Here is a 57671-nt window from a genome sequence, read left to right as displayed (position 1 = left end):
TACTCAATCACGGCGGTCTGGCCTACCAGGGCTTACCCGGCCAGTTGGAGACCAGTTACCGCGATGTAAGTAAGTACCCCGAAGACCTGGCGGCCGACCCCAATTACCTCGAGGTAGCTTACGATTTCGGCATGAATAAGTCGCCCAACGGCGCGCTGGAGTATACCTCCGATGCCTTCGACGGCAAACTCAAGGGCATGCTGCTGGTAGCGCGCTTTAGCGGTCAGGACGATATCATCGTACTACAGCCCGGTAATAAGTCGGGTGACATTATCGGCAGCTTCGCCGATATCCCCGGACTGCAAAGCCTGGATGATCCACTGGAGATCACGGAAGACCCCAGCACGGGCAACCTGTACGTAGCCCAGTACGACCGGGACGGCGGCGGCAACCAGAAGATCCTGCTGCTGCGCGTCGCGGATGCCAGCATTCCCACCGCCCGGATCGTAGCCGCCCCCTCCGAAGCCGTACTACAGGCTACGGTCGATAGCCCCGGTGCGACTACCGATACCATGACCATCACCATCACTAATGAAGGGGATGCCGATCTACACATCACCAACCGCTACTTCACGGGGCCCTACGCTACCCAGTTCAGGGTCACCGGTCCCTCGCCACTGACCCTCGCCCCCGCGGCCACGCAGGACTATACCGTCATCTACAAGCCAGTACTGGACTACAATGCGCTGGGTTACCAGTACGGCGAACTGGTGTTTGCCAGCGACGGCAACCAGGGAGCCCCCTATCCGGTGGACCTCTTCGCACTGAAGACCCGCGGCTACGGTGGAGATAACGAGCCCGCCCTGCAGACGATCGTCAGAACCCTGGGGTACGACATCAACGTAGGCTGGAGCAAACTGGCGAACGGCACCACGGCCGACCTCCTGGGTGATGAAGTAGACGCAAAGTTCTTCGCCGCGGCCGGCCCCGGCCCCGTGACGATGACGCCCGTAGCGCGTTACTCCCCCGCGGAAGTGCTGCCCTTCGGTGTATATACCCGCACGGGTAGCACGCTGACCCATCAGGAGGTGGCCAGCATTGCTGATGGAATCGAAAACGCTCAGCGATTGTACCCCCCACTGACGGCCGGTAGCAGCAGCTTCACCGCCCCGGAGGGTGGGTTCGGCCTGTACCTGCAGTCTGACTATTTCAATCGAAAGAGCTACTCACAGGATGATTTGAACCCCGAGGTACCCCACCGGGTACGGGTATATCCCATGCGGGATCGCGCCAGCCGCCTGCTGGAGGGAAGCTACCTGATCTGCTTCGAGGATGCCAGTAATGGCGACTACCAGGACTACGTATTCGTTCTATCGAATGTGAAGCCCTACGCGGAGACTACCGACAACGGATCTACCGGAGGGGACTTCAACGTCCAGATCAACTTCCAGGACAACAGTTTCATTCCACCCTCCGGCTACGTGGCCGATCAGGGTCAAGCGTACGGCAATCGCGCCGGTGGCATGACCTACGGGTGGATCAATGCACTGACGCGCTCCCCCCTGGATATGCAGGCGGACGCGTTCGGCGCCAGCCGGGGCGTGACCAACGCTACGGACGACCTGACGAAGCTGCGCAGCTCCGGCAATCAGCTTGACCGCCTGAATGGTCAGCAGGCCGACTGGGAGATCGCCGTACCCAATGGCTTCTACCGGGTGGAACTGGGTGTAGGAGACCCCAACGACCTGAATAGCTCGCACACGCTGCGGGCCGAAGGAGTGACCATCGTCGACAACTACGACCCCACCAACCGCTACTACGACAACCGGTCGGGGGTAGTAGAAGTGAAGGACGGTAAGCTGACGATCGACGACAACGGCGCCCTGGGGCAGAGCAACACGAAGATGACCTACGTCAAGGTGAACCACGTCGAGCAACCACTCGCTACGGGTGCCCTGGTACGGATCGAGAATATGATCAAAGTACCGGGAACCCAGCGTGGATTCCCCTACGACGACTTCTTTACCTTCCACCGCAACAACGTATCCGAGACCCATAAGGGGTATCCGATACGGACGCGCGACAACAGCGTGATGCGTATCCACAATGCGGGTGCCGCGCCTCTGGTCATCAACGAGCTGACGACCACCGATACGCGCAACTTCGTGATCGAAGGGGTAACGATACCGGACGGTGGCCTGATCGTGGAGCCCGGCGAGTACGTCGACGCTACGGTGCGCTTCGTGACCAGCGGTGGACCCAATGCCCGCCTCATTACGGAGCAACTGAAGATGACCTCTAATGCCGAGAATGGGCTACTCACCCTGGCAACCTTCCGGGGTGCCTATATGTCGCTGATCGGAGGAAATGCCGAGATCGACGCCCAGCAAGTGATGGACGCCTTCGCCTTCAATACTCGTATGGGACGGGATGCGAACGGTGAGATCATCGTACGGCCGTACTCTAATGTGCCGTCGGATGAAGACATCAACAGTGGCAAAGAGGGAGATATGATCCTCAGCAAGTTCTTCGTACAGGCTGATCCCAGCAAGCCCTTGCGGATGGTATCGCTCTCCGCACTGCACGGCGAAGGAGGATCGCCCACGGAGCTTCGCAATCAGAACTACAGCGTGGTCAACAACTTCCGCTTCAACCATGATGGCACTTACTTCCAGAGTCTGCTACCCCGTACGGACGTAGCGGGCTCCAACGAAGTAGCCGGCAAATCGGTCGACAACATCAACGTACCCTTCCAGATCATGATCGGCGGGTACAGCACCTTCGGCGGTAGCCGGACCAACCTGTACGAACCGGACGTGCTGGGTGTGCGCGTGTACCGGGCCATCGACCGCAACGGTAAAGTGATCCCCAATGAGTACATCGTCAACCAGGACTTCGTGGAGAGCGGCTGTGGCGTAGGTACCGCTAACTGTGACTGGAACGACAATACCAGCTACATCATCAATGCCCGCCCGGTAGGTGTACCCACAGCCAAACCGATCGCCGACGTAACGGTAGGGGTAGGCCAGGCTACGGACTACGTAGTGAGTAGCTCCTTCACCCGCGGATTCCCGGGTAACGTACTACAGTACTCGGCTACGCTGGGATCGGGTGCCCCCCTACCCGCGTGGATAGCACTGGGTGAGCTGGATGGCACCTTCCGCATTACCGCCCCGGCGGGAGCAGTCGGCTCGACACAGAACATCACGGTCACCGTGACGGACTTCAACGGACTGACGGCCAGCTCCACCTTCCGCGTGATCGTGAGCGGCACGGCCCCACCACCGGCCGAGAACGACGCGCCCATTGCGGTAGCCACGGCTAACCCCACGACGGGTGAGGCCCCACTGCTGGTACGCCTGGATGGAAGTGCCTCGCAGGACCTGGATGGTACGCTGGTGAGTTACGCCTGGGCCTGGAACGGTGGCACAGCTAACGGACCTACTCCGGACGTAACGTTTGCTACGGGTAACTACTCCGTCACCCTCACGGTCACGGATGACCGGGGAGCTACCGATACCGACGTGGTGGCTATCATTGCCACTGCTCCTACTACCCCGGAGCCCCCTACCGATCCCGAACCACCTACGGATCCTGAACCACCGACCGATCCAGGCACCCTGCCTACCACTGCCTGGCTAGAGGCCGAGTGTGCTACGGTAGGTGGCACCTGGACCGTGGTCGAGGACGCTGCTGCTGCCAATGGAAGTTATGCGGTGGTCATGCAGGGCAATGCTTACACGGCATCACCCGGAGACGTGGCTACTAACCGTATTCGCTTCGATCTGAGCGTGGCGGGGGGAAGCTACCAGTTGTTTGCCCGCATCAGTGCGGCAGGCGGCGGGGATGATTCCTTCTGGATCCGCGCAAACGGCGGTGCCTGGTACAAGTGGTTCAGCGGAATCAAGCAGGGCGGCTCCTTCAACTGGAATCGCCTGCCCGTAGCCCTTAATCTGAATGAAGGCGATAACATCATCGATGTAGCGTACCGGGAAGACGGTGCTAAGCTGGACAAACTGCACGTCACGCAGTCGACCACCGCACCAACGGGTACGGGCGAGACCGATGCCAGCTGTACGAATGATGGTGGTGAAGAGCCCGACCCCAATGAACCGCCCACGACCGCCCAGTCGACCTTCTCGCTCGAAGCAGAGTGTGCCGAGGTGGGTGGTGTCTGGACCGTGATCAACACGGCCAGCGCCTCGAACGGAAGCTACGCCGTAGTGCTGAACGGAAATTCGATGAACGCCGCACCCGCAGACGTGCCCGCTAACCGCATCCGCTTTGCCGTACCGAACGCAGCATCCGGTGCATACTTCCTCTATGCACGGGTAGATGCCGCCAACGGTAACGACGACTCGTTCTGGGTACGCATCAACAACGGTAGCTGGTACAAGTGGAACGGCAGTATCCGGCAGGGCCTGGGCTTTGTCTGGAACGAGTTGACCGGTGACCGGCCCGTCCTGCAGCAGGGCGCGAATACGATCGATTTTGCCTTCCGTGAGGACGGTACGAAGCTCGATAAGCTGTACCTGAGCAAGACACCCGGCCTGCCGACCGGTATTGGAATCGCTGCGGAGAACTGCGGCGGAACGACACCTCCCACCGATCCCGACCCGACTGATCCTACCCCACCTGAACCTCCGACCGCAAGCAATAACACCTTCTGGCTGGAAGCAGAGTGTAGTGCAGTGGGCGCTGGCTGGACTGTAGGCAGCGACGCAGCTGCCGCAAATGGTAGCTACGCCGTATTCCCCGTGGGTCGGTCCATGAATACGCCACCCGCCGACCAGGCCGCTAACTACCTGCGGTTTACCCTGGAAGATGCGGCGACCGGCAGCTATACCCTCTTCGCCCGTATCAGCGCGGCCAACAACCAGACTGATTCGTACTGGGTGCGTGTGAACGGCAGTGCCTGGTACAAGTGGAGCGGAGGCATTCGCTACGGTAGCGGCTTCAACTGGAACAAGCTGCCGATCACGGTAGCCCTTACCGCAGGAAGCAACACCGTCGACTTTGCCTACCGGGAAGCCGGAGCCCAGCTCGATAAGCTACACCTGAGCCTGGCGGGCGCTGTGCCGACCGGACTGGGTGAGACGGCCACCAACTGTAGTGGCGGTACCAGCCGGGAAATGGGTATGCTCGGCTTCACTACCCCGGTCGACGAACCCATAGCCGAACCCACCGTAGATGTATATCCCAACCCCATCTACCTGAACGCAACGCTCGAACTGCGCAGTGATTACAGCGGACGTGTACGTATCATCGTCACCGATATGACCGGGCGTACCGTAAGCGAGCAAGCCTTCGATAAGGAAGGGGAGCTGCTGCGCTCGGATCTGGAAGTAGCCACCCTTCCCGCCGGCGTGTACCGTCTGCGGGTGATCGAAGGCCAGCGCCAGACGATCCGGCCCTTCGTGAAGATGTAAAGTACCCCACGATTGTACCTCGGGAAGGGGCCACGCCAGCAGGTGTGGCCCCTTTTTTTTAAACATCCTCCGCCGGTAGGGTCTTCTAGCAACGCACAGTGCTGAACCCCACATAGACCGACTTCTCCTATGCGCTGTATAGCTACTACCGGCACCCTGCGTGCCTTGTTGTGTGTTTTCCTGGTGGCAATTGGCCTCGCGGAACTGTCCGGACAAGCCGTCATTCGTCTGGAAAACCTGACGAAGGTACCGGGCTCCGATCGCGGCTTTCCCGCTGACGACTACTACACCTTCCAGCGTACGCTCAACCCCGTTAACAGCGTCGGTCAGCGCACCCTGCACACCGAACGTAGCGGGATACGCATCCATAATGATGGCACTACTCCCCTACGCATCACGCGGCTGAGCACTACGGATACCAGCAACTTCACCATCAGTGGAGTGACGATACCCACCGGTGGCCTATCCATCGCAGCGGGGAGCTCGATCGACGCGCAGATCAACTTCGTGACCGATCAGGGGGAGCCCAAACGCCTGGTCACGGAAAACCTTCTGCTAGAAAGCAACGCCAGCAACCCCACCGATGCGGAGGCCACCCTCCGGGGAGCGTACCTGACGCTCACCGAGGGTAACAACGAGGTATCCGCCCAGCAGGTCTTTCAGGCCTTCGGCTTCACCACGACGTTCGGGCGGGACAGTAGCGGTGAATTGGTCGTGCGACCCAGCTCCGACTATCCCACCGCGCAGCAGGTCGATGCCGGCCGGGAGGGGGATATGATCCTGTCGTCCTATTTCGTACAGGCCGATCCCGCCCTCCCCATTCGTATGATCCAGCTCTCCGCCCTGCACGCCCCGGGTGGAGCGCCGACCGAGTTGCGGGATACCCTTAGCCGGGCGGTACTCGGTAGCATGCTCTATAATCATGGCCCCCTGTACCACCAGACGTTGCTGCCCCGGGCCAGCAATACGTCGGAAGACGTGGCGGGTGCCTTCACCGACCGCATCGACCAGCCTTTCCAGATACTCATCGCCGGCTACCGCACATCGGGTGGGGGGCTCAACAACCTGCGTAAAGATGAGCTCTTGGGCGTGCGCGTCTACCTGGCTAGAGACCGCAACGGCCGGGTGATCCCCAACGAATACATCGTGAACCAGGACTACATAGGGAATAATGGGTGCGGGACCGCAGGTTCGGCGAACTGTGACTGGAACGACAACACCTCCTACATCATCAATGCCCGGCCGCTTGCCGTACCCACATCGGGGCGCATCGCAAACGTGACGGCCACCGTGGGGGAAGTACTCACCTACAGCGTGAACGGAGCATTCGACAAGGGCTACCCCGGCAACAGACTCAGCTATACCGCCACCCTGGCCAGTGGTCAGGCGCTGCCCGGCTGGATCACCGTAGACTCCCTCTCGGGTACCCTACGCATCGACGCACCCGCCGCAGCCCTCGGTGACGTATACCCGATACGGGTGACGGCTACCGACTACAACCTACTCACGAGCAGTTCATCCTTTACCCTATTAATCGACGGAGCGGCGGACTGCACGGTGACGGCCGGTGGAGCAAACAACACGCAGGTACTGGACTGCACCACGGGCAGCGTACAGCTACTGGGTACATCCTCTACGGACACCTATGCGTGGAGCGGACCGAACGGCTTCACCTCCGCGGAGGCCCGGCCAACGGTCACGGTAGCCGGCACCTACGTCCTGCGGGGCGGGGCGGGCTGTGACCGCAGTAGTACGGTAGACGTACTGGCCGCATCCAATTGCGACGGGACACCCCCTGCAGAAAACCAGCCACCGGTCGCCATAGCCCGGGCCAACCCCTCCGACGGTGAGGCACCCTTACGCGTACGATTGCGGGGCGGCAACTCGGTAGATCTGGACGGACAGATCGTCTCGTATGACTGGCGCTGGACGCAGGGGGCTGCTTCAGGTAAGAACGTGGAGGTCGTCTTCGCACGGGGTACCTACTGCATCACACTCACCGTCACGGACGACCGGGGAGCAACGGGCGCCGATACGATCTGCATCGATGCAGGCGAGGCGGTCGTGCGGCAAGACAGCGTTTTTTTAGAAGCAGAGTGTGCGGAAGTAGGGGTGCAGTGGGCGGTAGACTCTACCGCCAGCGGGGTGACCTACGCCGCCCCCCTGGAGAACCGGGAATCGGACAGTCCGCCCGATGATGCGCCGGCCAATCGGCTGCGCTTCGAGGCGCGGAATATGGCGGAGGGCTTCTACCGGATTGCCGCGCGGGTAGCAGCCGCCGGGAGTAGCAGCGACTCCTACTGGGTACGCGTCAACGACGGAAGTTGGTACAACTGGAGCAGCGGAATCGCCGCTGGAGGGGAATTTCAGTGGAATTTACGGCCAGGGGAAGAATATTTTTTCGAGGGCACCAATACCATCGATGTTGCGCTGCGGGAAGCGGGTGCACAACTGGACAAAATCTATCTCAGCCGCAGCGCACGTCTGCCCACCACGGCGGGCACATTGGGCATAAATTGCTCAGACACGACTAGTGTGGATACTACTACCACGGTGGACACGACGCTGACTTCACTGTTTAACCCCCCTTTGAGCCTGGAATTACAGGTATATCCTAATCCAGCCACCACAAATTTATCGCTACGGTACGTCAGTACCTGGAGCGGTCCCGTCACACTATTTGTGATTGATGTGCACGGTCGGCGGATTCGGGAGCAGGAGTTTCGCAAGTCGGCTACGGAGTTTAGTACGGTAGTTCAAGTGGCTGATCTGCCGCAGGGGGCGTACCGCTTACTACTGATAGAAGGACAGCGGCGGGGCGTTATTCCGTTTTTGCGCTTGTAATAATTTGGCAAAAGTGTATGTTTGCACCGCATTATGTCCCCCATGGGGGGCGACTACCATAATAAACACATCAGGTTCGACATAAGCATTGGATGTTTTTCTGCACCACTTTTTGGGTGACAAAGAAGCGTCCTTCTTTCATTGGAAGTACCAAAGAATGTATATGCTGTCTGTTTTTACGTTGTCTTCGTCTCTCTCTCTCCGTGTTTCTATTTCCCGCGTTTTATCCCTTTCCACCGCCCGACGCTGGGCTGATGGGGTCACGCTAGCACCCGAAGTAGAACGACGACGGCACACCCCCCACCTCCACTATCGCACCCCCTCGCCGTTTGCCGCCACCTTCGCGCGGTCGATGCTGGTGTAGCCGTGCGGCTGTCTCCGTAAAATCTTATCACCTGTTCGGATGAATTTTATTCTCTCTCTCAGTTAAGTAATCTGTTAACAACTGGCCGTTCCGCTGCCTGAACTTATCCCCTAGTAGGATGTCTGTTTGACCAAATACTAGGTTAAGTTGTCAATATTTACGATCTTTGGCCGTTGTGTCAACCATGCGTAGGATCCTTGCACCGATTCTGCCCGTGAATGTTCGTTTTTGTTTAGGCTTTTTGGAATAACCAACAAAGGAATTTAGAGTATGGTATTAGGAATTACGACTAGCGCCCCCCGGGTGCTATGGGTCCGCACTGTTTGCTATGCCCTGTTGCTAGCGACATCGCTCACCTCCACCAGCCTGGTTGCCGCCGCTGCGCAACCCATCGCTCCCCTCCAAACGTACGTAAACGAAACCCGCACCTTTGTAATCAATGGTGCCTTCGGAGGTAGCACATCCTTAGCCTACGAAGCGTCGCTCTACGATGGAAGAGCGCTTCCTTCCTGGATGAAGTTCGACGGCAGCACGGGAACATTTACCTTCCGTCCCCCCTCTACCGAGGTCGGCAGGGTCTACCGGATCAAGTTGCTCGCTACGGACGATACAGATACGTCCTTCTATCTACTGGTCGACGACGAGAGCGACGACTGTACCGTGGAGGCCAACTTCGACCACCGGGGTATGCTCCTGGGGTGTTCTAGTGGTACCGTGGAATTGTTCGGCAAGACCTCGACGGGTTCCTACCGCTGGACAGGCCCCAATGGCTTCCAGTCTACCAGCGAATCTCCCCGTGTGAGCCGCCCCGGCCTGTACGTCCTCGATCCGAATGGCGGCTCGTCCTGCTCCCGCCGCAGCATCGTGGAGGTGATGCTGAAGGACTACGGCTGCTCCGAAAAATCAGCTAAGAACAACATTCCCGTAGGCAATATCCGGGTAGACCGGAACAGCGGTACGGCTCCCCTGCGCGTGAAGTTCGACGGCACGGGTTCCAGTGATTCCGACGGCAAGGTGATCACCTACAGCTGGTACTGGGATGGCGGTGACGCCTCTGGCACCAAACCTTACATCACCTTTCCGGAGGGTACCCACGAAGTATTCCTGGTAGTCACTGACGATACCGGAGCACGGTCCACCGACCGGATCACGATCAAGGCCGAAAAGCCGGTAGCTACCGCCGATGCGGTGTCTTACTGGTACGAGGCGGAATGCGCCCAGGTGGGTAGCAAGTGGACGATCGGCAGCAGCAGCTCGGCCTCCCGCGGCGCCTACGCTGTTTCCGGCTCGACCTCCACCAGCTCGGCCCCTTCCGATAACGCTGACAACCAGCTACGCTTTGACGTACAGGTAGCGAAGAGTGGCAACTACCACCTGTTTGCCCTCGTCGACGCTTCCAATACGACCAGCGATTCGTACTGGGTACGGGTCAACGGTAGCCCCTGGATCAAGTGGTACACCGGCTTTGAGCTCGGTAGCGGATTTCAGTGGAACAAAACTTCGGGCACCCTTGCTCTGCGGGCGGGAGCCAATCGCATCGATTTCGCATACCGCGAGAGCAACACCAAGCTGGACAAGATCGTAGTGACCACCGACGCTTCGGAGCCAAACGGACAGGGCGGCGAGGCCGACAACTGCTCGGCAGACCCCAACCGCGATGAGCCCGTTGCAGCTAGCGACAACTTCTGGCTAGAAGCCGAATGTGCCTTCGTAGGCCGGCGCTGGACGACCCAGACCTCTTCCTCCGCATCCACCGGTAAGTACGTAGTAGTCCGTAGTGGTAATTCCACGAACTCCGCACCCTCCGACATTTCCGACAACCGGGTACGGTTCACGATCGCTTCGGCCAAGAGCGGCAGCTACAAACTGTTTGCCCGCATCGACGCAGCCAGCAATACCGACGATTCCTTCTGGGTCCGCATCAACGGCGGCAGCTGGTACAAGTGGGCTAGTGGCATCACCCAGGGCCGCGGATTTCAGTGGAACAAACTACCCCGTACGGTAGACTTCCGCGAGGGATCGAACACCGTTGATTTCGCCTTCCGCGAAGACGGTGCCCGGCTCGACAAGCTGTTTCTGACCAAGGGAAGCAGTACGCCCAGCGGGACGGGTAGCGGTGCCTCGAACTGTGGATCGGATGCACCTACCGACGACAGCAGCGTCACCAATGTCTGGATGGAAGCGGAGTGTGGCCGCGTCGGGAACGACTGGACCAAGTACACCGGCTCCACCACGGGCTACTACTTCGACGGAGCAAACAGCCCCGATGGTCCCAGTATGGACTCCGACGAGCGGATCGACGTCAACGTCAATGTAGCCAAGTCAGGTACCTACCACCTGTTCCTCCGTATGGAGGCGAGCAGTCTGTCCAGCAACTCGTTCTGGGTGCGGGTCGATGACGGCAGCTGGATGAAGTTCTGGAAGAAAGTGGGTGGTGGCGATCTGCTCACCCAGGGTACGCAGTGGCGCAAGGTAGGCGATGACGGCAAGGATGCCTCCTTCAAGCTCAGCGCGGGCACCCACCGGATCACCATTACCCAGCGCGAAGCCGGTACCCGCCTGGATCGCCTGCTTCTGTCTACTTCCGCCAATACGCCTACCGGCAGCGGCGGAGCGGCCAGCAACTGCGGCTCGTCTACCTCCGTAGAGATGATGGGCCTGGCCACCACGCCGGTAGCCGACGAGCCTACACTGCCGGAAGCCACGACGCTGAGCCTGTACCCCAATCCAGCCTCCTCCGATCTTACGGTAGAGTTGACCAGTGGCTATGAGGGCCGGGTGAACGTACTGCTGACCGACGTGACCGGACGGCGCGTACAGGAGCTGTACTTCGACAAGGCCGGTGACCAGCTACGTACTCAGCTCGACGTGAGCCAGCTACCCGATGGTATGTACCACCTGCGGGTACTCGAAGGCGATCAACAAACGATGCGGCCGTTCGTGAAGCAGTAAGCCGCGCACCCATCACCACCTCCCGAGCGGGGCCATGCAGCAATGTATGGCCCCGCTCTTTGTTTAGTCCGGCTGCGTTAAAGTGTTATTATTATTAGCGACTCACTAAGAATTGTCAAAGTCCCGTTACTCTAGCAGCCAGACACCTTATGTGTCGGCTTGTTTTGTGTTCGTCTTACCGTTCTCTCTCATAAAGTAACCTTACACCCACATGGCATTTATATGCTCAACCGGCCACGCCCGGCCCTACCCGGCGTGCCCGCTAATCTACCTTATCGTATGCCTTTTCTTATTCACCGGCAGCTCCACGCTACTCGCTACCGGTGATGACCCGACGGCCGCAGCAGTAGCCCCCACAGCCAGACGAATCGCCCCGCAAACGGTGACCGCCGACCAGGCCCACCAACTCGTACTTAATGGGGCCTTTACGACCACTAGCCTACTGAGCTACTCGGCCCGCCGCAGCGATGGCAGCCCGCTACCCAGCTGGATGAAGATCGACCCCCTCACCGGTACCCTCGCCGTGACCCCACCGACCACCGCGGTAGGCCAGCTATACCACCTGACCGTAACGGCCACTACTACGCAGGAAGTAAGTAGTCAATCTTCGTTCTATCTACTGGTAGACCATAACCGCTACGTCTGTAACCTGGATGCCAATACCGACCGCCTGGGCCGCATCCTGGATTGCACTACGGGCACCGCCACGCTACGGGGCCATACCTCCACGGGATCCTACCGCTGGACGGGACCCAATGGCTTCACCTCCACCGAAGCCGAACCGGTCGTCAATACGCCCGGCCTGTACCAGCTCACCACCGTCACCCTGGATGGCAGCAGCTGCCCCCGTCGGTCCATTGTAGAGGTACGCGCCCATCACAACAACTGCGTAGAGGAGAACAACCACATCCCAAAGGCACTCATTACCCTTACCCAGGCCGTAGCCACGACCAATGAGCAGATCGAACTACTGGCCGATGGCTCCACCGACAGTGACGGCGAGGTGGTATCCTACCGCTGGAGCTGGGCGGGGGGTAGCGCTACCGGCCCCAATCCACAACTACAACTCCCGGCGGGGCAGCACGAAGTCATCCTCACCGTCATGGACAACGAGGGTGCCAAGTCTACCGATCGCGTAATGCTGCAGGTCGAAGAGTTACAGCTGGTAGAAAACTTCTGGCTTGAAGCCGAATGTGCCGCCGTAGGAACGAACTGGACCGTTGTAGAGAGTACGTCCGCCGCAGCAGGCCGTTACGTGATGTCTTCATTGAGCAGTATGGACGCCGCACCTGCGGACGCGCCCGCCAATTACGTGCGCTTTAGCGCCTTCACCGAGCGTGCCGCGAGCTACCAACTGATGGCGCGCGTTGCCGCATTCACCAACCAACACGACTCGTACTGGCTACGGGTGAATGGTGGCGCGTGGGTGAAATGGAACAATGGCTTTAAGCTCAATGCGGGCTTCCAGTGGGTCGCTCACCCCACCCGGGTGGAGCTGCAACAGGGAAACAACACGGTAGACATCGCCTACCGGGAGCCGGACACCCGGCTGGATAAATTGCTCCTCAGCGTACACAACGACCTACCCACCGGTATGGGCGAGACCGCCGAAGGCTGCCAGCTCAACGAAGCCCCCGTGGCCGTAGCCGCCGCCAGCAGCTACCAGGGCATAGCACCACTGACCGTCACCCTAGATGCCAGCGGATCGACGGATGCAGACGATAACATCTACTCCTACCGCTGGGCATGGAACGGTGGCTCGGCCGAGGGCATCGTGGCCCAGCGCAGTCTCCCCGCAGGTACCTACGCCGTCACGCTTACCGTCAGCGACGACAAGGGCGCCTCGGATACGGACGTCATCTCGATCCAGGTGGACGCACCACCCCCGACCGCGGAGAACGGTCCCGAATACTGGCTCGAAGCGGAATGTGCCGCCGTGGGCAGCAACTGGACTACCATGAGCTCCTCCCAGGCTGCCAACGGCAAGTACGTGGTCGTAGAACGGGGTAACTCCTACAGCGCACCGCCGGCCGACCTCGACGCTAACCGGGTACGCTTCGTAGTCTCCTCCCCCACGGCAAACCAATACCGGGTATTCGCCCGGATCGATGCACCGTCTAACCTCGACGACTCCTACTACGTGCGTCTCAACGGCGGCGACTGGTTCAAGTGGAGCAGCGGCATCGAACAGGGCAGCGGCTTCCGGTGGAACGCTATGCCCGGCGAACTGCACCTGCAGGCGGGTAGCAATACCGTAGATTTCGCCTACCGGGAAGACGGAGCACGACTGGATAAGCTATTCCTCACGCCGGTCAAGAACGGCAGCGTGCCCCGTGATATGGGTGAGTTCGCCACCAACTGCGGCACACCGGCCGATGTATGGATGGAAGCCGAATGTGCTACCGCCAGCGGCGACTGGGAGATGCAGACCAGCAGCACCGCCTCCGGAAGCACTGCTATCGCCTACGGCGGCGAGCGCAACATGACGGTCCCCGCTAGTGGAGCTACTGACCAGCAGTTGAGCTTCCCGGTAGTGCTGGAGCAAAACGCGGTGTACCACCTGTTCCTCCGTCTGAACGCCTTCGACCGGGGCCACAACTCCCTCTGGGTGAAGGTGGACGACGGAAGCTGGATGAAGTTCTGGCAGGAAGTCGGTGGCCGCGAACTGCTCACCACCGGCTACGAATGGCGCAAGGTCAACCACGACGGACAGGACCGCTCCTTCGAGCTCAGCGCCGGTAGCCACACCATCACCATCGCCAACCGCGAGTCCGGCACCCCGATCGATAAACTGTACCTCTCCCCCTCCAGTGAGCAGCCCAGCGGATTCGGCAGGGTGGCCACGAACTGCGGCGGCGGCACGACGACTTCCCGTGAGATGGGTATGTTAGGCTTTACCACTACTACAGCGGAGACCGCGGACGAGCCGGTCGACGGCACGATCAGCCTCTACCCGAACCCCGCGACCAGCGGTGTCACCGTGGCCCTGAACAGCACGTACCAGGGACGAGTGCAGCTTATCCTGACCGACGCGACCGGTCGGCGCATCCGCACCCTGAGTTACCGGAAGAAGGGCGCGCAGCTGCAGCAGCGCATCGGCGTAGCGAGCCTGCCGGCCGGTCTGTATCAGCTGACTATTCTACAGGGCGATCAACGGGATACGCAGACTTTCGTCAAGCAGTAGTCCACCGCCTAAGTTCGTAGTTTTACCCTTCCGTTGGGGCCGCACTGAACCCGTGCCGGCCCCAACGGTCATTTTACTCCTATGCCGCACGACCGTATCCGGGCCGCTATTGCCGTCAAACACGCCATCCTGGCCGACACCGCGCTGCTCAGCCGGCTGGAACAGGCTACGGCGGCCTGCGTGACCACGTTCCGGGCCGGCGGCAAGGCCCTCTTCTGCGGTAACGGTGGATCGGCCGCCGATGCCCAGCACCTGGCCGCCGAGCTCAGCGGCCGCTTCTACCTGGACCGCCCACCGCTCTTCGCCGAAGCAATGCACGTCAATACCAGCTTCCTCACGGCCGTGGCCAACGACTACGGCTACGACCACGCCTTTAGCCGGCTCACGACCGGCATGGCGCGCCCGGGTGACGTGCTTTTCTTACTCAGCACCAGTGGCAACAGCCGCAATATCCTGGCGGCTGCCGTGGCCGGCAAGAAGGCCGGCTGTACCCTCGTAGCCATGACCGGAGCCAGTGGCGGGGAGCTCGGCCACCTGGTCGATATCCTCATCAACATTCCCAGCAGCGACACGCCGCGCATCCAGGAGGGGCACATGCTCCTCGGTCACATCCTCTGCGAGGACGTGGAGCAGCGGCTGTTCGGCACCCCCTGATCATGCGCATCCCCCCTACCCTTTCCCTGATTCTTGCCAGCAAGTCGCCCCGCCGGAGCCAGCTCCTGGAGCAGGCCGGTATCCCCTTCACCATCCGTACCGCCGAGACCGAGGAGGTGTACCCCCCGGATACCCCGGTAGCCGAGGTAGCCCCCTACCTGGCCCGCCTTAAGGCCCGCGGTGCGGCCCACTTGCTACAGTCTGACCACGAGGTGCTCCTCACCGCCGACAGCGTGGTCATTGTAGACGACGAGATTTTCGGCAAGCCCCGCGACCGGGCCCACGCCATCGCTACCATCGGTCGATTATCCGGGCGTACGCATACCGTCATCACCGGCTGCTGCCTGAAGTCATTCACCCACGAAGAGGTTTTTTGCGGCGTAGCGCAGGTACAAATGAATAGGATCGAACCGGCGGAGATCGAATGGTACGTGGACACCTACCGACCCTACGACAAAGCGGGGGCCTACGCCATCCAGGAATGGATCGGCCTGGCCAAGATCGCGCGGATCGAGGGTACCTATCCCACCGTGATGGGCCTGCCGGTCGATCTGGTGTACGAGCGGCTAGTGACCGTTGCCGGGCAGTCAGTTGTCGGTAAATCGTAGTATCTTCGCGCCCCCAAGCCCTATGGGCGGGTAAAAATTAGACGTTCGACGTATGGCACTGATCGGTAAGATTCGCAACAACCCCCTGCTGGTACTCCTCTTCATCGGAGGTGGTATCCTGCTGTTTGTCCTTTCGGACATCATGAACAGCGGCAACAGCGGCCCCGTGGGGCCGGCCGAAGCCATGCTGGCCCGCGTCGGGGAGGTTGAGATCGAGCGCAATGAATTCGAGCGCACCCTGCAGGTAGCCGGTACCAGCAACGATGCCTACCAGAGCCGCGACAATCTCTGGAACTTCTACCTCAGCGAGGGACTCATTCGTAACGAGACCGACCGGCTGGGCCTGGCCGTTCCCCGCAGCGAGCTGGACGGACTGACCTACGGCCCCCGCTACAGCCCCATCATCCGCCAGACCTACGGCAACCGGCAGACCGGTCAGGTAGATCCAACCTTTCTCAATCAAGTGCGCGAGCAGATCGACGCCGGCGATATCTCCGAGCTAGAGCAGCGCTATCCCAACTTCGCCAACATCTGGACCTACCAGAACCGTCAGGTGCGTACGCAGCGACTCCAGGAAAAACTCAGCGCGCTGGTCTCTAAAGCCATGTACGCCCCCAGCTGGATGGCGCAGGAATACGCTGACGCCCAGACCGCCACCCGCCGCGCAGCCGTGGTCCGCATCCCCTTCGATGAGCTGGATAATGACGAAGTAGAGGTCACCGATGCAGATCTGCAGGAATACGTAGACGAGTACCGCAGCCGCTACGATAACCTGGAAGAAACCCGCCAACTGGCCTACGTAAGCTTTGCTGTGGAGGCCACCCCGGAAGACAGTGCGGCCGTACGCTCGGTCATGCAGGACATTGCACAGCGCTGGCAGCAGATCCCCGCCCGGGAAGACAGTCTGTTCGCAATAACCAACGACGGCTCCTACAGCGGCACCTACGTGACCGAGGAGCAGATCGCTCCCTCGATCGCCAGTACGATCATGAACGACGTAGCGGTAGGTGAGATCTACGGCCCCTTCGTGGAAGGTCAGCTGATGGCACTGGCCAAACTGATCGACCGGCGGGAGCTGTCCGACAGCGTCACCATTCGCCGCATCGTCCGCAATGCCACCATCCCGACCCAGTTCACCGAGGCCGAGCGGCTCATCGACAGTCTGCAGACCGTCCTCGAAGCCGAGCCCGGCAAGTTCAGCGAGCTAGCCGGCGAGTTCAACCGTGACTCCCGCAGTATCGCCACCAACGGACTACTCGAAAACATCGAGCCCGGCCAGCTGGACCCCGCCGTGGATCGCCTGGCCTTCGTCACCGGGCAGACCGGTCGGTTGTACAAACTCCGCACCCCGGCGGGTGTACAGCTCATCGAGGTCGTACGCCGTAGCAACAGCACGACCCCCCGGGTGAGCATAGCCTACGTCACCGAACAGATGATCCCCAGTAACGACACCGAGGATGCCGCCCGCGTCCGCGCCGAAGAGTTCCTGACCGGCAAGAATAACCTGGCCGAACTAAAGGCCGCCGCCGAGACCGAGGGGTACGACGTGGAAATCACCGCTCCCCTCAATATCGGTACCTACTACATCGAGAACCTCGGAAATGGACAGGACGTCCGCGACATGGTCTGCTGGGCCTTCGGGGCCGATCAGGGAGACGTCAGTGGCTTCGTCTACACCTTCACCGATCCTAATTTCTTCTACGAGGACAAGTACGTCGTAGTCGGTGTAGAGAACATACTACCCGTAGGCCAGGCCCCCGTAGCCGCCCTACGCAGCAGTATCGAAGGCCCCGTACGCGACCGGCTGAAGGGTCGTAAACTGGCCGAAGCCCTGGAGGGTATGGACCTGGCGCAGGCTGCTAGCCAGTACGACGCGCGGATCGACACCTTATCCGCCGTTACATTCACCCAGAACAGCCTGCCCCAGGGTATCGGCGCCGAGCCGAAGGTGATCGCAGCTGCGGCAAGCGGGACCACGAATCAGGTGAGCGGACCCATCGTAGGTAATAACGGGGTCTACCTCGTCAAGCCCCTCTCGGATGCACCGGGTGGCGCCAGTGGCAACCTGCCCAGTGCCCGCGTGGCCATGAACCTCAACAGCCGCACCCGGGTACAGCAACAGCTCCTCAACGGCCTGCGTGCCGAGGTGGAAGTAGAGGACCAGCGCGCGGCAACCGAATGTAGCAACCGGCGTTAAGATCAATGGACGGGGCGACCCGGCAAAACGAAGTAAGATGTCAGAAATAAAGCACGCGGGAAACAAGGGATACGTACTCATGGGGGGCTTCATCGCCTTTCTACTCTTCGTCTTCCTGTGCATCTACATTTACAAGGCCAACCAGGCCTTCGTGCCCGAAGACCCCGAACTGTACGGCGCACTTCTTTCGACCTGCGCCAGCTGGCTATAGTGCGGTGGTTTGGCGGGAGTGGTCCTGTATTACTGACGCTGTTGCTGGCCCTCACGGCCTGCATCAACGACCCGGCTGATGTGGCCCGCCTGGAAGAGCAACTCGACGATCAGGTAGAGGTGGCCCGCGATGTGCAGATCCTGTACAGCGATTCGGCGCGTATCCGCCTTATCCTGGAGGCCCCGACGATGTACAACTACCTTTCGCCGGCCGACCCCCGGCAGGAGTTTCCCGATGGCATCATTGCCTACTTTCTCGACGAGCAGCAAGATACCAGCAGTACACTGGTAGCTCACCAGGGCATCTACCGCAGGCGGAACAACCTGATCACGGTCCGTGACAGCGTGGTCTGGGAGTCAGCCGACCTGCAACGCCTGGAAACCGAGGAGCTGAACTGGGACGAACAGCGGGAGCTTATCTACACCAATAAGTTCGTCGTGCTTACGCAGCCGGACTACATCATCACGGGCTACGGTCTGGAGAGTGATGCCGGCTTCAGCAATGCGCGGGTCCTGCAGGTGGACGGCCGCATCCCCGTGAGCCGCCCGGCGGAATAAAGTAGCTGGTTTCGTAGTTTTGGCTAGGGAACATATACTACTCCGCTACATGCTACTGAACGCCGTAATTATCGAGGACGAACGCAAGGGGCTCGTCAACCTAAAGAATATGCTGCAGCTGCACTGCCCCGAAGTGGAAGTGATCGGCACCGCGGACGGAGTCCGCACCGGCGTAGAGCTATTCAGTCAGCCCAACCTACGGGTCGATGTAGCCTTCATGGACATCAACCTCAGCGACGGAAAGGTATTCCGGCTACTGGATCAGATCCGGCCCATCGAGTTCGACGTGATCTTCGTCACCGCCTACGACCAGTTTGCCATGAAGGCCTTCGACTACTCGGGGATAGCCTACATCCTCAAGCCCATCGACCCGGACCGCCTGATCGAGGCAGTAAGCCGTGTGAAACCCCGCCAGCGTGCGCAGACGGACGAGCGTATCGCCGCCATGCGCCAGTTTCAGGGCAACCCGAACTCGTTCACTAAGCTACCGATCGGTGCCGTCGACGGCTTCCACTTCGAGAACATCAGCGACATCGTGCGCTTCGAGGCCGAGGACAACTACACCCACATCCACCTGAAGGGTGGCCGGCGGATCACCACCTCGCGCACCATCAAATTTTACGAGGATATGCTGGCGGCCTACAACTTCTACCGGGTGCACAAGCGGCACGTGATCAATATGAATTACATGAAACGCTTCGTAAAGGGAGAAGGGGGCTACCTGATCATGGAGGATAACAAGCGCATCGACGTGAGCCGCCGGCGAAGGCCCGCATTTTTAATTCGTTTACGGGCGCTACAGGAGCTTTCTTAACCGTTAGCTACATATACTATATCTTTAGCAAGCAGGTGAACGCATTGCGCGGTTACCGTATTAGCACTTCGATACTACTGAACACCAAATAAATCTACTCACCTCCCATGGCCAAGACCGGGAAGAAAACTATTGAAGAGCTCAAGCAGGACCAGAACGTCCAGCCGCTAGATCGTGACACTATGGATCAGGTCACCGGCGGTAAGCGACGTGGCTACTGGTTCCGTCGCGTCTGCGGTGGCATCATGCCACAGTAAGCTCTCCCCCACGGTGCCCGCCCCCCCTACTCCGGCGGCCTTCACCCGTATCGAGGTCATCAATGATCTCCTGCATCGCTGTGTCTATACCGATCCCGTCCGGGCACGCACCCTGCTGGATGAATACCAGGAGCACCTCACCGTACTGGGCACCGAGCTGCAGTCGCTTCAGGATCGCACCGGCGAGGACTATGCCTTCAACTACGCCCGCTACCTGGCCAGTCTGGAAAGTCAGGAGTACCACCACCAGGCTGCCGCCGCCCCCTTTGCCGCCGCCATCGCCATTGCCGAGCGCCGCGACGATATCGGCGATAAACTAGAGATCTACCTGGATTACATCGGCCACCTGGCCAACCTGGGTAAGATCGAAGCGGCCAGTGACTACCTCGATACTTGCTACCGGCTCCTGGAGTCTTACCCCAGCGATCAGTACCGGGCCCGCGCGGCGAGTCGCCACGGCTACCTGTACCTGCTCTACTTCGGCTACCCCAAGGCCACCCGTAAATTTCTGGAAGCCGAGACCCTCCTCGAAGGGGGCACCTTTACCCTTACCCCTAAGGACCATTACTTCTATGCCCTCACCCAGGCTGGGCTGGGCGCCGTCTGTCAGAGCAGTGGCGAACGGCAGGGCGCGATCGTGGCATTCCAGCGCGCGATCGAGCGCTGCGAGCAGATCGGTCTGCGCGCGCGCCTACCCTGGCATCAGCTCAACCTGGGTAAGGAACTACTGGCCAGTGGCGAGTATCAGCACGCGCTAACCTACTTCCAGGCCGTGGTAGAAAGCGCCGCGCACGGCTCCACTCAGGCGCTTGCCGCGACCTACGCCAATATGGGCTACTGCTATCATCACCTGGACGAAGCGGCGCAGGCCACCCACTACCTGGCCGAGGCCGAGGCCCTCTACCGCAGTGAGCAGGTACCCGACCGGGTACAACTCGCCATCGTGGGCTCCATGCGCGCCACCCTACTGCTGGATAGCGGCCGCTGGGCGGAGGCCATCGAGCAGCTCCAGCTCATCCTCGCACAGGTACCGGTGGACGATCGCACCAGTGACCCCCAACTACTGAGCCTGACGGCCGATGCATACCTCTACCTCTCCGTAGCCTGCGAACACACGGATGACTTCCGTGCAGCCTACGCTCACCACCGCACGTACGACCACTACAACCAGCGCTACCATACCCAGATCGACCTAATGCGGCAGCAGCAATTTGCCGCCCAGTTCCGCGCCGAGGAGCGGGAACAGGAGAACCGTCAGCTAAAACTGCGCGCCAGCCAGCTGCAACTCCGGGCGCTGCGCGCACAGATGAATCCCCACTTCCTCTTCAATGCCCTCAATGGCATCCAGGCCAGTATCTCCGACAACGATGCGGCAACGGCCAGCAAGTACCTGGCCAAGTTTGCCATGCTCATGCGGCGCAGCCTGGAGTACAGCAATTACGAGGCCATCAGCCTGGAGGAAGAGCGGCAGTTCCTCACCGACTACCTGGAGATCAATCGCCACCTCCGCTTCGACGGGCAGCTCACTTACCGCATCGTCGTGCACCCCAATCTGGAAGAGGATATCATCGGAGTACCCACCATGATCCTACAGCCCTACGTCGAGAACGCCATCGAACATGGCCTACGCGGACAGGCGCGGGGCCACATCGAAGTCACCTTCAGCCCGGACGGCGAGGAGCACCTGCTGGCCACCGTGACCGACAACGGCATCGGCCGCAGCCGGGTCGCCGAGATCCAGGCCCTGGATGCCAGCCGGCGGCACCACCAGTCGCGCGGCACCGAGATTACCGAGAGCCGACTCCAGCTCCTCTCCGACGACCAAACGCAGTGGGTCACCACTACCGACCTCTACCACCCGAATCAGGAGGCGGCGGGCACGCGGGTGCAGGTGCGTATACCGATCAGTGACGTACCCCTGCGGCAGTACCAACGGCGGTGACGGCTTATCCCTACCTTGGATTACCTTTATCCTTCATTCACTCGCCACCAGTGTAGCCCTCCTTCAGGGGATACATAGCCGGTCGAGGAGCTACTATTCATGGCCGACCGATCCCTTCGCGACCGCGTACACGAAATTATCTTCGAGGCTGATACCCCGGAGGGAAAGATATTCGACATAAGTCTACTGGTACTGATCTGCTTTTCGATCCTGGTGGTGATGCTGGAGTCGTCCGAAGATTATAACGAGATATACGGCACGGCTTTCTTTTACATCGAGTGGATACTAACCATCATCTTTACCATCGAGTACGTGCTGCGGCTGTGGGTGACGATCCGACCGTGGAGCTATGCCCTCAGCTTTTACGGTATTGTAGATATTCTGGCGATCCTGCCGTCGTACTTGAGTCTGCTGGTACCCAATAGCCAGTACTTCCTCATCATCCGCATTCTGCGTCTGATGCGGGTGTTCAGGATATTCAAGCTGGGGCAGTACCTCAGCGAGGGGGATCAGCTGGGGCGTGCCATCATTGCCAGCCGCAATAAGATCGCCGTCTTCCTTTTTGCCGTTTCGATCCTGGTCATCATCATCGGATCGGTGATGTACCTGATCGAAGGCGGAACGAATGATGGCTTCAGCTCCATCCCCCGGGCCGTATACTGGGCTATCGTCACCATTACAACGGTAGGTTACGGTGATATCACGCCACAGACCCAGATTGGACAGTTTCTCTCCGCCATGGTGATGATCCTGGGTTACGCCATCATCGCCGTACCCACCGGCATCGTGACCAATGAGATGATAAACACCGACCCAAAAGGGTCACGGGTATCCACCCAGGTCTGCCGCTACTGCTCTAAGGAAGGACACGCCTCCGACGCGGAGTTCTGCAAGTACTGTGGAGGACGGCTAAACGAAGTATAGCCCCACGTCCGGCACCCACCAGAACCACCCGTTGCGGCATCTGTCGGGTAACCAATCCACACTCCATTGCTTACTCGCTCAACGCGCCGGGACACCCCCGCCGTGCATGCCGGCTCCATGGCCGATATCGCCTTTCTGCTCCTGATCTTCTTCCTGGTCACTACCACCATTGCCGAAGAGCAGGGCGTATTGGTGCGGCTACCTGCCTGGGAAATCGATGCTCCGATCACCCCCTCCTCCGAGGTGTTTACCGTTATGCTGAATGCCAACGATGAACTGTTGGTAGAAGAGGTCGCTGCCCGGTCTGTCGATCTGCCGCAGGCGGTGTACGACTTCGTTTTATCCCCGCAACGAACCCCCAAACAAGCCGTTATAAGTCTGGTCCACGACCGCAGCAGTAGCTATGCCCGCTACCTGGAGGTGTACGACGCTTTGCTGGCCGGCTACCATATGCTGTGGGACGAGTCAGCCAACCGGCAGTACGGCAAGCGGTACGCAATGCTGACGGAGCTGCAGCAAAAAAGCATCCGCGCGGAGCTACCCATGACGCTCAGTGAGGCGGAACCCATTGACGCGCTCAAGGCCGACTAGGTCGAGGCGTTGCACGCCGAGTGCGTGCGGATGGTGGCGTACACTCGGCGTGCAACGCCTCGACCTGTTGTAAAATGAAGGGTCGAGGGCCTCCGGTCCGAGTCTCCAGCGGGTGGAAGATGGGTATACTCGGACCAGAGGCCACTCGACCTTAGTATACACCAAGATCGGTAGGCACCGGGAAGGTCGAGGCGTTGTACGCCGAATGCATGCTGGGGGGTAGCGCACACTCGGCGTGCAACGCTTCGACCTGTTGTAAAATGAAGGGTCAAGGGCCTCCGGTCCGAGTCTCCAGCGGGTAAAAGATGGGTATACTCGGACCAGAGGCCACTCGACCTTAGTATACACCAAGATCGGTAGGCACCGGGAAGGTCGAGGCGTTGTACGCCGAGTGCATGCTGGGGAGTAGCGTACACTCGGCGTGCAACGCCTCGACCTGGTCAGTAGCAGCGAGTGACCACTTCCTGCGCCAGCATGCGGTAGCCGCGGACATCGAAGTGGATGCCGTCGCTGGAGTAGCTCAGTACCTCGTCACCGGGTTGCTGCTGCAAATCGACGAGGCAGTAGCCGCGCTGGGCGGCTAGGGTGCGTAGGGCGTCGCTGTAGGCCGCGGTGCACGCCTTCACCCCCTGGAACTCTTCACTGACTACCGCATCCGCACCGGCGGGGGGTGGGGTGAGTAGCACGATGCGCGGCATGTCCTGGCCCCGGTCACTAAAAAAGGCGCTGGTCCGCGATAGCAGCGTATCGAGCTGCACGATGATCTGCTCGTGGCGGTCACTGAATTTCTGCTTGCAGTCATTGGTACCCAGCGCGATGAGGATTTCGTCCACTCCACCCATTTCGGCGTAGCCCTGCCGCAGGTAGGGGGTGAGGTTTTCCAGGGTATTGCGCTGCATGTTGCCGTCGTCGGTGAAGCCCAGGGTATTGCCACTGAGCGAAGTATTGACCAGGGGCCCACCGCCGCGGATATCCTGTAGCTGCACCACCCAGCCCTCCCGGGCTGCCCCGTTACTGTCGCCGATGACCAGGATGTTGCGCTTCTGCAGTGGTGTGGTACAGGTCATCAGTAGAAAGCTGATCAGTACGAGAAAGCAGGATAATCGACTGGGCATGCGGAGAAGTTAAGGTAGCGCACCTGCGGCCCCGCCCCCCCGGAACGTGCGGAGAAGCCAACGGCGCTCAACGAGCAACAAGGTAAGCAGCAGGGTCAAGATAAGTAGCGCCCGGTACCACAGCGCCTCCGATACATCACCCGCCCAGACGGCCCCGGCAGCCAGCAGCGCATACCCCAGCAGCCGCCCGAAGGGGTAGTCGACGGGAAAGTGCCGACGCGACACCAGGTACGCCAGCAGGCACATGACGAGAAAACAGGTCAGCATACCCACTGCCGGAGCATACATGCCATACTGCGCGGTAAACAGGAGCGGACCGCCTACCGCAAAGACGGAACCTACCAGTGCAATACCACCGCCCAGGAAGGTCTGATCCGTAAGCTTGTAGGCAATACTGAGGTTGGAATAGATGCCGAACAGAAAATTGGCGGCCAGAAGGATGGGCAGGACCACCAGTCCCGGCCGCACGTCAGGGCCGATAAAAAACTGCAACCAGGGCAGGGCCAGCAGAATACCCGCGCAGGCCAGCGTACCGACCAGTCCGTACGCCCGCATGGCATCGGCGTAGATCCGGCGGTCTGCCGTCACCAGGTCGCTACTCGACTGACGGAAGAAAAAGGGCTCGGCGGCATACTGATAGGCCGTGACGAATAGGTTAAGAAACACTGCCATGCGCAGGGCGGCAGTGAAGTAGCCCGCTGCCGTATCGTCGTACTGTAGCAATACACTGGGCCCCACCAGGGCATTGGCGATACCGGCTACGGAGACGACCGTCAGCGGAAGGCTGTACCGCAGCAGGCGCCCGAAGGTGGGCGCGCTCAGTGCAGTAGTGAGCTGTGACGTGGGCTGGCGCAGTCCGTCGATCAGCAGCAGTGCATAGCGGACGCCGGCCGCCAGGGTGATGGCGATCAGGTAGTAGCCTACGCGAAAGGTGGGCTCGAAGCGTGCACCGAGGTATACCGGCAGCACGTACAGCAGCAGGTAGATCAGTGCGATGTTGACCGCTACATTGATCAGGTTGACGCTGACGAAGAACCAGGCGCGCTGCTGCAGCCGGAGGCGGGCCAGCGGTACGGCGCTGAGCGCGTCGAAGGCTACGGTGAGTAGCACCAAACGCACGTAGGTAGTAGCGGCGGGGGCCTCCAGCAGCTCGGCGATCTGTGCCGACGCCAGGAACAGCGGTACGATGAGCAATCCCACCAGCGCCCAGACCAGCCGCTGGGCCCGCCGGAAGACCAGCTGCGGAGCGTAATCGCCCCGGCTGGCAAAGCGGAACACGGCCGTATCCATACGGAAGACCAGTAGGGCGATGAGCAGCGCGGTCCAGAACATAAGGTTACCGACCTCGCCGACCTCGCCGTCAGTCATCACGCGGGTAATGAAGGGGGTGACCAGGGCGAACGTGAGCAGGCGGCCCAGGATGCTCGACAGGCCGTAGATCAGGGTTTCACCGGAGAGTTTCTTCAGGGACACGCCGCAAGGTAGGGCTACAATAAGGAGCCGGACAAAATGGTTACTTTTGCGCCCTATGGGGCACCGTTTTCTACTACGCGTTGCATAACACCAAGGTATGATTAAGTGCATTTTCGGGCTCGCTGTGACCCTGCTTTTTACCCTCCCGCTGTCCGCTCAGGACGACAGTGAGGTCCTCTTCACCGTAGCGGGAAAACCCGTCACTGTAGGGGAGTTTCGCTACATCTACACCAAGACCAACGGCGAGGACGCCACCTTCAGCCGCGAGAGTGTCATGGAGTACCTCGACCTCTACGAGCGCTTCAAACTCAAAGTGGCCCGCGCCCACGACATGGGTCTGGATACCGTAGTAGCCCTACAGAACGAGCTGGAGGGCTACCGCAAGCAACTGGCCGACAACTACCTGCTCGACCGCGAAGTGACCGACCCCCTGGTCGAACAGCTCTACATCCGCAAGCAACAGGATGTCGACTTCAGCCACATCCTGTTCAACGTGCCCAGTGACCGGCCCGCCGACACGCTGGCCGTATTCGAGCGGGCCCAGCAGGTCAGGCAGCAGCTCACGGCAGACAATTTTGCCCAACAGGCCGGACAACTTAGTGAAGATACCTACTCCAAGGATCGCGGCGGCCGCATCGGCTACGTAAGCGCCCCGCTGCCCAATGGTATGCACAGACTGGAGGAAGCTCTCTGGGCGGCGCAGCCCGGTAAGGTGTACGGTCCGGTACGCACCGCGGCGGGCTACCACCTGTTCGTGCGCCACGCTAGTCGGCCGGCCTACGGGCAGGTCGAGATCGCCCACATCCTGATCCGGAAGGGCGAGGACGCAGGTGCGGATACCGAGCCAGCGCGCGAGCGGGCGATGCAGGCCGCCGCCGCACTCGAGGCGGGTACCCCCTTCGAGGAAGTAGCTGCTACGTACAGCGAAGACGACAAAACTAGGAACCAGGGCGGTTACATCGGCTTTTTCGGCATTAACCGCTACAACAAGGACTTCGAGCAGGCTGCCTTCGCCCTGACGGAGGACGGGCAGGTAAGCGAGGTGATCGAGAGCCCCGTGGGCTTCCACATCCTCAAGCGCGTCTCGCGCCGTGGCGTACAACCCCTGGAGGAGCAGCGCCCTCTTTTAGAGGCCACCGTACGGCAAGACAGCCGCTTCGCCGCCGCCCAACGCGCGCTGCTGCAACGGCTCCGCCGACAGTACGGCACCGACCTTATGGACCAGAATCTCGCCACCTATACCGCCACGCTGGACTCGAGCTTCTTCGATGTGCGCAAGACGTTCGCTACGGACACCGACCTACCCCTGCTGCGGATCGGTGATAATACCCTGACGGTAAGCGACTTCAACGACTACCTCACCCGCAACGGGCGGCGACGGGCCACGCTGCAGCGCAGCCAGGCCCTGCCGGAAGCCGTACGGGTCCTCTTCGATGCCTGGGTAGAACAAGAGGTACAGCGGTACGCCGAGCAGCAACTGGAGGTCAAGTTTCCCGACTTCCGGGCCCTGATGCGCGAGTACCGGGAGGGCATTCTGCTCTTCGAAGCGACTAAACTGGAAGTGTGGGACAAGGCCGGAACCGACAGCACCGGATTGGAAGAATTCTTCGCCGCCCACCGCGAGCAGTATCAGTTTGCCCCCCGCGCCCGGGTGCAGTCGTTCCGCATACGCGTCAGCGATTCGCTGCAGGTAGCGGACGTACTGGCCTACGCCGACGGCCGCACGCCGGAAGAGATCATGGAATACTTCGGCCGGCAGGACGTAGCCGTAGAGGAAGAGCGTTACGAGGCGGACCGCCTGCCCGAAGACCTCAGCATGGAGGTGGGTAGCCAGACCGATCCGGAGCAAGACCCCAGTGGTACGGTCAGGGTATACCGGGTCGCTGCCGTAGAGCCCGCCCGCCCCAAGGAACTGCAGGAGGCCCGCGGCTATGTCATCGCTGACTACCAGGACCAACTTGAGCGGGAGTGGGTAGACGCTCTGAGGAAAACCTACGAAGTGAAGGTGAATAAGAACGTACTGAACAAACTGATCGCATCTTGAAGCTAGCCCTGGGGCTGGCAACGGCCAGCCTGTTCCTTTGCGCGTGTACCGAAGTACCGGAGGCCACTACGGACGATCCGGTGCTGGCCCGCGTGCACCAGCGAGAACTACACTTGTCGGAGATGGAGGGCATGTTCCCCCCACAGGCGAGCCGGGCGGATAGTACCGTCATCATCGAGGCGTTTGCCAACCGCTGGGCGCGCGATGCCGTCCTGCTCTGGGAAAGCGAGCAAAATGCGCCGAGTGACCTCAACCTCGATCGCCTGGTGCGCGACTACCGGGCCAGTCTGGTGCGTAGCAGCTACGAAGAACAACTGGTGAGTGCCAAACTCGACAGTACCATCAGTCAGCAAGAACTGGAAGCCTACTACGAAGCGACCAAGGAGCAGTACCAACTGGAGAAGCCCATCGTGCGTTGTCTGTTCGTACGGGTCCCCTACCCCACCCCGGAGGAGTCGCGGCTGCAGGAGCTGTGGAACAACGGTAAACCCCAGGATACCGCCGCCCTGGCCGACTACACCCGTAGTTACGCCGAGGTGGCGCTGCTGAACGACTCGGCCTGGTACGGCCTGGATGAAGTAGCCCAGCAACTACCCGAGGGTACGCTGACTCCTGACAATGTGAACTCCAAACGGGAGTTCAGCCAGCAGGACGGGACGCACCGTTACTACTTCCGACTCTTCGAGCTCAAGCCGCGTAAGGAAATTGCGCCACTGAGCTACGTAGAAGAGCAGGCCCGCCGCGCCATCCTCCACACCCGCAAGCGGGAGGTGCTGGAACGTACGCGGGAAGAGATCTTCGAGCGGGAGGCCCGCCGGAATAATATTACATTTTTTAGCCCCGACAATTGGGAACTATGAGCAAGCTGATTTCCCTAACCTGTCTATTACTACTGAGCTGCGGTGCGTACGCCCAGCAGCGTGCCGTGATCGATGAGGTTATCGCCCGTGTAGGCAGTGAGTACATCCTACTCTCCGAACTCGAGGAGCGCTATGCCCTGGAGCAATCACAGACCAACGACACCCTGCCCCCCGAGATCCGCTGCGCCATCCTGGACCAGAGTCTGGTGGGCAAGCTGCTCTTCAACCAATCTAAGCTAGACAGTATCGAGGTCAATGACGGTGAGGTAGAGCAGCAGCTCAACGCCCGGATCGACCGCATCCTCAGCTATATGGGGGGTGACGTCAATCAGTTCGAAGACTACTACGGCCAGAGCATCACTGCCACCAAGGAGCAATTTCGTGAAGACCTGCGCGAGCAACTCGCCGTAGACCGGATGCGGGGTAGCGTAGTGCAGGAAGTCAAGGTGACCCCCGCTGAAGTGAAGGCCTTCTTCGCACAGATCCCGTACGACAGCCTGCCGTACTTCAACTCCGAGGTGGAAGTAGGTGAACTGGTCATCAAGCCACAGGCCAACGACTCCACCAAGCAGGCCGTGATCGACCAACTCACCGCCCTGCGGCAGCAGATCATGGTCGACAGCATCACCTTCGAGGATGCCGCCCGACAGAACAGCTCCGACGGCAGTGCCCGTGGGGGTGGTGACCTGGGCTGGACCAAGCGGGGTAAGTTCGTCGCTGAGTTTGAAGCGGCAGCCTATAATCTGGATCCCGGAGAGATCAGCCAGGTTGTAGAAACAGAGTTCGGTTACCACCTCATCCGGCTGGATGGCCGTCGGGGCAACTCCATCCGGGTCAGTCATATTCTGCTGCAGCCGGAGATCACGGAGAGCGATCTTGAAAAGTCGCGCCGCTACCTCGACAGCATTGCCACGCTGATCAAGGTGGATACCTTCACCTTCAGCTACGCAGTCAAGCGCTTTGGGTATGACAAGGTGCAGAGCTACAATAACGACGGGCGCATGAGTAATCCCGCCAGCGGCAACACCTTCTTCGAGATCGGTGATCTGGACCCCGACGTGTACTTCGCCATCGACGAGCTAGAGATCGACTCCCTGAGCGAGGTGATGGAGTTTCGCGGTCCCACGGGTGATCCGCTGTTGCGAATCGTACAGCTTCGCTCCCGGACCTCCCCGCACCGCGCCACCCTTAGCCAGGACTACGCCAAGATCCAGGACGCCACCAAGAACGCCAAGCAGCAGGAATACCTCAGTGACTGGATCGAGCGCCGCGTGGGCTCCACCTTCGTAGAGGTGGATCCCCGCTACCAGGCCTGCCCCCAGATCAAGATATGGCTGGAGGATAGCCGCAAGATCACGGTGGGTGGCGATAGCGGCAGGATCATCACCGGTAAATAGCGCCTTCGGCCCCTAAGGGGGTGGCAGTTCGCTGCGGTAGATTATTCACGCTGCGTAGCCAGCTGGCAGTATTTCCTTCTGTATATAGAAAATAAGCCCTTAACACAACACCATGGGCACCCCATGGCCCGTTAATCTTTTATAACCAATGACGAAACTTCTACTCATACTCTGCTGCTGCGTCAGTCTTACGGTATCCGCCCAGACGGATTCACCCGCCGGCCGGTGGAAAACCCTGGATGAAGATACCGGTGAAGCTAAAAGCATCATCGAGATCTACGTCAAGGGGCGCACCTTCGACGGTCGGATCGCCGAGATCCTGACTGGTAATACCACGGCAGTCTGTACCGAATGCGACGGCAAGCTTAAGGGTGCCCCTATTCTAGGCATGCAGATCATCGATGGCCTGGAGCCGGACGATGAAGACATGGTCTGGGCCGGCGGCACCATCTTCGACCCCCAAAAGGGCGCCTCGTACAAACTCGTCGTCTGGTTCGAACCCGACGAGCCCGACGTACTCTACGTCCGCGGCAAGCACTGGACCGGCCTATACCGCACGCAGCGGTGGGTCCGCGAATAAAGTCTTACATTATTGCCTGTCCGGGGCCACGAACGGCCCGCAGGCATGGTCTTTTCCTTGACACTCTGATTTTACACACAAGTCTATTCCTCATGAAGCAATCATTTACTCACAACGACTTAGTCGCATACGTCTACGGCGAAGCCGATGCAGGTCAGATCGACGCCACCGAAGCGGCTCTTGCCGCCGACCCCGCGCTGATCACTGAATTGGCCCGTATGGTCGAAGCTCAGGCAGCACTGCCCCGCATCAAGTTCAGCCCCCCCCGCCGCATTGTCGACGCGATCCTGCGGTATGCACGGGGCGAGCCCACGCCGCAGCTTTGCTGCTAATACCCTTACCTTACCAAGAAGCACCGCCCCTCCCGGCGGTGCTTCTTTCGTTTACCCACCTTCTACAAAACCATCAGCATGCTAGATTCACTCATCGACGCCGCCAAGGGCCAACTCGTCGCTACCCTCACGCAAAAGACCGGCTTGCAGCCCGCTCAGGCCGAGCAGTCCGTCCCCCTGGCCAAGGAATCCATCACGGAAGGCCTCACTAGTGCCGTGTCCAGTGGTAACATCGGTAGCATTCTCGACATGGTCAAAGGCGCCGCTGGCAGCAGCACCGGTGGCGGGGCTGCCGGAGGACTTCTCCAGAACGCAGTATACCAGAGCATCGCGGGCAACTTCATCAGTAAGCTGACCGGCAAGCTCGGTATACCGGCTAGCATGGCGCAGACGGTCAGTTCCTACGCCCTACCCTTCATTATGAGCAAACTGGCCGGACGCGCACAGGAAGCCGGAGACACCCAGGAGATCGATAAGGGTAGTCTGCTATCCGTACTCGGCCTGGATGCCGGCGGTCTACTCGGCAAAGCGGGCGATCTGCTGGGCGGCGGCAAGAGCGACTCGGATGGAGGTTCCGGTGGTGGACTAGGTGGCGCGCTGGGCGGCTTTCTTAAGTAAACACTCGTGCCCTGACCGGGCCTGCTAGCACCGCCTTGGCGTATCATGCAGAAGAACTAGAAATAATCTCTACTAAGCTTGCACCGTAACTTTTAGCGATAGTATATTTGCACTCGCAATCAGGCAGCTAGCTGCTAGTTGCGACCAGGTTTGGTAGTTCAGTTGGTTAGAATGCCGCCCTGTCACGGTCCCGATTTAATCGGGACGGGTTCGAGTAACCTCGATTTAGATAAGGAAGCTCAAAATCAGTGAAATACTGAATGTCTTCTGGTTTGGTAGTTCAGTTGGTTAGAATGCCGCCCTGTCACGGCGGAGGTCGCGGGTTCGAGTCCCGTCCAGACCGCATAAGGGCTCGCTTCTTCGGAAGCGGGCCCTTTGTGGTTCCTATTGTGCACTCCATATGGATTCCGCAGCATACATCTACATCCTAAAGTCTGAGGCAGGTAAGTTCTATATTGGCTATACCCAAAACTTGGCAGAACGTATCCGTACGCACCAGGCGAATGAAGGCAGTTGGACGCGCGGTAAGGGACCATGGACCCTACGCTACTACGAATCCTTTGACTCAGATACTTTGGCCCGAAGTAGAGAGCTTCATTTGAAAAAGACGAAGAACAAGAATTACCTCGACTGGCTGATCATGAACGGTCCGGGTACTTCAGTTGGCTAGCTGAAACTTCACCGGCAGATTGAATGCCACCCGCACCGGGTGCCCCGCCTGGATACCGGGGGTGAAGGTGAGTCCTTCGGTATTGATACGTTCGATGGCTTGGAGCGCAGCCTGGGTACAGCCACCCCCTACTTCGCGGATTGGTTTGAGGCTAGAGACCGTGCCGTCTTTCTCTACGACAAACTGCACGACCACTACGCCCTCCATACCGTTATTTCGAGCAAGCGGGGGATAGGTGATGCCGCCCTGTACGAAACGTAAGAGCGCCCGATCCGAGCACTGCTTACGTGCCTCTCCACTCAACGCCTTGCACGCTTCACCGAAGACTGGCATGCGTTCTACGAATATCTCAATGGTGTCCTCATCGTGCGATGGCGGTGGGGGTGCAATTGGTGGCGGAGGGGGCGCTGCTCTGGAAGCCGTATGCGTCGGTACGGTTGCGAATACCGGCTCATTCATAGTAATGCCCTGGTCAATCAAGTCGACAGTCGGAGCTACTTCATCCGGTACCGCCTCGATGGTAGGCGGCGGGGGTGGCGGGGGCGGGGGCTGCGGCGGATCGAAGGTGCGCGGCGGAATCAGATCAATCGTTTCATCCACCTCGATCACGCCGGAGTAGACGGCGGGTGGAGCATCCCACTGCGTCCAGTTGAGGGTAAGGAGCGAGGCGAGCAGGGCGGCGCACAGCGATATTCGGTGGGTAGTCGGACCAAACCGTAGCGGATCGGTGCCCGCCAGTTTCGTACGGCCGTCTGTCGCTGAAGGTGTAGCCCCTTGCATATAGCGGCGTAGGAATAGTACGTAGAGGGTCAGGAGCAGGCATAGCCCACCCAGACCCAGCAGCACCGCGGTGCCGCTGAAGGTAAATACAGACATGATAAAAGAATTAGCAGCGTGAAGTGTGAGCCGGCTACACGGTGATACCGGGTAGATGTACTACGGAGCGGTTTTGGCGGTTCGACTACTCCTTTCCGTTCTGCGTTCATTCATCAGCCCCACGGTAAATCACTCTGCACCCGCGTCCCCGCAACCTCTAACTTATGCACCTACAGTACCCCGCCCTATTTCGCCAGCAGGCCTACATCGATGGCCAGTGGACCACCGCCAGTGACGGCGCGACCTTCCGGGTCACCGACCCATTCAACGACGAACTACTGGCAGAAGTAGCCGATCTGGGGGCCGCAGATACCGAGCACACCGTTGACGCGGCACATAATGCCTTTCCCGCCTGGAGCAAGCGTACCGCCGGTGAACGCTCTTCGGTACTGCGCAAGTGGTATGAGCTCATCCTACAACATCAGGAGGACCTGGCCGTACTCATGACCCGGGAGCAGGGCAAACCCCTGGCCGAGAGTCGTGGGGAGGTGGCCTACGGGGCCTCCTTCATCGAGTGGTTTGCCGAGGAAGGGAAGCGGGCCTACGGGGACGTGATTCCGAGCCACCGCAGTGACACCCGCATCCTGACCCTCAAGCAGCCAGTGGGCGTCGTAGCGGCCATCACCCCCTGGAACTTCCCCATCGCCATGATCACCCGCAAGGTGGCCCCGGCCCTTGCCGTAGGCTGCACGGTCATCATCAAGCCCGCCGAGGATACGCCACTCTGCGCCCTGGCCCTGGCGCAATTGGCGGAGGAAGCAGGCTTCCCGGCGGGCGTAGTGAACGTGGTGCCCAGTAATCAGCCGGCCGAGGTAGGCGAAGTGCTGACTGGTGACCGGCGCGTCCGCAAGCTCAGCTTCACCGGCAGCACCGCCACGGGCAAAAAGCTCATGGCACAGAGCGCGGGCACCCTCAAGAAGCTCTCCCTGGAGCTCGGTGGCAACGCCCCCTTCATTGTATTCGACGACGCGGACCTACAGGGCGCGGTCGCCGGTGCAATGGCTTCCAAGTACCGCAATGGCGGGCAGACCTGCGTATGCGTGAACCGTGTGTACGTACAGTCCGGCATCTACGATCGCTTCGTAGCGGCTCTGGGAGAGGCCGTGGCTGCCCTACAGGTAGGGGTGGGTACGGAGAAAGGAACCGACGTAGGCCCACTGATCAATGACGCAGCTATTGAAAAAGTGGAACGCATGGTAGCGGATGCGGTAGCCAAGGGGGCGGAGGTAGCCATTGGGGGCAGCCGGCACGAAGCCGGTGCCCGATGCTACACCCCTACCCTACTCCTGAATGCGGACGCTTCCATGGACATCGCCCAAGAAGAAGTATTCGGCCCGGTGGCTCCCGTATTCCGCTTCGAGACGGAGGAGGAAGTGATCGAACTGAGTAACGATACACCGTACGGACTGGCCGCCTACTTCTACGGACAGGACCACGCCCGCATCTGGCGGGTCGCCGAAGCGCTGGAATACGGCATGGTGGGCATCAATACGGGTATGATCTCTACGGCGCTGGCTCCCTTTGGTGGGGTGAAGGAAAGCGGCTTTGGGCGGGAGGGCTCGAAATACGGACTCGAGGATTACCTGGTGGTCAAGTACCTCTGTTGGGGCGGTCTGAGGGGATAAGCGAATGCCACGCCTCCCAATTGGGAAACGTGGCATCCGCAGTAGATAAGGGCTTGGTTTTTAGTTACGTCCGGGCGCAAAGTGGTTGCAGCCGAAGCTGGCTTCGGTCAGAAACTCCATGCCGGTGCTGGCCGACTGATTCTGGAGCACGGGGAGTACGTACTTCATGCCGCTTTCGCTGAGTACTTCGCATTCGCCGAAGTTGTCGCGGTTCTGGACGGCGGGGGCTTCGTGCTCCCAGTGGTTACAGTTCTTGCAGGTGGCTTCCATGGTATAATCTTTTTAATAGTGACAGATATACTTACATAAGCCACATAGACCAACATATGTTTGGCTAATTCACTTATAAACAGTTGTTTATAAACAGACTAAATAAGGAGAACGCTTATTCTATCCCCATGATCTTGTGCGTCTGGAGACTGACCCGCCACCGGGGGTGTGCCATGCAGTAGGCTACGGTGGCGGGCGTATTGTCGCGTCCGGCTTCGTCCTTGGGTTGCAGGAAAAAGTGGGTGAACGCCAGGTGCTCGAAGGCGCTGGGCTGAGCGGTGGGCTCGGGTTGGGGGTACACTAATTTGAGCTCGTCGCCGCCGGATACCGCTAAGGGGGCCGTGGCTTTGGGACTCACACAGACCCAGTTGATCTCGGGGGGCACGGGCAGGGTGCCGTTGGTTTCGACAGCCACCTCAAAGCCGGCGGACTGGAGTGCAGTGATGAGGGGTACATCCAGTTGCAGTAGGGGCTCACCACCGGTGCAGACTACGTAGGGCCGTCCGCCGCCGGGCCAGAGGCTTCGCACCAGGTCTACACACTGCACCTGCGTGTAGCGCCCTCCGTTTACGCCATCGGTACCGATGAAGTCGGTGTCGCAGAAGGAGCAGACGGCAGCGTGGCGGTCCTCCTCGCGGCCACTCCACAGGTTGCAACCCGTGAAGCGCAGGAAGACGGCGGCGCGACCGGCCTGGGCCCCCTCTCCCTGGAGGGTGTAGAAGCTTTCCTTGACTTTGTAGCTGCGGGGCATAGTAGGGGTAGACAAATTTCGGGGGCGCTTGGTTTGCCGCTACCTTGCGGGATGGACCAGTATTCCGTACCGGCCGGCCCCGCTGCCGGGGAGTTTCGCGATCGGAGCAGCAAATTTGTCGCCGCGCTCTACCACGTACAGGACGAGGCCGCTGCCCTAGACGCCGTAGCCGAGCAGGCCCGCATACACAACAGGTGCAACCACCACTGCTATGCGTACCGCCTGGGGCCTGGCCCGGACCGCTGGCGCGCGAACGACGACGGCGAGCCCAGCGGCACGGCCGGTAAGCCCATCCTGGGGCAGATCGATAAGGCGGGGCTGAGTGATATTCTCATCGTAGTATCCCGCTACTTCGGGGGCACCAAATTGGGTACCTCGGGGCTGATCAACGCTTACCGGGAGGCCGCCCGACTGGCGCTGGAAGAAGTGACGGTGACCCAGCAATTACTACTTACTGGGGTACGCCTTGCCTTCGGCTACGCGCTGATGACGCCGGTGATGAGTGCGCTGAGTCAGCTGGGACTGGAGATGGCCGACCAGGCATTTGGTGAGCGGGCCGAGGTGCTTCTGGAGCTACCGGAGTCTACCGCATCAGCGACCGTGCGGGAGTTACAGGCGGCTATTGCGGGGGTGTACGTAGAGGAGGTGGGAGATGACTTTGAGGTAGAGGGACTGACCGTTTTGGTGACGCCGACCGGGGACTAAGCTGTACATTCAGCCCACACTTACGCCGCTTATGCAATCAGGTAAAATACTTTTCTGGTCCATCACCGTGGCCCTGGCCGGCTTTCTGTTCGGTTTTGATACGGTAGTTATTTCCGGCGCGGACCAGGCCCTACAGGAGCTCTGGCCACGAGGCGAGCTCTTCCACGGGGTGGTCATCATTTCCTCGGCGCTGTGGGGTACCGTGCTGGGGGCGATGTTCGGGGGTATTCCTACGGATAAGCTAGGCCGCAAGCAGACGCTCATTCTCATCGGGGTGCTGTACTTCGTTTCCGCGGCCGGTTCGTCGCTAGCCAATGATCCGTGGCTATTCGCCGTGCTCCGCTTTATCGGCGGGCTCGGCGTGGGGGCTTCCACCGTTGCGGCTCCGGCCTATGTATCCGAGATCGCCCCGGCCGGGGATCGCGGTAAGCTCGTGGGCCTGTACCAGTTCAATATCGTATTCGGTATCCTGGTGGCCTTCCTGTCTAACTACCTGCTGAGCGACATGGGTGAAAACGCCTGGCGCTACATGATCGGCGTAGAGGCTATTCCGGCGGCCATCTACACGCTGATGGTCTTCACCGTGCCGCGCTCACCGCGCTGGCTGCTGACGCAGAAGAACGATGTCGCGGAAGCCACGCGGGTGCTGAACCTCATCAATCCGGAGGGGGACGCCGCGGCAACGATCGCCCAGATACAGGCCGACAACGCCCGCACCACGCCGGGGGAGACCATCTTCACCAAGAAATACCGTTTCCCGCTCATGCTGGCCTTCCTGGTGGCGTTCTTCAACCAGTTTTCCGGCATCAACGCATTTCTCTACTACGCACCGCGCATCTTCGAGTTGGCGGGGCTGGAACAGAGTGGTGCCCTGCTGAGCAGTATCGGGGTGGGGGTGGTGAACCTGGTGTTCACCATCATCGGCCTCAGTATGATCGACAAGTTCGGGCGGCGGCAGCTGCTGTACATCGGCTCGGTGGGCTACATCGTGTCGCTTTCGCTGGTAGCCATGGCCTTCTGGTTTGGCTGGCAGGGGGTGGCGGTGCCGATCTTTCTGTTCCTGTTCATCGCCAGCCATGCCATCGGGCAGGGGGCGGTCATCTGGGTATTCATCTCGGAGATCTTCCCGAATCACCTGCGGGGTAGCGGACAGTCCTTCGGCACCTCGGTACACTGGGTGCTGGCCGCGGCCATTCCTAGTCTGGTCCCCCTGCTGTTCGGAGTTATCGGCCCCGCACCGGTCTTTGCCTTTTTTGCCTTCATGATGTGTCTGCAGCTGCTGTGGGTCTGGCGCATGATGCCGGAAACCAAGGGGGTGAGCCTGGAGGAGCTGGATTTGCAGTTGAACGGGTGACGGTCGTGCAGCGGGGGAAAAGTAGTACTTTGAAACAGCTTACTTATACGCCATGCGCCACCTGATCTACCTCCTGCTCTTCGCCACCCCCCTCCTGGCGCAGACCAATGCCGATATCTACAACGCCAAGGTACCCGAGCCCGTCCTGATTTGGCATCGCGTGGCGGACGTCTCCCCCGGCCTGCAGTCGGTGGAAGCAGCAGAATTCAGCCCCGACGGTAGCCTGGCCGTCAGCGGCGGAAAGTTTGGCTACCGGGTGATGCTCTGGCGGGTGGCGGACGGTACCCTACTCTGGCAGAGTGCCCACGAAAGCGAGGTAGAATGCGTCACCTTTTCGCCGGATGGCCGGCGCATCGCCACGGGTGGGGAAGACTACTTCCTACGGGTCTGGGACACCGCCACCGGCGAGCAACTGCACAGTATGGAGATGACCGAGGCCGGCTTCGACGGCATCACCTGGTCACCCGACGGCCGGTATATCGTGGGCGGCGATGAAGCAGGCAACGCGGTGTTCTTCGATGGAACCACCTACGCGGAGGTCGCGCGGATCAACTGTGGCTCCACCATCAACTCCCTGCAATTTACCGCAGACGGCACACAGCTGCTGGTAGGAGGTAATATTCAGACACTGGACCCCAACGGTCCGGGCGGTAAGACCTACACCGGCTTCGCTAAGGTTATCGACGTAGCCCGCAGGGCGATCATTCAGGATATTGGCGAGCAGCCCGGTAGCATCAAGAGTGTGCGGTACAGTCCGGATGAGAAACACTTCGCTACTGGTGGATTCGACAACAAGGCGCGACTCTTCGATGCGGCGAGCGGGAAGTTGGTGCGGGAGTTCACCGACCCACTCAAGATCGAAGCCGTAGCCTTCACGCCCGATGGCCACTACCTGGTCACGGGCGGTCACGCGCAGTCCATCAACTTTTACCGCCTATCCGACGGTGAACTCGCCCTCCGCCTACCCATGGCCCGCGTGGAGTATATCGACTTCACCGACAACGGTCGCCTGATGCTCACCAGCCACGAAGACTCCGGCCTGCTGAGCTGTTACCTGCTACAGAGCAATACACAGACCCGCGGCAATTACCAACAGATCGCCGATGAACAGCTCAACAACCGCGACCTGAAGGGCGGCAACTAGATGGACCGAAGAAAAATACTCAAAGGCCTGGCCGCCGGCACGATTGGCCTACCGCTAGCCCTGCGGCTGTTCGGCGGCAAGGGGCAGGCCCAGTCGCGGGGTCCGGCTACCGTGAGCGGAGAGCGCTTCGACTGGAAGATGGTCACCACCTGGCCGCCGGGCTTCCCCATCCTGGGGGAGGGCTGCCAGAAGCTAGCCGATCTGTGCCATGAGATGTCCGGCGGACGGCTCCACATCACCGTCTACGGCGGCGGCGAACTGGTGCCCCCCCTGGAAGCCTTCGACGCGGTACGGCAGGGCGCCGCCGAAGTGGGCAGCGGCGCGGCCTACTACTGGGCCGGCAAGCTGCCCGCCGCCCAGTTCTTCGCCGGCTTCCCCTTCGGCCTGAATGCCCAACAAATGAACGCCTGGCTACTGAGCGGCGGTGGTATGGAACTGTGGCGCGAACTCTATGCTACCGTAGGACTGATCCCCTTCGCCGGTGGCAACACCGGCGTACAGATGGGCGGCTGGTTCAATCGCGAGATCAATAGCGTGGCCGACTTCCGCGGACTGAAGATGCGCATGCCCGGACTCGGTGGACGCGTACTAGAGCGCCTCGGCGGTACCCCCGTCCTGCTCCCCGGCGGAGAGATCTATACCGGACTAGAACGCGGCATCCTGGACGCTACGGAATGGGTAGGGCCCTACCACGACTACATCATGGGCTTCCACGAGATCGCCAAGTACTATTACTACCCCGGCTGGCACGAGCCGGGTACGAGTTTCGAGTTCTTCGTCAACCAGGAGAAGTACGATGAGCTACCCCCCGATCTGCAGCAGATCTTTGCCGTAGCCACGCACTACATAAATATGTACACGCTCTCGGCCTTCGAAGTAAAGAATGCCGAATACCTGGAAAAACTCCGGCAGGTACCCGGGCTGTCCGTACGCCCCTACCCCGATGCGCTGATCGCTAAGGCCCGGAGTGCGGCTACGGAGGTGATCCGCGAGTACGCGGCCTCCGACGCTACGACCCGGAAGGTGTTTGCTTCCATCGAGGCGTTCCGTCGCCTAGCCAAACCGTGGAATGAGATCACGGAGCAGCGCTTCTACGACGAACTATCCTAGCGCGTGCTACAACTGGTGATCCTCCGGTACCCGACTCGGCGCGGTGATCTCTGTAGGATCGTCTAAATGTTCCGTAGGAGTCTTGCGCATCAACGAGATGACCACGCCGGCAGTGAGGGTCACAAAGATCACCACCAGACTCACCCACTCCGCCGGGTGCCATACCTCGTGCAGCATGAGCTTCACCCCCACGAAGGTCAGGATCAGCGCCAGGCTATACTTCAGGTAGCCGAACTTATCGATCATGGAACTGAGTACGAAGTAGAGTGCCCGCAGGCCCAGTACCGCCAGGATGTTGGAGGAGAAGACCAGGAACGAGTCCGTGGTGATACCCAGAATGGCGGGAATGGAATCGACCGCAAAAATGATGTCCGTAGTCTCTACCATTACCAAGGCTACAAATAATGGCGTGGCGGCCAGAACGTGTTTCTTACGCACCCAGAAATCGTGTCCGTGGTACTCGGTCGTGACGGGCACGACCTTCTTCACCAGCTTGATGATAGGGTTATCGGCCGGGTGCACTTCCTCCCCCTTGCCCACCATCTTGTAGGCCGAGTAGAGGAGCAGCAGTCCGAAGACGTAAAACATCCAGTCGAACTGCTCCAGCAGGTACACCCCGGCCAGGATCATGGCCAGACGGAAGAACACCGCCCCCAGGATACCCCAGAACAGCACCCGGTGCTGGTACTTGGCCGGTACCTGAAAGTAGCCGAAGATGACCGCGATCACGAACACATTGTCCATGCTCAGCGACAGCTCCACCAGGTAGCCCGTGAGGTAGTTGATCATGGCCGTGTGGGCCGGCAGATCCGAGTATACCCAGCCGTTTTCGTACGCCAGGTAGATGAAGCCGCTGAAGCCCAGACCGATCGCCATCCACAGGGCCGTCTGCCCCAGCGCCTCGCGGGTCCGTGGCACGTGATCGTGTTTATTGAGCACGAACAGATCAAGAAACAGCAGGGACACCACAAACACGGCGAAGCCAATCCACACAATGGGCATGTACAGGGATTTAAGGAGTCTATAACGGCCCCTGTCGGGGGATGTTCCAAAAAGATCGCACCGGCGGCCCCGCCCGCATGGCCCGTGGTTTACCTTTAGTGCACCAACCGTTCCATTGTTTTGCTCCGCCCCCTCATCCTGCTCGTCGGTCTCCTCTTGTGCGCGAACGCGGGTGCGCAGGAACGCCCCTCAGTAGCCCGGGCCTGGAACGAGGTATACCTGCAGGCCATCCGCCAGGACTTTGCCCGCCCGGTCGTGCACGCCCGCAACCTCTACCACAGCTCCGTAGCGATGTACGATGCCTGGGCTACGGTGCAGGGGCTCCGTGCCCTACCCCTGCTACAGACCTACCCCGGCTCCCCCGCCCTGCCGCGCGACCAGGCTAGTGCCGAAGAGGCCGTCAGTTACGCTGCCTACCGCGTGCTGCTGCACCGCTACCGCACTTCCCCAGGTGCCGCACGTACCCTGGAGCAAGCCCGGGAGCTGATGGAAACGCTGGGCTACGATACTACCTACGTCTCTACGGACTACCGCCAGGGAAACCCCGCCGCGGTGGGCAATTCTATTGCCGCACAGATCATTGCCTACGGTACGACCGACGGAGCGAACGAGGCGCTCAACTACGCCAACCAGGACTACCCCGACCCCGTCAATACCCCCCTCGAACTGGACCGCCCCTTCAGTCTGCTCGGCCTGGCGGACCCCAGCCGCTGGCAACCCCTGGCCTTTCCCGGTACGGTAATCGATCAGTCCGGGCAGGTACTAGACGGCAATGTTCCTAGCTTCCTGGGGGCCAGCTGGGGCCGCGTCACCCCCTTTGCCCTACCGGATGAAGTGAAGACGGTGTCCACTACCGCCAGCCCGATCTACGGCGCCAGTCCGGTGTACCACGACCCCGGTCCGCCGCCGCTGTACGCACCGGAGGACACGGCGGAGTTCAACTTCTACCGCTGGAACTTCGAGACGGTGCTGAAGTGGTCCAGTCACCTCGATCCCGACGACGGGGTGCTGTGGGATATTTCCCCCGGCGCACGGGGCAATCGCAGCACCCCCCTACCCACCTCGCCGGCGGAGTACCGCACGTTCTATGATCAGCGCGCGGGCGGGCAGCCCGGCGACGGTCACCCCCGCAACCCCGTGACCGGACAGCCCTACGCACCCAACGTCGTACCCCGCGGCGACTACACCCGGGTACTGGCGGAGTTCTGGGCCGACGGACCGGCCTCCGAAACGCCCCCCGGTCACTGGTTCGCCATCCTTAATACGGTGATGGACCACCCCCTCTTCGAGCGGAAGCTCCACGGCGAAGGGGAAGTGCTAGACGCCCTGGAGTACGACGTAAAGGCCTACCTCACTCTGGGTGGCGCGATGCACGACGCGGCCATCACGGCCTGGAGCATCAAGGGGAAGTACGACTACGTGCGGCCCATCACGGCGATTCGCTACCTGGCGCTGTTCGGTCAGGCCTCCGTGCCGTCACATCCTTCGTACAACGCCCGGGGGCTACGCCTCGATCCGGGCTTTATCGAGTTGGCCAATGGTGCCGACGAGGTGGTCAACGACACTACGCTACTACAGGTCAAGGCACGCGCCTGGATCGGCAACACCTTCGTCGACAGCAGTCCGGGAGGCTACGCGGGGGTAGACTGGATCAACCCCTTCGTGTGGGAACCCTACCAGCGGCCCAACTTCGTTACGCCCAATTTCGCCGGCTACGTTTCGGGCCATTCTACCTTCAGCAGCGCGGCGGCTACGGTACTGGAGCACCTGACGGGCTCACCCTACTTCCCCGGCGGACTGGGGGAGTTCGTCGCCGAACGTAATGAATTCCTAGTCTTCGAGCGGGGGCCGAGCGTCGATGTCGTGCTGCAGTGGGCCACATACCAGGACGCCGCTTCCGAAACCAGCCTGAGCCGAATCTGGGGTGGCATTCATCCGCCGGTAGACGATATCCCCGGTCGACGCATCGGTCCGCTGGTAGCCCGGGATGCCTATACGTTGGCAGACAAGATCTTCGCCCAGGAGGCTCTGGTACTCAGCACGGAGGACTCCGGAACCGTTCTTCCGGCCACCCTCTACCCCAATCCGGCCAGGGCGGGTACGCAGGTGCGGGTGCAACTGCCAGCGAGCGGCGTGGAACGCCTGGACCTATACAGCAGCCTGGGGCAGCGTATGCAGCGCGTGGTGGTCCGCGGTGACGGAACGGCCCACATCGAGACGGACGCACTCGTCGCCGGGGTATACCTGCTGGTCGACCCGGCCAGGACCGTCGTAGGTAAGCTACACATACAGTAGCCTAGTAGCTGTGAATACGGTAAGATAGCCGACGTTAAATTGTCCCAATAGTGGCCACTATTTTACTGTAATAAGTTGTAACTTGTTGTATTCCTTCTGTTTGCCGTCGGGTACGTCGGTGCAACGAAATACGTATCCCGACCGGTTTTTCCAATTGGTAGTAATCCCCGTTTCGGCTTTGCCGGGATGGGGATCTGCAGTTTGTCGGCGATTAGCCATTATGACTTAAGAGGGTTACTAAAAACCGCATGTGTAGGTCGATTATACTATTATTGGGTACGAAGTGTATCTACGTTTAATCAAAACCAACACACGCATGTACTCTACCACTACCCTGTGCCGCTGGGTTACCCTGCCGGCCATTCTTCTTCTGTACCTCCTTCCCCTCGCTGTATTCGGGCAGAACTGTCCGACGGGCGTGACCGTCACCGGCGGCACGATCGCCCTGGCCGAAGGGGGTGGAGACAGCACCTCCGTCTGTGCCGGCGACGGCATCGACGACCTGATCGACGTGACGCTCAGCGGAGCGACCGGCGATAGCAGTATCTACGTCATCACCGACGATAGCCTCAACATCCTGGCCCTGCCAGCCGCCCCACCCTTTAACCTCGAAGGGGCCGGGGATGGCACGTGCCTCATTTGGCACCTGTCGTACACCGGCGATCTGGGGGGTGCCGCCATCGACGGTCGGGCCGATAGCCTGACGGGCTGCTTCGAGCTCTCCAATAGCATCACCGTACGTCGCGACGGGGTGGATGGGGGTATTCTCTCCCTGGCCACCGGGGGAGATTCTACTGCCATCTGTGCCGATGACTCGATCTCGGACGCCTTCGAAGTCGTACTGACTGATACCGTAGGCACTAACAGTGCCTGGGTGATCACGGACGATAGCCTCAATATTCTCGCCCTGCCCGCCGGCCCACCCTTCGATCTGGACGGCGCGGGACCCGGACTCTGCTACGTCTGGCACCTCGCGTACGGAGATAGCCTGAGCGGCGCAACGGTAGGGGCGAATGCAGCTGACCTAGCGGGCTGCTTCGATCTGTCCAACCAGATCTTCGTGACCCGCGATACCGGTACCAACTGCGCTACGACCGCACTGCCGCCGGCCCTGGAACCCGGTCAGGTGAGAATGTTCCCCAATCCGGTCACGCATACGCTATCCCTCGACCTGAGCGAGCTGAGCAGCGGTACCACCATTCTGGAAATCATGGATGCGAGCGGCCGCCTGCTGGAACGCCGAGAACTAGGAGCGGCTAACGGCCGTCATACCTTCGACCTCAGTACAGCAGCCGCGGGACCCTACCTGCTGCGAGTGCGGAACGACGGCAGGATGCTCACCCGGCGCTTCGTGAAACAGTAGATTGCTATTCCATACTACTCCAATAAACAGTGCCCCCGCTAGTGATTAGCGGGGGCACTGTGCATGCTTACACATACCGTTAGGCTTATACCATCAAACGGATGGGCTCCTCGAGGGTAGCCTTGACATCATTGAGGAACAGGGCGGCGGAGGCGCCATCGACTACGCGGTGGTCGCTGCTCAGGGTCACCTTCATGATTTTGCCGGGCACTACTTCACCATTGCGGACAACGGGCTTATCGTTGATGCCGCCGACGGCTAGGATACAGGCGTCGGGCGGATTGATGATGGCGGTAAATTCTTCGATTCCGAACATGCCCAGGTTGGAAATGGTGAAGGTGTTGCCACTCATCTCTTCGGGTGTGAGGCGCTTGATCTTGGCGCGTCCGGCTAGCTCCTTGACCTCTACGTTGATCTGGCTCAGCGACTTCATATTGGCGTGGCGGATCACGGGGACCAGCAGGCCGTCGGCAATGGCTACGGCTACACCGATATTGACGTCCTGATTGACGCGGATACTATCCCCTGCCCAGCTGGAATTGATGGCCGGGTGGTTAGGCAAGTTGGTAGCGCAGGCCTTGAGTACGAGATCGTTGAAGCTGATCTTGACTGGGGAGACTTCGTTGATGCGCTTACGCAATTCCCAGACCTTGCTCATGTCGATCTCTACGGTGACGTAGAAGTGGGGGGCGGTGAACTTGCTCTCCGCCAGACGGCGGGCGATCACCTTGCGCATCTGACTGACGCTGGAGGTGGTGAAGTTCTCCTGTCCGGTACCGAGCGAGAAGGGGGCCACCTTCGGCTTGCTGTCTTCGGGCTGTGCGGTGACGCCGGGGCTGGGCTCGGCCTGTGGCTTAGGCTGGGGTGGGTGCGCGATGGCCTGTCCGCTCTGCGGCTGGGCAGCCGTACCGGCCGGGGCGGTGCTGCCGCTGGTCTGGGCTTCCTCGATGTCGCGCTTCACGATGCGTCCGCCTTCGCCACTTCCGCTGACGTTCTTCAGGTCGATGCCGGCGGATTTGGCCATGGCACGCGCCAGGGGGCTTGCCTTGACGCGATCGTCGCTGTCGTCAGTGGAAGCAGTAGCGCTGTCGGTAGCGGGCTCCGCAGCACTGCTTTCCGAAGCGGAGGCCTGGGGGGCTTCGGAATCGGCGGTATCGGTGCTTGCGCCGTTGGCAGCATCCGTACCGGCGCCTTCCAGGGCAGCCTTCCAGTCTTCGCCTTCCTCACCGATCACGGCGATCACGCCATCGATGGGTACGGCACCTTCCTTGACGGCGATGTGGAGCAGGGTACCTTCGAAGAAGGAGTCCAGCTCCATGGTGGCTTTATCGGTTTCGACTTCCGCCAGGGTCTGACCGGGTTCTACGGCCTCGCCTTCTTCGACGAGCCAGGCGACGATGTTACCCTCTTCCATTGTGTCGCTCATGCGCGGCATGCGTATAACCTCGGCCATAATTGCTGTACTTCTTTTAGGTGGTGCGTAAGGTCGGCAAATTTGGGGCCTAATCACGGGATAAACAAACTGTACCGTCCCCCGATTGTTTTCTATACTCCACTTGCACCCGGCTCACCGTAGGGGCTCTTCCCCCTGACGGCGCTGTTCTAACCTTCTGCATGCAATTTTCTTCCCGCCTTATCGAAGATGCCGTCAACGCCTTCGCCGGCCTGCCCGGTATCGGTCCCAAAACCGCCCTGCGCCTAGTCCTTCACCTCGTACAGCGCCCTACCGAAGACAGTAGCCAGTTTGCCCGGGCGGTATCCACTATGCGGCAAAATATCCAGCACTGCATCACCTGTGGCAACCTGAGTGACCAGAGCGTGTGCAGCATTTGCCGCGACACGCGCCGGGACAAGACCGTCATTTGCGTAGTAGAGAGCATCCGCGACGTGATGGCCATCGAAGAGACGCAGCAGTACCGCGGCGTGTACCACGTGCTGGGCGGCGTGATCTCTCCCATCGAAGGTATCGGCCCGGCTGATTTAAACATCGACACCCTCGTGCAGCGCGCCGCCGAAGCCGAAGTAGAGGAGGTGATCATGGCCATCAGCCCCACCATCGAGGGAGACACTACCATCTTCTATATCAACAAACAGCTGACGGAGGCCGATGTGCAGGTCAGTAGTATCGCCCGGGGCGTCAGCTTCGGCGGCGAGCTCGAGTACGCCGATGAGGTGACCCTAGGCCGGAGCATCGTGGCGCGCCGGAAGTTGTAAGCCTGTGGGCAGGAACGGTCCGGCATCTCCCCCACCCTTGATGATCTCCCGCACGATGGTAGAGCTGATATGACTGTAGGCCGGCTGGCTGATCAGGAAGAAGGTTTCCAGTCCGTCCCCGACGATCCCATTGAGCTGAGAGATCGTTTTTTCGTAATCGAAGTCGCTGCTATTGCGTAGGCCCCGCAGCAGGTAACGGGCTCCGATACGCTGACAGTAGTGCGCGGTAAGCCCCTCGAAGCTATCCACGTGCACGGTTGGCTCGTCGGCAAATACATCGCGCAGCCACTGCATCCGCTGCTCCAACCCGAATAGAGTCTTCTTCTGGCTGTTGATGCCAACAGCCACTACGATACGGTCGAAGAGGGGTACGGCACGGCGCACGAGTTCGACGTGACCGGTGGTGATGGGGTCAAAGGATCCGGGGAAAACGGCGGTGTGCATATCAGCGGGAATTTAGCGTGTGTTGGGCATGGTACTGCCCCCAGAGGAAGTAATACTTCGTCAGGGTATCGAGGTAGGCGTTCTGCCAGTAGTACTGCGGCTTGAAGAGCCAGCGTGCCAGGTTGAAGGGCAGACTGTAGCCCGTGATAATGGCAAGCCGACGCAGGACCTGCCACCGGTTAGGTTTTGTGTTACCGCGCATGCCCAGTCCGTCACGGCCGGCAGCCCGGGCCAGTTGGAGGATTCCAGCGAAGGTGTACTTATAGGGCTGCACCAAATGGTCGATGACGATCTCCGGATCGTAGTACACGCCGAAGCCGGCCCGACGAAGCCGGACCTGAAATTCGTCCTCATCCCCCCGCCCCACGCGCCGGCCCTGCATCCCGTAGCGTGCGGAGAAGCCGCCCACCTTCTGCCCCGCGCGCCGTCGCACCGCCAGCAGCCCGCCGAGCAGGTAGCGGTCCGCAGCCAGCTCACCAAAAGCAGCCTGGGGGGAGGGGCGCATGGGCCGTCGGTAATACCGACGTAGCCACCGCGGGGGTGGATCGCGAAACCAGTGCCGCACCATGCCGCCCAGGGCAGCAAAGTCCGCCGTGTCGAGTCGGTCGAGAAACCGTTGCAGCAGATCGGGGGGAGCCTGTATATCGTCGTCGAGGTAGAGTACCCAGGGGGTCGCTGCTGCTTCCAGGCCACGGTTCCGTGCGTGACTGAGTCCCACTGCGGCCTTGGTTGTGTACCCTACACTAAAGCGCTCAGCTACCTGCCGCGTGGCCTCCCTTCCGGCATTGTCCACGACCAGTACGGTGTAGCGATCCGGATCTGCAGACTGCTGGGCCAGTGAGGTCAGACTCAGGGCCAGCAATTCTTCGCGGTGGTAGGTGCAGATCACGACCGTCAGTAGCATGACCGAAGGTAGCTACGCCACCGGGCTCTTGCCAAATCTTGCCACCTTTACAGGGTGCGTCTGTCCATCATCATCCCGGTATATAATGCGGCCGCCTACCTGGAGCGCGCCATCACGTCCGCCATCCGGGCGGGGTCGCAGGTGCAGGGCCACTGGGAACTCCTACTCGTAGACAACAACTCTACGGACGGTAGCCCGGCGATCCTCCAGGCGTACCACGCCCGATACCCAGACCGCATTCGCACCCTTACCGCCAGCAAGCAGGGCGCACCGAGCGCACGCAACGTAGCCCTGGCCCTTGCACGGGGGGAGTGGATCCAGTTTCTAGATGCCGATGATTACCTAAACCCCGGTAAAATCGCCGCGCAGCTAGCCCTTACGACTACCACTACCGACTGGGTGATCGGAGCATACCGAAATCAGTATCCCGACGGCAGCACGTCCGATAGTATCCCCCTTCCGGATCCCTGGCAAGGTTTGGTGCAGGATCTGCGGATCGGCCATACCAATAGTAACCTATACCGCCGCTCCGCCCTGACGCGCGCCGGCAACTGGAACGAAGCCACTCCGGCCTACGATGATCCGAACCTTTACTTCCGCCTGCTCCGCACGGAAGCGAGCTACCTGATCGACCCCGTAGTGCGCAGTACGTACTACCATCATGCCGGCCCCCGGGTCACCTCCGGTGATCCGATTCCACAGGTAGCGCAGGCCCTGCAGCTGCTGGCTGAGGTCAACGCGCACCTCAGCCGCGCTGCACCAGAGTACTGGCAGACCCACGCATCGCTGTTTGTGGGCGCTCTGCTACGCAAGATTCGCATCCTGGCCACACATGACCTGGCGGCGGCAACCCGGGCGTACACCCGCTATTTCGGACCAGGCGCCATCTACGCTGACGTGGGCCGGCCCCATCAATTGCTGCCTAGCTATACCCGTCTCTACCCCACGCTGGGCTTTCGCAATCTGGAACGGGGTCGGCTGTTGCTAGCCCGCTACCTGCCATCGGCCCTGAAGCAGAAGCTGAAAGCGTAGTACCTTGACCGCCCGCCGCACTACGCCTGGCGACCTTACCCTTTCTACATTGAGCAACTCCTTCGGCACCCTCTTCCGCATCACCACCTTCGGCGAGAGCCACGGCCGGGGCCTGGGCGTAACCATCGACGGCTGCCCGGCCGGACTGGAGCTGGATGTGGAAGCTATTCAGCAGGAAATGGCACGGCGGCGACCCGGCCAGAGCCGGCTGGTCACCCAGCGCAAGGAGGGTGATACGGTAGAACTCCTCAGCGGCACCTTCGAGGGCAAGACCACCGGCACCCCGATCGGCATGGTCATCTACAACCAGGATCAGCGCAGCAAGGACTACAGCCACATCTACGACAAGTACCGGCCCAGCCACGCGGACTACACCTTCTCGGCCAAGTACGGCCACCGCGACTACCGCGGCGGCGGCCGGTCGTCGGCCCGCGAGACCGCCGCACGGGTAGCAGCCGGTGCCGTAGCCAAGCAGCTGCTCGCCCACCTGGGCGTAACCATACACAGCTACGTGGATCAGGTGGGTGACATTGCCACGAATCTGCCCCATGAGGACCTAGACCTGAGCCAGATCGACCGCAACGACGTACGCTGTCCGGACCCCACCGCTGCCGCTAAGATGGAGACGGAGATCCTGGCCGTCCGCAAGGCCGGTGATACCATTGGAGGCATCGTCAAGTGCGTCATCCGGGGGGTACCCCCGGGCTGGGGTGAGCCGGTATTCGATAAGCTACACGCCGATCTCGGTAAGGCTATTCTGAGTATCAATGCCTGCAAGGGCTTCGCCTACGGCAGCGGCTTCGAGGGGGTGAGCCTGCGCGGTAGCGCGCACAACGACGCCTTCTATACCGATGCCGACGGCCGCGTACGCACCCGCACCAACCGCAGCGGAGGCATTCAGGGCGGCATCTCGAACGGGGAGGACATCTACTTCCGCGCCGCCTTTAAGCCGGTCGCCACCATCATCTCCGATCAGGAGAGTATCAATGAAGGCGGGGAAGCCGTCACCGTAGTAGGTAAGGGCCGGCACGATCCCTGCGTACTACCCCGTGCCGTACCCATCGTAGATGCCATGGTCGCACTGGTACTGGCGGATCATGCCCTGCGCGCGCGGAGCAATCGTCTCTAGGGGGGTAGCCTTTTACCAACCTACAGGTCCGGCAACGCCCAGCCGTACCCCAGCCAGTCTTCCAGATGATCTATATCGGAGAGGACCGGGAGCCGGTGGGTACTCAAGCCCTGCACCTGCGTCCGCGCCAGTGTCTCTTCCAGTACATCGGAGGTGCTCCAGCTCATGTCCGTAAACAGCGTAGGGTGCGGATGGCGCATACCCAGTAGGTAGTACCCCCCGTCATTGGCCGGACCGATCACTACCTCGTGGGTCGTGAGGGCGGCAAACGCCTCGTCGAGTAGTTCGGTAGTGACGCCGGGGCAGTCGCTACCGATGATGATGACGCGGTCGTGGTGACGGGCGAAGGCATGATCGAAGGCGGCAGCCATACGCTCGCCCAGTCCCGGTCCTACCTGCACCAGCTTGATGAAGCGGTCGCCGGGCCAGCCATCGTCCGACCGCACGTGATCGGAGTAGTGCAGGTAGCGGGTGACATCGGTGAGCCCCAGGGCCTGGTCGCGGGTGTACTCCAGAAGGATGCCGTACATCCGGAGGGCCATCTCATCCCCGACGTCCTGGGCCAGGCGGGTTTTGGTTTTGCCGGCGATGGGGTTTTTGACCATTATGATCAGGGCGGGCTGCTGCATGGCGGCAAGATAAGTGTAGCGGGGCCCAACCCCCGGCCGGTATGCGCAGTTATAGTACCTCTCATTTTATTGCATATGAAAGCCATCTGGAACGGCCAGGTAATCGCCGAAAGTCCCGAAACGCTAGTCGTAGAAGGCAATCACTACTTTCCCGCCGATAGTGTCCGGCAGGAGTTTCTGCGCGACAGCGCCACCACCAGCTACTGCGGCTGGAAGGGGGACTGCCGCTACTATACACTGGAAGTAGACGGCAAGTCCAATCCCGATGCCGCCTGGTACTACGCCGATCCCCTGCCGCGGGCCGAACACATCCGGGGGCACGTCGCGTTCTGGAAAGGGGTGACCGTGCAGGACCAATAACACAGCCGCGTGACGCAGAGTATTTATTCTCCTACGGGTATCAGTAGGCAGTTTGACCGGGTACGCGAGCAGTCCGTCTACCTCTGTGCCCCCCTGGAGGCCGAGGACTATGCCGTGCAGCCGCATCCCGACGTGAGCCCCCCCAAGTGGCACCTCGGTCACTCCACCTGGTTCTTCGAAAACTTCATCCTGGCCGACTACGCCACCAACTACCTGCGCTTCGACGAGCGGCTCAACTGGTTCTTTAACAGCTACTACGAAAGTCAGGGCCCCCGCGTGCTGCGCAGCCACCGCGGCAACATGACCCGACCGGGCCTTTCCACCATTCTGGACTACCGCGCACACGTGGACCACGCCATGCGGGAATTGCTCGAGCAGGAAGATCCGGAGGTGGTACGCTTGACCGAGTTGGGACTACACCACGAACAGCAGCACCAGGAGTTGCTACTTACCGACATCAAGTACATCCTGGGCACCAATCCGCTCTATCCGGTATATCGCCGCCGCACCACGCCGTCGCCGGCCGTCGCGGCTGAACTGACCTTCCTGCCCGTCCCCGCCGGTCGCTATGCGATCGGACATACCGGGCAGTCTTTTTGTTGGGACAACGAACTGAGCCACCACGACGTCCTGCTGCTCGACTTCGCCATCGGTTCGCGCCTGATCACTAATGGGGAGTATCTCCGGTTTATGGAAGACGGGGGGTACGAGCGCTTCGAGTTCTGGCAGATGGAGGGGATCGCCTGGGCGCGTGAGCTGGAAGTGAAGGCCCCCCAGTACTGGTACCCCTCGGAAGACGGTTGGCAGCAGTACACGCTCGACCGTGGTCTGGTGGCCGTCGACCCTCACCTGCCGGTCACCCATATCGGCTGGTACGAAGCCGATGCCTATGCCCGCTGGGCCGGTGCGCGCCTGGCCACGGAGTTCGAGTGGGAAGTGGCCTGTAAGATCTTTTCACCGGATATCCCCCAGCGGGGCAACTGGGTGGAGCGGGAGAGTTACCACCCGACCGTGGCGACCGACCCCTCGGATCACCAGCTGCTGGGGCATGTTTGGGAATGGACAAATTCGGCGTACCTTCCGTATCCGCGGTATCCGCGGCCTGACGGAGCCCTGGGTGAGTACAACGGAAAGTTCATGATCAACCAGATGGTGCTGCGGGGAGGCAGCTGTGCCACGCCACTGCGCCACATACGCCCTACGTACCGTAATTTTTTCCAACCAGACAAGCGCTGGCAGTTTACCGGCATTCGCCTGGCTAAAGATGTATAAGTTATGACCATTTCACCTACCTCTCAACTGAACGCTTTTGCGCAGGACGTACTGGACGGCCTCTCCCGGCCCGTACGCCAGTTGAGTAGCAAATGGTTCTACGACGAGCAGGGCACCCGCCTGTTCAAGGACATCATGCGGTGCCCGGAATACTACCTGACCGAGGCCGAATCGCGCATCTACCGCCAGTGCGTACCCAACCTGCTGGACGCGCTGAACGCCCCCGCCTTCGACCTCATCGAGCTGGGAGCCGGTGACGGCACCAAGACGCAGATCCTCATCGAGCAGTTTCTGACGGCAGGCGTGCAGTTTTCGTACCGGCCCATCGACCTGAGCGAGACCGCGCTGAGCGAGCTCGGCACCCTCATCAAACTGCGCTGGCCTACCCTGGACTTCAATCCCATCCAGGCGGACTACTTCGAAGCCCTGGACCGGCTGGGGGCCGCTACCGGTGGCCGACCACGTCTGGTCCTGTTTCCGGGGGCTAATATTGGAAACTTCTCTCCCTCCGAGGCCGTCGGTACGCTGAAGCGGCTCCGGTCGTTCCTCAACCCCGGAGATCTTCTCTTTACGGGTTTTGACCTGAAAAAAGACCCCGGCGTAGTGCTGGCTGCCTACAACGACGTAGGTGGTATCACCGCCGCCTTCAACCTGAATCTACTGGCCCGCATCAACCGGGAACTGGAGGGCGACTTCGCCCTGGATTGCTGGCGCCACTGGGAGACCTACGACCCGGCATCCGGCGCGGCCCGCAGCTTCCTGCTGCCCGTCGAATCCCAGCAGGTCCACCTACGGGCCCTGAACCGGAAGTTCAGCTTCCGCGCCTGGGAGCCCATCGCCGTAGAGATCAGTCAGAAGTACAACCTGCGCGAAATCGAGGGGATGGCCGACGCGGCCGGCTTCACCTTCCTGCATCATGTCAGCGATGACCGGCAGTGGTTCACGAATAGCCTATGGCGAGTGCCCACCCCGTGATCCACCACTTCAGCTTGAGCATATCGAGCACCTTGAGGTTGCGCGTCCGCATCAGGTAGCGCACCAGCATTTCTTCCGGCAGCAGCTCCGCTAATTGCGACATGCGGGGGTAGCGATCGGCGAAGGTCGTCAGACGGGTCGTCAGGGTGGGATGTGCCTTGCGCAGACTCTTTAGCGTCTGCACCGCCTGCCGTTGCTTGGCGATGAATACCTCTTCAGGTTCCAATCCTAGATGCAATACTGGATTGTCAATATACTCAATACGTGTCCCTGCTGGAGCGAGTAGTTGTCCCCAAAGCGTATCTTCATGTCCGTAGCTATGTACTTCTGGGAAGGGGTTATCAAGAAAGAATTGCCGATCTACCCGAAAGTTGTTGCTTTGAAAGTGTAGGTAGGGGCGCGGGCGAAAACGCGCGGGTGCAAGCGCCTCCCGATAGCGACCGTATTGCCAGTGCAGACGAAGCGCAGGGTCGTCCGGCGGTTCACTAGTGTAACTTCTACCACCTACGACAACGGTAGCTTCGGTTGGTCGGCTGATATAGTTACGTAACAGGTAGGGGTTGGGCTCACCATCTACATCCAACATCACGAGAATGGCATACTGCGCGTCTTTGGCCATTCGATTACGAATACTGGCCCGGCCGGTGTTCTCCGGTAGGGCTACGTACCGCACGTTGGGTAGATCGGCGAGGCTTTGGTTGATGCACTGCTGCTCGGGGGCGCTACCGTCTTCGTATACCAGCACTTCGACCGCTTCGCTCATCTCATCCGCCTGTCGTAGCAGCTCGTGGACCAGCGGACGGGCATCGTAATTATAGACTGGTACGCAAATCGAAAGCATAGGGAGAGCGAAGGAACGGGTAAATCTACGTGTCATAGCGCAGACCGGACCCATTCGGGGGCCATTTTCTACCGCTAGTTAGGGGGTATGGCGTAGCGAATTTCGCTTAGGAACGGTTCGAAGTCGGGTAAATCAGAGGTTTTCGCTCCCCGCATCCAGCGGGTTGGTAAGCCGTTGGCCAGCCGGAAGGCATCCTCGACTGCGGCGGCCTGCTGCTCGTAATTTAAGTCGGCAAGACTCCGTGCGGCAGCCAATCCGGCGCGGCCACCGTAGTCGTAGCCCGACCGGGTATGTTGAGCGACCAGTGCACGGGGGATGTAGACCGCGCCGTGCTGCTCGTACTGCCAGACGTGCACCATCTCGTGTACCAACGTAGCCAGTGGTATGCTGCCCCAGCTATTGATGGTATGAAAGCTTACGTAGTAAAACCGAAAGGAGCGGGGCCCCAGGTGCGCCCGCTCGTCGATCCGCACACGGTGGTACGGTACACTATCTCCGAAGTAGGGATAAAGCATGTGATACTCCCGGGCGGTGAGCCCCCGCAGCTCCGGCGACAGGGCATTGCTAACGACCTCGTAGAGATCGAACAGGTACAGTAGATCGAATAGCTGAAATATCCGGTCCAGCCAGTGAGTAGCGACCACCGTAGGGGGGAGGGGCGATCGCAGTCTGCGGAGGCGCAGCCGAAAGCGTGATGTATACCGGAGCTGAGGTAGCATGGAATAGCCATGATACAAAACTGCGCTCACACGCTAGCCGGTACGAATATGCTGTAGGGGTAGGAGTCGAACCTACACGGGGCGGTTAGCCACAATTCAACGCTCCGAAGAGCGGCGCTCGCGCGGAGCCGTGAACTGGGTTTATACCGACCTCCCCACCCGCGAGACAAGCGGGCATGGCTGCCAATTTCATCACCCTACAAAATGTGGACGCCTGCCGTTGCTTCGTCCTTGCAATAGCAAAGATGCAATCATCGAGTCTTAATACACAAGTATTTTCAATAGAATTGAATCAACTATACAAAGTGTGTAGTTTATCGATGGTAATATTGAAATATTTTCAATACTGTAGCTACGGAATAGCCGATCATTGCGATTCGTTCACTGCAAACCAGAGCCCCTCCCGATCATCGCCCGCCATGTAGTCGATGAGCAGTTCTTCCCCGGCAGAAATGTCGCGGAGGGCCGTGAAGCGGATCTGGGCGAAATCGTAATCCATCTCGTAATCCAGGTTAGGGTCAGGTCCGTGATTGTAGAGACTGCCGTAGCCCAGGGCCAGGGCGGCACCGTCTCCATCCCAGATGAAGTAGTAGTCGTGGAGCAGGGTATCGTGGATGACCGTGCGCTCTGCCGCCGTCAGTACGATGACCGGAGCCAGCTCGACTACGGAGCCCGCGCTGATGGCAGCGGCTGTATAAACCCCACGCTGGCCGAGGGGACTGGGGCGGAGGTAGAGTCCGGGGAGCTGCATCACGGTCAGAACAAGCCCTGGATCACCTGCTCCTCGGTGATGCCCTCGGCTTCGGCCTTGTAGTTGCGCACGATGCGGTGGCGCAGTACGTACTTGGCGATCGCCTGCACGTCTTCGATATCCGGACTGTACTTGCCGCTGATGGCTGCGTGGCACTTGGCGCCCAGTACGAGGTACTGACTGGCCCGGGGGCCGGCGCCCCAGCTGATGTATTCGTTGACGTTGGTGCCGGCGCGGCTGGTATTGGGGCGGGTCTTGCCGGTGAGCTTGACGGCGTACTCCAGTACGTTATCGCTGATAGGGATCTTGCGGACCAGCTGCTGGAAGTACAAGATCTGTGCACCGCTCAGCACGTGCTTTACGGAGCTACGTTCTACGCCGGTCGTATTTCGTACTACGGCCAGCTCCTCTTCGTAGGAGGGGTAGTCCAGGGGGATGTTGAACATAAAGCGGTCTAGCTGAGCCTCCGGCAGGGGGTAGGTTCCCTCCTGCTCGATGGGGTTTTGGGTAGCTAGCACGAAGAAGGGGGCGGGCAACTGGTGCCGTACACCACTCACCGTGACGGAGCGTTCCTGCATGGCTTCCAGCAGGGCGGCCTGGGTCTTGGGGGGCGTGCGGTTGATCTCATCGGCCAGGACGATATTAGCGAAGAGCGGTCCGCGATTGAATTCGAAGTGCCGCTCGTCGTTCAGGATCTCCGAGCCGGTGATATCGGTCGGCATCAGGTCGGGGGTAAACTGGATCCGCTTGAAGTCCAGGTCGAGCACTTCGGAGATGGTGGATACCAGCAGGGTCTTCGCCAGCCCCGGTACGCCTACTAGTAAAGAGTGACCGTTGGAAAACAGGGAGATGAGCACCGTCTTGACGACTTCTTCCTGGCCGACGATGACCCGGCCGATCTCGGTGCGTAAATCTTGGTAAGCTTGCGCCAGGGCGTCAACGGCCTCGACGTCGGAGGTAAATTGGGGGGTAGCCATACAGTAAGGTGGTAGTGGTGTAAAAAGGTGTTGCGTACGGGAATGTTGTGCAGCCGCCCGGTCTCTTTGTACTTACTCCGCCCCGTAGCTCCTGTACACCAGCCGGCCCAGCCCCACGGCACCCAGTAGGAAGAGCAACATTGCCGGAAAGCCCCCCAGGGTAGAGATCAATCGGATACCGTCCAGACCCGCGAAGGAGACCAGCACCCAGGAGGTCGTACCGATCACTACGCCCCACAGGAGCTTCACCCCCACCGGGGCCTCGGCGGAGTCCGGACCGATCCCCCGTACACATAGGGCACTCATCGCCGATACATTGGAATCCGCCGCCGTGACGTAGGAGAGGAACAGGAGCAGCAAAAACACCGCTGC

49 protein-coding genes and 1 tRNA gene (2 of these 50 cut by a window edge) are annotated in these 57671 nt (G+C 60.3%); 35 read left to right on the top strand and 15 right to left on the bottom strand.

Annotation, left to right across the window (positions count from 1 at the left end; genetic code table 11):
* From MJQ68_RS02965 to MJQ68_RS02900, 14 genes are all read left to right on the top strand, one after another.
* Nucleotides 1-5369, top strand: the 3' portion of a protein-coding gene (locus MJQ68_RS02965) for a PKD domain-containing protein (protein WP_238749488.1). Its footprint begins 1978 nt before the window's first position; only the last 5369 of its 7347 coding nucleotides appear in the window; its start codon lies off the left edge, out of view; its stop codon occupies nt 5367-5369.
* A gap of 183 nt (nt 5370-5552) precedes the next feature.
* Entirely contained in the window at nt 5553-8213 is a 2661-nt protein-coding gene (locus MJQ68_RS02960; RefSeq protein WP_238749487.1) for a PKD domain-containing protein, read from the top strand.
* A gap of 700 nt (nt 8214-8913) precedes the next feature.
* The gene (locus tag MJQ68_RS02955; RefSeq protein WP_238749486.1) at nt 8914-11529 is read left to right on the top strand and encodes a T9SS type A sorting domain-containing protein; all 2616 of its coding nucleotides are present in this window, start codon (nt 8914-8916) and stop codon (nt 11527-11529) included.
* A gap of 211 nt (nt 11530-11740) precedes the next feature.
* Nucleotides 11741-14713 carry a PKD domain-containing protein gene (locus MJQ68_RS02950; RefSeq protein WP_238749485.1) on the top strand — a complete coding sequence of 991 codons (2973 nt, stop codon included), beginning with the start codon at nt 11741-11743 and terminating at the stop codon, nt 14711-14713.
* An 81-nt stretch (nt 14714-14794) separates the two neighbouring features.
* Complete coding sequence (locus MJQ68_RS02945) at nt 14795-15367, top strand: D-sedoheptulose-7-phosphate isomerase (protein ID WP_238749484.1); 573 nt, start codon at nt 14795-14797, stop codon at nt 15365-15367.
* 2 nt (nt 15368-15369) lie between these two features.
* Nucleotides 15370-15975 (top strand): Maf family protein, encoded by a 606-nt coding sequence (locus MJQ68_RS02940; RefSeq protein ID WP_238749483.1) that lies wholly within the window; start codon nt 15370-15372, stop codon nt 15973-15975.
* A gap of 52 nt (nt 15976-16027) precedes the next feature.
* Nucleotides 16028-18172: a SurA N-terminal domain-containing protein gene (locus tag MJQ68_RS02935; protein ID WP_238749482.1), complete on the top strand. Its 2145-nt coding sequence runs from the start codon at nt 16028-16030 to the stop codon at nt 18170-18172.
* A 37-nt stretch (nt 18173-18209) separates the two neighbouring features.
* Nucleotides 18210-18383, top strand: coding sequence for a hypothetical protein (locus MJQ68_RS02930; protein ID WP_238749481.1), 174 nt, complete (start codon nt 18210-18212; stop codon nt 18381-18383).
* A 41-nt stretch (nt 18384-18424) separates the two neighbouring features.
* The gene (gene lptC / locus MJQ68_RS02925) at nt 18425-18940 is read left to right on the top strand and encodes an LPS export ABC transporter periplasmic protein LptC (RefSeq protein WP_238749480.1); all 516 of its coding nucleotides are present in this window, start codon (nt 18425-18427) and stop codon (nt 18938-18940) included.
* A 49-nt stretch (nt 18941-18989) separates the two neighbouring features.
* Nucleotides 18990-19754 (top strand): LytR/AlgR family response regulator transcription factor, encoded by a 765-nt coding sequence (locus tag MJQ68_RS02920; protein ID WP_238749479.1) that lies wholly within the window; start codon nt 18990-18992, stop codon nt 19752-19754.
* A gap of 107 nt (nt 19755-19861) precedes the next feature.
* Entirely contained in the window at nt 19862-20011 is a 150-nt protein-coding gene (locus MJQ68_RS02915; protein ID WP_238749478.1) for a hypothetical protein, read from the top strand.
* Nucleotides 20012-20024: 13 nt separating this feature from the next.
* Complete coding sequence (locus MJQ68_RS02910) at nt 20025-21953, top strand: histidine kinase (RefSeq protein WP_238749477.1); 1929 nt, start codon at nt 20025-20027, stop codon at nt 21951-21953.
* Between the two features lie 99 nt (nt 21954-22052).
* Nucleotides 22053-22877 (top strand): ion transporter, encoded by an 825-nt coding sequence (locus tag MJQ68_RS02905; protein ID WP_238749476.1) that lies wholly within the window; start codon nt 22053-22055, stop codon nt 22875-22877.
* Nucleotides 22878-22943: 66 nt separating this feature from the next.
* Complete coding sequence (locus tag MJQ68_RS02900) at nt 22944-23468, top strand: ExbD/TolR family protein (RefSeq protein WP_238749475.1); 525 nt, start codon at nt 22944-22946, stop codon at nt 23466-23468.
* Between the two features lie 440 nt (nt 23469-23908).
* Here the strand turns inward: MJQ68_RS02900 and MJQ68_RS02895 are convergent, their stop codons facing one another.
* Entirely contained in the window at nt 23909-24583 is a 675-nt protein-coding gene (locus MJQ68_RS02895; RefSeq protein WP_238749474.1) for an SGNH/GDSL hydrolase family protein, read from the bottom strand.
* A gap of 9 nt (nt 24584-24592) precedes the next feature.
* The gene (locus MJQ68_RS02890) at nt 24593-26056 is read right to left on the bottom strand and encodes a lipopolysaccharide biosynthesis protein (protein WP_238749473.1); all 1464 of its coding nucleotides are present in this window, start codon (nt 26054-26056) and stop codon (nt 24593-24595) included.
* 97 nt (nt 26057-26153) lie between these two features.
* Between MJQ68_RS02890 and MJQ68_RS02885 the strand changes: the two genes are divergently transcribed.
* The 8 genes from MJQ68_RS02885 to MJQ68_RS17990 all read left to right on the top strand — a co-directional run bounded on the left by MJQ68_RS02885 (nt 26154) and on the right by MJQ68_RS17990 (nt 32557).
* Nucleotides 26154-28100, top strand: coding sequence for a peptidylprolyl isomerase (locus tag MJQ68_RS02885; protein ID WP_238749472.1), 1947 nt, complete (start codon nt 26154-26156; stop codon nt 28098-28100).
* Nucleotides 28097-28960, top strand: a complete 864-nt coding sequence (locus MJQ68_RS02880) for a hypothetical protein (RefSeq protein WP_238749471.1) — start codon at nt 28097-28099, stop codon at nt 28958-28960. The genes MJQ68_RS02885 and MJQ68_RS02880 overlap by 4 nt, the downstream gene beginning before the upstream one ends.
* Nucleotides 28957-30357 carry a peptidylprolyl isomerase gene (locus MJQ68_RS02875; RefSeq protein ID WP_238749470.1) on the top strand — a complete coding sequence of 467 codons (1401 nt, stop codon included), beginning with the start codon at nt 28957-28959 and terminating at the stop codon, nt 30355-30357. Before MJQ68_RS02880 ends, MJQ68_RS02875 begins: the two co-directional genes overlap by 4 nt.
* A gap of 148 nt (nt 30358-30505) precedes the next feature.
* Nucleotides 30506-30937: a DUF2147 domain-containing protein gene (locus MJQ68_RS02870; protein WP_238749469.1), complete on the top strand. Its 432-nt coding sequence runs from the start codon at nt 30506-30508 to the stop codon at nt 30935-30937.
* A 92-nt stretch (nt 30938-31029) separates the two neighbouring features.
* Entirely contained in the window at nt 31030-31269 is a 240-nt protein-coding gene (locus tag MJQ68_RS02865) for an anti-sigma factor (RefSeq protein ID WP_238749468.1), read from the top strand.
* Nucleotides 31270-31347: 78 nt separating this feature from the next.
* Nucleotides 31348-31887, top strand: coding sequence for a DUF937 domain-containing protein (locus tag MJQ68_RS02860; protein WP_238749467.1), 540 nt, complete (start codon nt 31348-31350; stop codon nt 31885-31887).
* Nucleotides 31888-32156: 269 nt separating this feature from the next.
* A tRNA-Asp gene (locus MJQ68_RS02855) sits at nt 32157-32230 on the top strand.
* A 57-nt stretch (nt 32231-32287) separates the two neighbouring features.
* Entirely contained in the window at nt 32288-32557 is a 270-nt protein-coding gene (locus MJQ68_RS17990; protein WP_406612639.1) for a GIY-YIG nuclease family protein, read from the top strand.
* Here MJQ68_RS17990 and MJQ68_RS02850 read toward each other — a convergent pair.
* Nucleotides 32546-33433 (bottom strand): TonB family protein, encoded by an 888-nt coding sequence (locus tag MJQ68_RS02850; protein WP_238749466.1) that lies wholly within the window; start codon nt 33431-33433, stop codon nt 32546-32548. The genes MJQ68_RS17990 and MJQ68_RS02850 overlap by 12 nt on opposite strands.
* 164 nt (nt 33434-33597) lie before the next feature.
* Here MJQ68_RS02850 and MJQ68_RS02845 point away from each other — a divergent pair, with 164 nt between their 5' ends.
* Complete coding sequence (locus MJQ68_RS02845; protein ID WP_238749465.1) at nt 33598-35058, top strand: NAD-dependent succinate-semialdehyde dehydrogenase; 1461 nt, start codon at nt 33598-33600, stop codon at nt 35056-35058.
* Nucleotides 35059-35118: 60 nt separating this feature from the next.
* On the opposite strand, the gene MJQ68_RS02840 is transcribed toward MJQ68_RS02845, so the two are convergent.
* Both MJQ68_RS02840 and queE read right to left on the bottom strand, forming a co-directional pair.
* Nucleotides 35119-35328 (bottom strand): hypothetical protein, encoded by a 210-nt coding sequence (locus MJQ68_RS02840; protein WP_238749464.1) that lies wholly within the window; start codon nt 35326-35328, stop codon nt 35119-35121.
* A gap of 115 nt (nt 35329-35443) precedes the next feature.
* Complete coding sequence (gene queE / locus MJQ68_RS02835; protein WP_238749463.1) at nt 35444-36079, bottom strand: 7-carboxy-7-deazaguanine synthase; 636 nt, start codon at nt 36077-36079, stop codon at nt 35444-35446.
* A 51-nt stretch (nt 36080-36130) separates the two neighbouring features.
* Here queE and MJQ68_RS02830 point away from each other — a divergent pair, with 51 nt between their 5' ends.
* From MJQ68_RS02830 to MJQ68_RS02815, 4 genes are read left to right on the top strand one after another with little or no spacing between them, the layout of a single operon-like run.
* Nucleotides 36131-36784 (top strand): IMPACT family protein, encoded by a 654-nt coding sequence (locus tag MJQ68_RS02830; protein ID WP_238749462.1) that lies wholly within the window; start codon nt 36131-36133, stop codon nt 36782-36784.
* 31 nt (nt 36785-36815) lie between these two features.
* Nucleotides 36816-38138: a sugar porter family MFS transporter gene (locus MJQ68_RS02825; protein ID WP_238749461.1), complete on the top strand. Its 1323-nt coding sequence runs from the start codon at nt 36816-36818 to the stop codon at nt 38136-38138.
* 52 nt (nt 38139-38190) lie between these two features.
* The gene (locus MJQ68_RS02820; protein ID WP_238749460.1) at nt 38191-39282 is read left to right on the top strand and encodes a WD40 repeat domain-containing protein; all 1092 of its coding nucleotides are present in this window, start codon (nt 38191-38193) and stop codon (nt 39280-39282) included.
* Entirely contained in the window at nt 39283-40392 is a 1110-nt protein-coding gene (locus MJQ68_RS02815) for a TRAP transporter substrate-binding protein (RefSeq protein ID WP_238749459.1), read from the top strand.
* Between the two features lie 6 nt (nt 40393-40398).
* Here MJQ68_RS02815 and MJQ68_RS02810 read toward each other — a convergent pair whose 3' ends face one another.
* Nucleotides 40399-41394 (bottom strand): TerC family protein, encoded by a 996-nt coding sequence (locus tag MJQ68_RS02810; RefSeq protein ID WP_238749458.1) that lies wholly within the window; start codon nt 41392-41394, stop codon nt 40399-40401.
* Between the two features lie 120 nt (nt 41395-41514).
* Between MJQ68_RS02810 and MJQ68_RS02805 the strand changes: the two genes are divergently transcribed.
* Both MJQ68_RS02805 and MJQ68_RS02800 read left to right on the top strand, forming a co-directional pair.
* A complete protein-coding gene (locus tag MJQ68_RS02805; RefSeq protein ID WP_238749457.1) occupies nt 41515-43689 on the top strand; it encodes a DUF6851 domain-containing protein in 2175 nt (724 codons plus the stop codon).
* Nucleotides 43690-44005: 316 nt separating this feature from the next.
* Nucleotides 44006-45052 carry a T9SS type A sorting domain-containing protein gene (locus MJQ68_RS02800; protein ID WP_238749456.1) on the top strand — a complete coding sequence of 349 codons (1047 nt, stop codon included), beginning with the start codon at nt 44006-44008 and terminating at the stop codon, nt 45050-45052.
* Between the two features lie 85 nt (nt 45053-45137).
* Here the strand turns inward: MJQ68_RS02800 and MJQ68_RS02795 are convergent, their stop codons facing one another.
* Nucleotides 45138-46505 carry a dihydrolipoamide acetyltransferase family protein gene (locus MJQ68_RS02795; RefSeq protein ID WP_264758990.1) on the bottom strand — a complete coding sequence of 456 codons (1368 nt, stop codon included), beginning with the start codon at nt 46503-46505 and terminating at the stop codon, nt 45138-45140.
* A 161-nt stretch (nt 46506-46666) separates the two neighbouring features.
* Here MJQ68_RS02795 and recR point away from each other — a divergent pair, with 161 nt between their 5' ends.
* The gene (recR, locus tag MJQ68_RS02790; protein ID WP_238749454.1) at nt 46667-47266 is read left to right on the top strand and encodes a recombination mediator RecR; all 600 of its coding nucleotides are present in this window, start codon (nt 46667-46669) and stop codon (nt 47264-47266) included.
* Here recR and coaD read toward each other — a convergent pair.
* Together coaD and MJQ68_RS02780 are read right to left on the bottom strand one after the other, a co-directional pair.
* Nucleotides 47231-47710: a pantetheine-phosphate adenylyltransferase gene (gene coaD, locus MJQ68_RS02785; RefSeq protein ID WP_238749453.1), complete on the bottom strand. Its 480-nt coding sequence runs from the start codon at nt 47708-47710 to the stop codon at nt 47231-47233. The genes recR and coaD overlap by 36 nt on opposite strands.
* A 1-nt stretch (nt 47711) precedes the next feature.
* Nucleotides 47712-48614, bottom strand: a complete 903-nt coding sequence (locus MJQ68_RS02780; RefSeq protein WP_238749452.1) for a glycosyltransferase family 2 protein — start codon at nt 48612-48614, stop codon at nt 47712-47714.
* Between the two features lie 54 nt (nt 48615-48668).
* On the opposite strand from MJQ68_RS02780, the gene MJQ68_RS02775 reads away from it, so the two are divergent.
* Nucleotides 48669-49646 carry a glycosyltransferase family 2 protein gene (locus tag MJQ68_RS02775; RefSeq protein WP_238749451.1) on the top strand — a complete coding sequence of 326 codons (978 nt, stop codon included), beginning with the start codon at nt 48669-48671 and terminating at the stop codon, nt 49644-49646.
* Nucleotides 49647-49695: 49 nt separating this feature from the next.
* Nucleotides 49696-50775 (top strand): chorismate synthase, encoded by a 1080-nt coding sequence (gene aroC / locus MJQ68_RS02770; protein ID WP_238749450.1) that lies wholly within the window; start codon nt 49696-49698, stop codon nt 50773-50775.
* Between the two features lie 20 nt (nt 50776-50795).
* On the opposite strand, the gene MJQ68_RS02765 is transcribed toward aroC, so the two are convergent.
* Nucleotides 50796-51404, bottom strand: a complete 609-nt coding sequence (locus tag MJQ68_RS02765; RefSeq protein ID WP_238749449.1) for a TIGR04282 family arsenosugar biosynthesis glycosyltransferase — start codon at nt 51402-51404, stop codon at nt 50796-50798.
* Between the two features lie 75 nt (nt 51405-51479).
* On the opposite strand from MJQ68_RS02765, the gene MJQ68_RS02760 reads away from it, so the two are divergent.
* Genes MJQ68_RS02760 through MJQ68_RS02750 form a run of 3 tightly spaced genes read left to right on the top strand, consistent with a single transcriptional unit; the run spans nt 51480 to nt 54011 of the window.
* A complete protein-coding gene (locus MJQ68_RS02760) occupies nt 51480-51764 on the top strand; it encodes a DUF427 domain-containing protein (RefSeq protein WP_238749448.1) in 285 nt (94 codons plus the stop codon).
* A gap of 9 nt (nt 51765-51773) precedes the next feature.
* The gene (egtB, locus tag MJQ68_RS02755) at nt 51774-53036 is read left to right on the top strand and encodes an ergothioneine biosynthesis protein EgtB (protein ID WP_238749447.1); all 1263 of its coding nucleotides are present in this window, start codon (nt 51774-51776) and stop codon (nt 53034-53036) included.
* 3 nt (nt 53037-53039) lie between these two features.
* On the top strand, nt 53040-54011 hold the full coding sequence (locus MJQ68_RS02750; protein WP_238749446.1) for an L-histidine N(alpha)-methyltransferase: 972 nt from the start codon (nt 53040-53042) through the stop codon (nt 54009-54011).
* On the opposite strand, the gene MJQ68_RS02745 is transcribed toward MJQ68_RS02750, so the two are convergent.
* The 5 genes from MJQ68_RS02745 to MJQ68_RS02725 form a co-directional block, all read right to left on the bottom strand.
* Nucleotides 53977-54852, bottom strand: coding sequence for a glycosyltransferase family 2 protein (locus tag MJQ68_RS02745; RefSeq protein ID WP_238749445.1), 876 nt, complete (start codon nt 54850-54852; stop codon nt 53977-53979). The genes MJQ68_RS02750 and MJQ68_RS02745 overlap by 35 nt on opposite strands.
* 74 nt (nt 54853-54926) lie before the next feature.
* Complete coding sequence (locus tag MJQ68_RS02740; RefSeq protein WP_238749444.1) at nt 54927-55571, bottom strand: hypothetical protein; 645 nt, start codon at nt 55569-55571, stop codon at nt 54927-54929.
* Between the two features lie 367 nt (nt 55572-55938).
* Complete coding sequence (locus MJQ68_RS02735; protein ID WP_238749443.1) at nt 55939-56322, bottom strand: SET domain-containing protein; 384 nt, start codon at nt 56320-56322, stop codon at nt 55939-55941.
* A 5-nt stretch (nt 56323-56327) separates the two neighbouring features.
* Nucleotides 56328-57299: an AAA family ATPase gene (locus tag MJQ68_RS02730; RefSeq protein WP_238749442.1), complete on the bottom strand. Its 972-nt coding sequence runs from the start codon at nt 57297-57299 to the stop codon at nt 56328-56330.
* A 72-nt stretch (nt 57300-57371) separates the two neighbouring features.
* Nucleotides 57372-57671, bottom strand: the 3' portion of a protein-coding gene (locus MJQ68_RS02725) for a BCCT family transporter (protein ID WP_238749441.1). Its footprint extends 1212 nt past the window's final position; only the last 300 of its 1512 coding nucleotides appear in the window; its start codon lies off the right edge, out of view; it ends in the stop codon at nt 57372-57374.

This window comes from Neolewinella maritima (genome assembly GCF_923081025.1).
Classification (GTDB): Bacteria; Bacteroidota; Bacteroidia; order Chitinophagales; family Saprospiraceae; genus Neolewinella; species Neolewinella maritima.
The sequence above is the reverse complement of the archived record's forward strand: the minus strand, read 5'-3'. Positions and strand labels throughout refer to the sequence as shown.

What these genes read in the sequence shown, in the direction of transcription:
- MJQ68_RS02780 (WP_238749452.1), bottom strand. Translation starts at nt 48,614, where the DNA reads ATGCTACTGACGGTCGTGATCTGCACCTACCACCGCGAAGAATTGCTG.
- MJQ68_RS02810 (WP_238749458.1), bottom strand. Translation starts at nt 41,394, where the DNA reads ATGCCCATTGTGTGGATTGGCTTCGCCGTGTTTGTGGTGTCCCTGCTG.
- MJQ68_RS02945 (WP_238749484.1), top strand. Translation starts at nt 14,795, where the DNA reads ATGCCGCACGACCGTATCCGGGCCGCTATTGCCGTCAAACACGCCATC.
- MJQ68_RS02730 (WP_238749442.1), bottom strand. Translation starts at nt 57,299, where the DNA reads ATGGCTACCCCCCAATTTACCTCCGACGTCGAGGCCGTTGACGCCCTG.
- MJQ68_RS02860 (WP_238749467.1), top strand. Translation starts at nt 31,348, where the DNA reads ATGCTAGATTCACTCATCGACGCCGCCAAGGGCCAACTCGTCGCTACC.
- MJQ68_RS02935 (WP_238749482.1), top strand. Translation starts at nt 16,028, where the DNA reads ATGGCACTGATCGGTAAGATTCGCAACAACCCCCTGCTGGTACTCCTC.
- MJQ68_RS02840 (WP_238749464.1), bottom strand. Translation starts at nt 35,328, where the DNA reads ATGGAAGCCACCTGCAAGAACTGTAACCACTGGGAGCACGAAGCCCCC.
- MJQ68_RS02915 (WP_238749478.1), top strand. Translation starts at nt 19,862, where the DNA reads ATGGCCAAGACCGGGAAGAAAACTATTGAAGAGCTCAAGCAGGACCAG.
- MJQ68_RS02845 (WP_238749465.1), top strand. Translation starts at nt 33,598, where the DNA reads ATGCACCTACAGTACCCCGCCCTATTTCGCCAGCAGGCCTACATCGAT.
- MJQ68_RS02920 (WP_238749479.1), top strand. Translation starts at nt 18,990, where the DNA reads ATGCTACTGAACGCCGTAATTATCGAGGACGAACGCAAGGGGCTCGTC.
- MJQ68_RS02850 (WP_238749466.1), bottom strand. Translation starts at nt 33,433, where the DNA reads ATGTCTGTATTTACCTTCAGCGGCACCGCGGTGCTGCTGGGTCTGGGT.
- MJQ68_RS02825 (WP_238749461.1), top strand. Translation starts at nt 36,816, where the DNA reads ATGCAATCAGGTAAAATACTTTTCTGGTCCATCACCGTGGCCCTGGCC.
- recR (WP_238749454.1), top strand. Translation starts at nt 46,667, where the DNA reads ATGCAATTTTCTTCCCGCCTTATCGAAGATGCCGTCAACGCCTTCGCC.
- MJQ68_RS02815 (WP_238749459.1), top strand. Translation starts at nt 39,283, where the DNA reads ATGGACCGAAGAAAAATACTCAAAGGCCTGGCCGCCGGCACGATTGGC.
- queE (WP_238749463.1), bottom strand. Translation starts at nt 36,079, where the DNA reads ATGCCCCGCAGCTACAAAGTCAAGGAAAGCTTCTACACCCTCCAGGGA.
- MJQ68_RS02830 (WP_238749462.1), top strand. Translation starts at nt 36,131, where the DNA reads ATGGACCAGTATTCCGTACCGGCCGGCCCCGCTGCCGGGGAGTTTCGC.
- MJQ68_RS02750 (WP_238749446.1), top strand. Translation starts at nt 53,040, where the DNA reads ATGACCATTTCACCTACCTCTCAACTGAACGCTTTTGCGCAGGACGTA.
- MJQ68_RS02930 (WP_238749481.1), top strand. Translation starts at nt 18,210, where the DNA reads ATGTCAGAAATAAAGCACGCGGGAAACAAGGGATACGTACTCATGGGG.
- MJQ68_RS02940 (WP_238749483.1), top strand. Translation starts at nt 15,370, where the DNA reads ATGCGCATCCCCCCTACCCTTTCCCTGATTCTTGCCAGCAAGTCGCCC.
- MJQ68_RS02820 (WP_238749460.1), top strand. Translation starts at nt 38,191, where the DNA reads ATGCGCCACCTGATCTACCTCCTGCTCTTCGCCACCCCCCTCCTGGCG.
- MJQ68_RS02765 (WP_238749449.1), bottom strand. Translation starts at nt 51,404, where the DNA reads ATGCAGCAGCCCGCCCTGATCATAATGGTCAAAAACCCCATCGCCGGC.
- MJQ68_RS02745 (WP_238749445.1), bottom strand. Translation starts at nt 54,852, where the DNA reads ATGCTTTCGATTTGCGTACCAGTCTATAATTACGATGCCCGTCCGCTG.
- MJQ68_RS02870 (WP_238749469.1), top strand. Translation starts at nt 30,506, where the DNA reads ATGACGAAACTTCTACTCATACTCTGCTGCTGCGTCAGTCTTACGGTA.
- MJQ68_RS02895 (WP_238749474.1), bottom strand. Translation starts at nt 24,583, where the DNA reads ATGCCCAGTCGATTATCCTGCTTTCTCGTACTGATCAGCTTTCTACTG.
- MJQ68_RS02905 (WP_238749476.1), top strand. Translation starts at nt 22,053, where the DNA reads ATGGCCGACCGATCCCTTCGCGACCGCGTACACGAAATTATCTTCGAG.
- MJQ68_RS02865 (WP_238749468.1), top strand. Translation starts at nt 31,030, where the DNA reads ATGAAGCAATCATTTACTCACAACGACTTAGTCGCATACGTCTACGGC.
- MJQ68_RS02740 (WP_238749444.1), bottom strand. Translation starts at nt 55,571, where the DNA reads ATGCTACCTCAGCTCCGGTATACATCACGCTTTCGGCTGCGCCTCCGC.
- MJQ68_RS02800 (WP_238749456.1), top strand. Translation starts at nt 44,006, where the DNA reads ATGTACTCTACCACTACCCTGTGCCGCTGGGTTACCCTGCCGGCCATT.
- MJQ68_RS02885 (WP_238749472.1), top strand. Translation starts at nt 26,154, where the DNA reads ATGATTAAGTGCATTTTCGGGCTCGCTGTGACCCTGCTTTTTACCCTC.
- MJQ68_RS02950 (WP_238749485.1), top strand. Translation starts at nt 11,741, where the DNA reads ATGGCATTTATATGCTCAACCGGCCACGCCCGGCCCTACCCGGCGTGC.
- MJQ68_RS02795 (WP_264758990.1), bottom strand. Translation starts at nt 46,505, where the DNA reads ATGGCCGAGGTTATACGCATGCCGCGCATGAGCGACACAATGGAAGAG.
- MJQ68_RS17990 (WP_406612639.1), top strand. Translation starts at nt 32,288, where the DNA reads ATGGATTCCGCAGCATACATCTACATCCTAAAGTCTGAGGCAGGTAAG.
- MJQ68_RS02735 (WP_238749443.1), bottom strand. Translation starts at nt 56,322, where the DNA reads ATGCAGCTCCCCGGACTCTACCTCCGCCCCAGTCCCCTCGGCCAGCGT.
- coaD (WP_238749453.1), bottom strand. Translation starts at nt 47,710, where the DNA reads ATGCACACCGCCGTTTTCCCCGGATCCTTTGACCCCATCACCACCGGT.
- MJQ68_RS02760 (WP_238749448.1), top strand. Translation starts at nt 51,480, where the DNA reads ATGAAAGCCATCTGGAACGGCCAGGTAATCGCCGAAAGTCCCGAAACG.
- MJQ68_RS02875 (WP_238749470.1), top strand. Translation starts at nt 28,957, where the DNA reads ATGAGCAAGCTGATTTCCCTAACCTGTCTATTACTACTGAGCTGCGGT.